The 56,601-nt window shown below is 54.6% G+C and carries 60 protein-coding genes (1 of these 60 cut by a window edge); 21 read left to right on the forward strand and 39 right to left on the reverse strand.

The genetic code is table 11. The features are described 5' to 3' along the window. The 10 genes from AC13DE_RS11305 to AC13DE_RS11350 all read right to left on the reverse strand — a co-directional run. A protein-coding gene (locus AC13DE_RS11305) for an NEW3 domain-containing protein (protein ID WP_446295802.1) crosses the window boundary here: on the reverse strand, window positions 1–247 show its start. Its footprint begins 2,396 nt before the window's first position; only the first 247 of its 2,643 coding nucleotides appear in the window; it begins with the start codon at window positions 245–247; the stop codon falls past the left edge of the window. A gap of 53 nt (window positions 248–300) precedes the next feature. Then, window positions 301–810 carry a hypothetical protein gene (locus tag AC13DE_RS11310; protein ID WP_483047887.1) on the reverse strand — a complete coding sequence of 170 codons (510 nt, stop codon included), beginning with the start codon at window positions 808–810 and terminating at the stop codon, window positions 301–303. A gap of 396 nt (window positions 811–1,206) precedes the next feature. Continuing rightward, complete coding sequence (locus tag AC13DE_RS11315; RefSeq protein ID WP_483047888.1) at window positions 1,207–2,619, reverse strand: NADH-quinone oxidoreductase subunit N; 1,413 nt, start codon at window positions 2,617–2,619, stop codon at window positions 1,207–1,209. Window positions 2,620–2,623: 4 nt separating this feature from the next. Further along, the gene (locus AC13DE_RS11320; protein WP_483047889.1) at window positions 2,624–4,111 is read right to left on the reverse strand and encodes a complex I subunit 4 family protein; all 1,488 of its coding nucleotides are present in this window, start codon (window positions 4,109–4,111) and stop codon (window positions 2,624–2,626) included. Between the two features lies 1 nt (window position 4,112). Next, complete coding sequence (locus AC13DE_RS11325; RefSeq protein ID WP_483047890.1) at window positions 4,113–5,951, reverse strand: NADH-quinone oxidoreductase subunit 5 family protein; 1,839 nt, start codon at window positions 5,949–5,951, stop codon at window positions 4,113–4,115. Continuing rightward, entirely contained in the window at window positions 5,948–6,253 is a 306-nt protein-coding gene (gene nuoK / locus AC13DE_RS11330) for an NADH-quinone oxidoreductase subunit NuoK (RefSeq protein WP_446295807.1), read from the reverse strand. Before nuoK ends, AC13DE_RS11325 begins: the two co-directional genes overlap by 4 nt. Window position 6,254: 1 nt before the next feature. Further along, window positions 6,255–6,944, reverse strand: a complete 690-nt coding sequence (locus AC13DE_RS11335) for an NADH-quinone oxidoreductase subunit J family protein (protein ID WP_446295808.1) — start codon at window positions 6,942–6,944, stop codon at window positions 6,255–6,257. After that, window positions 6,941–7,858 (reverse strand): complex I subunit 1 family protein, encoded by a 918-nt coding sequence (locus tag AC13DE_RS11340; protein ID WP_483047891.1) that lies wholly within the window; start codon window positions 7,856–7,858, stop codon window positions 6,941–6,943. Before AC13DE_RS11340 ends, AC13DE_RS11335 begins: the two co-directional genes overlap by 4 nt. Next, window positions 7,858–8,904: a hypothetical protein gene (locus AC13DE_RS11345; RefSeq protein ID WP_483047892.1), complete on the reverse strand. Its 1,047-nt coding sequence runs from the start codon at window positions 8,902–8,904 to the stop codon at window positions 7,858–7,860. Before AC13DE_RS11345 ends, AC13DE_RS11340 begins: the two co-directional genes overlap by 1 nt. Beyond that, window positions 8,901–9,254 (reverse strand): NADH-quinone oxidoreductase subunit A, encoded by a 354-nt coding sequence (locus tag AC13DE_RS11350; protein ID WP_483047893.1) that lies wholly within the window; start codon window positions 9,252–9,254, stop codon window positions 8,901–8,903. Before AC13DE_RS11350 ends, AC13DE_RS11345 begins: the two co-directional genes overlap by 4 nt. Window positions 9,255–9,545: 291 nt before the next feature. On the opposite strand from AC13DE_RS11350, the gene AC13DE_RS11355 reads away from it, so the two are divergent. Continuing rightward, window positions 9,546–10,280, forward strand: a complete 735-nt coding sequence (locus AC13DE_RS11355; protein ID WP_483047894.1) for an SDR family oxidoreductase — start codon at window positions 9,546–9,548, stop codon at window positions 10,278–10,280. 3 nt (window positions 10,281–10,283) lie between these two features. Then, window positions 10,284–11,024 (forward strand): SDR family NAD(P)-dependent oxidoreductase, encoded by a 741-nt coding sequence (locus AC13DE_RS11360; RefSeq protein ID WP_446314138.1) that lies wholly within the window; start codon window positions 10,284–10,286, stop codon window positions 11,022–11,024. A gap of 34 nt (window positions 11,025–11,058) precedes the next feature. Here AC13DE_RS11360 and AC13DE_RS11365 read toward each other — a convergent pair whose 3' ends face one another. Then, the gene (locus tag AC13DE_RS11365; RefSeq protein ID WP_446295814.1) at window positions 11,059–11,982 is read right to left on the reverse strand and encodes an NAD(P)-dependent oxidoreductase; all 924 of its coding nucleotides are present in this window, start codon (window positions 11,980–11,982) and stop codon (window positions 11,059–11,061) included. 113 nt (window positions 11,983–12,095) lie between these two features. On the opposite strand from AC13DE_RS11365, the gene denD reads away from it, so the two are divergent. Then, window positions 12,096–13,055 (forward strand): D-erythronate dehydrogenase, encoded by a 960-nt coding sequence (gene denD / locus AC13DE_RS11370; protein ID WP_483047895.1) that lies wholly within the window; start codon window positions 12,096–12,098, stop codon window positions 13,053–13,055. Between the two features lie 5 nt (window positions 13,056–13,060). Here the strand turns inward: denD and AC13DE_RS11375 are convergent, their stop codons facing one another. From AC13DE_RS11375 to AC13DE_RS11390, 4 genes are all read right to left on the reverse strand, one after another. After that, a complete protein-coding gene (locus tag AC13DE_RS11375; RefSeq protein WP_483047896.1) occupies window positions 13,061–13,960 on the reverse strand; it encodes a DMT family transporter in 900 nt (299 codons plus the stop codon). A gap of 92 nt (window positions 13,961–14,052) precedes the next feature. Next, complete coding sequence (locus tag AC13DE_RS11380) at window positions 14,053–15,648, reverse strand: TRAP transporter large permease (RefSeq protein WP_446295819.1); 1,596 nt, start codon at window positions 15,646–15,648, stop codon at window positions 14,053–14,055. 3 nt (window positions 15,649–15,651) lie between these two features. Further along, on the reverse strand, window positions 15,652–16,461 hold the full coding sequence (locus AC13DE_RS11385; RefSeq protein ID WP_446295821.1) for a TRAP transporter small permease subunit: 810 nt from the start codon (window positions 16,459–16,461) through the stop codon (window positions 15,652–15,654). 75 nt (window positions 16,462–16,536) lie between these two features. After that, complete coding sequence (locus tag AC13DE_RS11390; protein ID WP_446314142.1) at window positions 16,537–17,553, reverse strand: TRAP transporter substrate-binding protein; 1,017 nt, start codon at window positions 17,551–17,553, stop codon at window positions 16,537–16,539. 194 nt (window positions 17,554–17,747) lie between these two features. Between AC13DE_RS11390 and AC13DE_RS11395 the strand changes: the two genes are divergently transcribed. Continuing rightward, on the forward strand, window positions 17,748–18,461 hold the full coding sequence (locus AC13DE_RS11395) for a GntR family transcriptional regulator (protein WP_483047897.1): 714 nt from the start codon (window positions 17,748–17,750) through the stop codon (window positions 18,459–18,461). Between the two features lie 5 nt (window positions 18,462–18,466). On the opposite strand, the gene AC13DE_RS11400 is transcribed toward AC13DE_RS11395, so the two are convergent. From AC13DE_RS11400 to AC13DE_RS11425, 6 genes are all read right to left on the reverse strand, one after another. Next, on the reverse strand, window positions 18,467–19,231 hold the full coding sequence (locus tag AC13DE_RS11400; RefSeq protein WP_483047898.1) for a hydroxypyruvate isomerase family protein: 765 nt from the start codon (window positions 19,229–19,231) through the stop codon (window positions 18,467–18,469). Then, entirely contained in the window at window positions 19,228–19,881 is a 654-nt protein-coding gene (gene otnC / locus AC13DE_RS11405; RefSeq protein WP_483047899.1) for a 3-oxo-tetronate 4-phosphate decarboxylase, read from the reverse strand. The genes AC13DE_RS11400 and otnC overlap by 4 nt, the downstream gene beginning before the upstream one ends. After that, window positions 19,878–21,140, reverse strand: a complete 1,263-nt coding sequence (gene otnK / locus AC13DE_RS11410; protein WP_483047900.1) for a 3-oxo-tetronate kinase — start codon at window positions 21,138–21,140, stop codon at window positions 19,878–19,880. The genes otnC and otnK overlap by 4 nt, the downstream gene beginning before the upstream one ends. A gap of 4 nt (window positions 21,141–21,144) precedes the next feature. Further along, window positions 21,145–22,044, reverse strand: coding sequence for an L-threonate dehydrogenase (gene ltnD / locus AC13DE_RS11415; protein ID WP_446314147.1), 900 nt, complete (start codon window positions 22,042–22,044; stop codon window positions 21,145–21,147). Window positions 22,045–22,105: 61 nt separating this feature from the next. Then, a complete protein-coding gene (locus tag AC13DE_RS11420; protein ID WP_483047901.1) occupies window positions 22,106–22,966 on the reverse strand; it encodes a sugar kinase in 861 nt (286 codons plus the stop codon). A gap of 85 nt (window positions 22,967–23,051) precedes the next feature. Then, window positions 23,052–24,560, reverse strand: a complete 1,509-nt coding sequence (locus tag AC13DE_RS11425; protein WP_483047902.1) for a UxaA family hydrolase — start codon at window positions 24,558–24,560, stop codon at window positions 23,052–23,054. Window positions 24,561–24,765: 205 nt separating this feature from the next. Between AC13DE_RS11425 and AC13DE_RS11430 the strand changes: the two genes are divergently transcribed. From AC13DE_RS11430 to AC13DE_RS11455, 6 genes are all read left to right on the forward strand, one after another. Next, the gene (locus AC13DE_RS11430; protein WP_483047903.1) at window positions 24,766–25,512 is read left to right on the forward strand and encodes an SDR family oxidoreductase; all 747 of its coding nucleotides are present in this window, start codon (window positions 24,766–24,768) and stop codon (window positions 25,510–25,512) included. Next, window positions 25,509–27,329, forward strand: a complete 1,821-nt coding sequence (locus AC13DE_RS11435) for an IlvD/Edd family dehydratase (RefSeq protein ID WP_446295833.1) — start codon at window positions 25,509–25,511, stop codon at window positions 27,327–27,329. Before AC13DE_RS11430 ends, AC13DE_RS11435 begins: the two co-directional genes overlap by 4 nt. Window positions 27,330–27,347: 18 nt before the next feature. Further along, complete coding sequence (locus AC13DE_RS11440; protein ID WP_446314151.1) at window positions 27,348–28,193, forward strand: fumarylacetoacetate hydrolase family protein; 846 nt, start codon at window positions 27,348–27,350, stop codon at window positions 28,191–28,193. Then, on the forward strand, window positions 28,186–29,133 hold the full coding sequence (locus AC13DE_RS11445; protein WP_446295835.1) for a 2-hydroxyacid dehydrogenase: 948 nt from the start codon (window positions 28,186–28,188) through the stop codon (window positions 29,131–29,133). The genes AC13DE_RS11440 and AC13DE_RS11445 overlap by 8 nt, the downstream gene beginning before the upstream one ends. Before the next feature lie 139 nt (window positions 29,134–29,272). After that, on the forward strand, window positions 29,273–29,863 hold the full coding sequence (locus AC13DE_RS11450) for a LysE family translocator (RefSeq protein ID WP_483047904.1): 591 nt from the start codon (window positions 29,273–29,275) through the stop codon (window positions 29,861–29,863). A 342-nt stretch (window positions 29,864–30,205) separates the two neighbouring features. Continuing rightward, window positions 30,206–33,490 carry a PhnD/SsuA/transferrin family substrate-binding protein gene (locus AC13DE_RS11455; RefSeq protein WP_483047905.1) on the forward strand — a complete coding sequence of 1,095 codons (3,285 nt, stop codon included), beginning with the start codon at window positions 30,206–30,208 and terminating at the stop codon, window positions 33,488–33,490. Window positions 33,491–33,536: 46 nt separating this feature from the next. On the opposite strand, the gene AC13DE_RS11460 is transcribed toward AC13DE_RS11455, so the two are convergent. Then, window positions 33,537–33,971, reverse strand: coding sequence for a flagellar motor protein (locus tag AC13DE_RS11460; RefSeq protein WP_446295839.1), 435 nt, complete (start codon window positions 33,969–33,971; stop codon window positions 33,537–33,539). Between the two features lie 3 nt (window positions 33,972–33,974). Continuing rightward, complete coding sequence (gene motA / locus AC13DE_RS11465; protein ID WP_446295840.1) at window positions 33,975–34,844, reverse strand: flagellar motor stator protein MotA; 870 nt, start codon at window positions 34,842–34,844, stop codon at window positions 33,975–33,977. Between the two features lie 163 nt (window positions 34,845–35,007). Here motA and AC13DE_RS11470 point away from each other — a divergent pair, with 163 nt between their 5' ends. Beyond that, a complete protein-coding gene (locus AC13DE_RS11470) occupies window positions 35,008–35,568 on the forward strand; it encodes a flagellar motor protein (protein WP_483047906.1) in 561 nt (186 codons plus the stop codon). Between the two features lie 3 nt (window positions 35,569–35,571). Here the strand turns inward: AC13DE_RS11470 and AC13DE_RS11475 are convergent, their stop codons facing one another. The 3 genes from AC13DE_RS11475 to AC13DE_RS11485 all read right to left on the reverse strand — a co-directional run bounded on the left by AC13DE_RS11475 (window position 35,572) and on the right by AC13DE_RS11485 (window position 37,808). After that, the gene (locus AC13DE_RS11475) at window positions 35,572–36,765 is read right to left on the reverse strand and encodes a flagellar motor protein MotB (RefSeq protein ID WP_446315903.1); all 1,194 of its coding nucleotides are present in this window, start codon (window positions 36,763–36,765) and stop codon (window positions 35,572–35,574) included. Between the two features lie 135 nt (window positions 36,766–36,900). Next, window positions 36,901–37,362, reverse strand: coding sequence for a Ros/MucR family transcriptional regulator (locus AC13DE_RS11480; RefSeq protein WP_483047907.1), 462 nt, complete (start codon window positions 37,360–37,362; stop codon window positions 36,901–36,903). Window positions 37,363–37,547: 185 nt separating this feature from the next. Beyond that, the gene (locus AC13DE_RS11485; RefSeq protein ID WP_483047908.1) at window positions 37,548–37,808 is read right to left on the reverse strand and encodes a hypothetical protein; all 261 of its coding nucleotides are present in this window, start codon (window positions 37,806–37,808) and stop codon (window positions 37,548–37,550) included. Window positions 37,809–38,076: 268 nt separating this feature from the next. On the opposite strand from AC13DE_RS11485, the gene AC13DE_RS11490 reads away from it, so the two are divergent. From AC13DE_RS11490 to AC13DE_RS11510, 5 genes are all read left to right on the forward strand, one after another. Beyond that, a complete protein-coding gene (locus AC13DE_RS11490) occupies window positions 38,077–38,781 on the forward strand; it encodes a response regulator transcription factor (protein ID WP_483047909.1) in 705 nt (234 codons plus the stop codon). Window positions 38,782–39,157: 376 nt separating this feature from the next. Continuing rightward, entirely contained in the window at window positions 39,158–39,616 is a 459-nt protein-coding gene (locus AC13DE_RS11495) for a hypothetical protein (RefSeq protein WP_483047910.1), read from the forward strand. A 181-nt stretch (window positions 39,617–39,797) separates the two neighbouring features. Then, entirely contained in the window at window positions 39,798–40,223 is a 426-nt protein-coding gene (gene flaF, locus AC13DE_RS11500; protein WP_446295845.1) for a flagellar biosynthesis regulator FlaF, read from the forward strand. A 5-nt stretch (window positions 40,224–40,228) separates the two neighbouring features. Beyond that, complete coding sequence (locus tag AC13DE_RS11505) at window positions 40,229–40,648, forward strand: flagellar biosynthesis repressor FlbT (RefSeq protein WP_416879539.1); 420 nt, start codon at window positions 40,229–40,231, stop codon at window positions 40,646–40,648. Window positions 40,649–40,656: 8 nt separating this feature from the next. After that, entirely contained in the window at window positions 40,657–41,481 is an 825-nt protein-coding gene (locus AC13DE_RS11510; RefSeq protein WP_446295847.1) for a DUF1217 domain-containing protein, read from the forward strand. Here the strand turns inward: AC13DE_RS11510 and AC13DE_RS11515 are convergent, their stop codons facing one another. The 5 genes from AC13DE_RS11515 to fliF form a co-directional block, all read right to left on the reverse strand. Beyond that, a complete protein-coding gene (locus AC13DE_RS11515) occupies window positions 41,482–42,513 on the reverse strand; it encodes a flagellar motor switch protein FliG (RefSeq protein ID WP_446295848.1) in 1,032 nt (343 codons plus the stop codon). A 95-nt stretch (window positions 42,514–42,608) separates the two neighbouring features. Then, window positions 42,609–43,430 (reverse strand): flagellar type III secretion system pore protein FliP, encoded by an 822-nt coding sequence (gene fliP / locus AC13DE_RS11520; RefSeq protein WP_483047943.1) that lies wholly within the window; start codon window positions 43,428–43,430, stop codon window positions 42,609–42,611. A gap of 2 nt (window positions 43,431–43,432) precedes the next feature. Further along, a complete protein-coding gene (locus AC13DE_RS11525; RefSeq protein WP_446295849.1) occupies window positions 43,433–43,786 on the reverse strand; it encodes a FliM/FliN family flagellar motor switch protein in 354 nt (117 codons plus the stop codon). Then, a complete protein-coding gene (locus tag AC13DE_RS11530) occupies window positions 43,786–44,427 on the reverse strand; it encodes a FliH/SctL family protein (protein WP_483047911.1) in 642 nt (213 codons plus the stop codon). The genes AC13DE_RS11525 and AC13DE_RS11530 overlap by 1 nt, the downstream gene beginning before the upstream one ends. Next, window positions 44,424–46,133: a flagellar basal-body MS-ring/collar protein FliF gene (gene fliF / locus AC13DE_RS11535; RefSeq protein ID WP_446295851.1), complete on the reverse strand. Its 1,710-nt coding sequence runs from the start codon at window positions 46,131–46,133 to the stop codon at window positions 44,424–44,426. The genes AC13DE_RS11530 and fliF overlap by 4 nt, the downstream gene beginning before the upstream one ends. Window positions 46,134–46,269: 136 nt before the next feature. Between fliF and AC13DE_RS11540 the strand changes: the two genes are divergently transcribed. The 4 genes from AC13DE_RS11540 to AC13DE_RS11555 are packed head-to-tail and all read left to right on the forward strand — an operon-like array spanning window position 46,270 to window position 48,898. Continuing rightward, window positions 46,270–46,908 (forward strand): flagellar basal body-associated FliL family protein, encoded by a 639-nt coding sequence (locus AC13DE_RS11540; protein WP_483047912.1) that lies wholly within the window; start codon window positions 46,270–46,272, stop codon window positions 46,906–46,908. A 9-nt stretch (window positions 46,909–46,917) separates the two neighbouring features. After that, complete coding sequence (locus tag AC13DE_RS11545) at window positions 46,918–47,871, forward strand: flagellar motor switch protein FliM (RefSeq protein ID WP_483047913.1); 954 nt, start codon at window positions 46,918–46,920, stop codon at window positions 47,869–47,871. Further along, window positions 47,852–48,235, forward strand: coding sequence for an SNARE domain-containing protein (locus tag AC13DE_RS11550; RefSeq protein WP_446295856.1), 384 nt, complete (start codon window positions 47,852–47,854; stop codon window positions 48,233–48,235). Before AC13DE_RS11545 ends, AC13DE_RS11550 begins: the two co-directional genes overlap by 20 nt. 3 nt (window positions 48,236–48,238) lie before the next feature. Further along, on the forward strand, window positions 48,239–48,898 hold the full coding sequence (locus tag AC13DE_RS11555) for a MotE family protein (RefSeq protein ID WP_446295858.1): 660 nt from the start codon (window positions 48,239–48,241) through the stop codon (window positions 48,896–48,898). Between the two features lies 1 nt (window position 48,899). Here AC13DE_RS11555 and AC13DE_RS11560 read toward each other — a convergent pair whose 3' ends face one another. From AC13DE_RS11560 to AC13DE_RS11595, 8 genes are read right to left on the reverse strand one after another with little or no spacing between them, the layout of a single operon-like run. After that, the gene (locus AC13DE_RS11560; RefSeq protein WP_483047914.1) at window positions 48,900–50,027 is read right to left on the reverse strand and encodes an EscU/YscU/HrcU family type III secretion system export apparatus switch protein; all 1,128 of its coding nucleotides are present in this window, start codon (window positions 50,025–50,027) and stop codon (window positions 48,900–48,902) included. Window positions 50,028–50,029: 2 nt separating this feature from the next. Next, the gene (locus tag AC13DE_RS11565) at window positions 50,030–50,785 is read right to left on the reverse strand and encodes a flagellar biosynthetic protein FliR (RefSeq protein WP_483047915.1); all 756 of its coding nucleotides are present in this window, start codon (window positions 50,783–50,785) and stop codon (window positions 50,030–50,032) included. Between the two features lie 3 nt (window positions 50,786–50,788). Then, complete coding sequence (gene flhA / locus AC13DE_RS11570; protein ID WP_483047916.1) at window positions 50,789–52,882, reverse strand: flagellar biosynthesis protein FlhA; 2,094 nt, start codon at window positions 52,880–52,882, stop codon at window positions 50,789–50,791. 1 nt (window position 52,883) lies between these two features. Continuing rightward, window positions 52,884–53,687 carry a transglycosylase SLT domain-containing protein gene (locus AC13DE_RS11575; protein WP_483047917.1) on the reverse strand — a complete coding sequence of 268 codons (804 nt, stop codon included), beginning with the start codon at window positions 53,685–53,687 and terminating at the stop codon, window positions 52,884–52,886. A 1-nt stretch (window position 53,688) separates the two neighbouring features. Further along, the gene (gene fliQ / locus AC13DE_RS11580) at window positions 53,689–53,958 is read right to left on the reverse strand and encodes a flagellar biosynthesis protein FliQ (protein WP_446295151.1); all 270 of its coding nucleotides are present in this window, start codon (window positions 53,956–53,958) and stop codon (window positions 53,689–53,691) included. Between the two features lie 40 nt (window positions 53,959–53,998). Continuing rightward, window positions 53,999–54,319, reverse strand: a complete 321-nt coding sequence (gene fliE, locus AC13DE_RS11585; protein WP_446312713.1) for a flagellar hook-basal body complex protein FliE — start codon at window positions 54,317–54,319, stop codon at window positions 53,999–54,001. 9 nt (window positions 54,320–54,328) lie between these two features. Then, complete coding sequence (gene flgC, locus AC13DE_RS11590) at window positions 54,329–54,739, reverse strand: flagellar basal body rod protein FlgC (RefSeq protein WP_446295153.1); 411 nt, start codon at window positions 54,737–54,739, stop codon at window positions 54,329–54,331. 17 nt (window positions 54,740–54,756) lie between these two features. Then, window positions 54,757–55,110, reverse strand: coding sequence for a flagellar basal body protein (locus AC13DE_RS11595; RefSeq protein ID WP_483047918.1), 354 nt, complete (start codon window positions 55,108–55,110; stop codon window positions 54,757–54,759). Between the two features lie 62 nt (window positions 55,111–55,172). Here AC13DE_RS11595 and AC13DE_RS11600 point away from each other — a divergent pair, with 62 nt between their 5' ends. Beyond that, window positions 55,173–56,576, forward strand: a complete 1,404-nt coding sequence (locus AC13DE_RS11600; RefSeq protein WP_483047919.1) for a FliI/YscN family ATPase — start codon at window positions 55,173–55,175, stop codon at window positions 56,574–56,576. Window positions 56,577–56,601: the final 25 nt, after the last annotated feature.

The following is a 56,601-nucleotide window of genomic DNA, read 5'->3' on the forward strand; positions in this document are numbered from 1 at the left end:
TGCCGCCCGGGGCAATGGTCTCGGTGTTATCAGAGGTCAGGGTCACTCCAGCGACTTGCTGAACGATCGTTTCTACGGTGTTGGAGGTCACAGTGATCGTGTCACCCGCGTCATTGGTGTAGGTCGCGATCGCTTGGTTGCCGATCACCGAACCGGCTTGGGGTGCCGCTGATACCGCCACGGCACCGATTGCGGCACTGACAGCCAACGCACTGGCAGTTCGCATGAAAATAGGTTGATATGTCACAGGTTTAGTTCCTCTGAATAGTTACTGGGGAGAATTTGTAGTGAAATGCGAGATCAGTTAACGCGGACGCGATAACTGTTTTTGGCGATCTCACCGGGCTCGAGCGGCTGAGAAAATGTCCAGCGTACGGCTGCCACTTCCTCTTCGGGCAAAGGCTCTTCACTCAGGTTGCCATCGGCATCCACGACCTTGCGCGAAGCGGGCAAGGTAGACCACTCAAGACCCTCGAGTTCGGGGTCCATTTCAGCCTGTACTTCAAATACGGCGCTGACGGATGTGTCTTGTCCGCCAAATGTCAGCGAAACCCCTTGCGGTACTGGGGCGGCGATAACGAGCCCGGAGAGCGCCTGCTCGGTCATGTTTTCATGCAGCAGTTGGTAATGAATGGTTTCACCGGGTTTAACGGTTTCCCGCTCCACCAGTTTCTCCGCCCCGTCCGCATCGGTTTCCACTACCATGAAAGAGAAATTGCTAGAGAGAGCTTCGGCCGCCGACATGCTGGCCATCGACATCACAAACCCGGCGAATACCGCACAGGTGATTTTTTGGGTACCAATATTCATTCATTTTTTCCCATGTTGACCGGCTTCTAGTTCCGGCGATTTCGGTGAACTGACCTCAGTCGGGGGCCGTTCTTCCGTCATCATTTCGAGAAAACATGCGTGATGCATTCTCGCTTAGGGTTAAATGAGGGCTCTCTTGGGGATTGCTCTATCCGTATGGATAGCTGTGCCTATCTGGTTGGAATGGCTGGAAATAATTCGGTTATAAGGAAATCTGGTATCTATGCGGCATCCCTCCATCCACCGCCTGTGTGAAGGCATGGACGAATCGTGGAACCGCTCTCGGAAAGAGCAACGTTCCACAAACAAACCGCTGCTGGACCCGTCAGGGCTTCGACCTACGTGACTGCATCGCCTTGCTTATTGTTACAAGCAGAGGTTAGGTTTGGGATCTGCCTAGAGCGGCAGTAACCGGCTCATCTCGAATGCCGACAACGCTGTTTCTACCGGGATGACGCTGAGAAGAACTGCGATCGCGCCAACCCACACCGCGATACTGGTCAATCGCCCCAATACCGCAACGTCACCGGTGGGCTTCCCGAAATACAGGCGGCCCATGACACGCGCATAGAAATAAAGCGATGCGACGGTATTTGCGGCGGCCACGACAGCCAGCCAAAGGAAACCGCCGTCGACTGTTGTAATAAACAGCGTAAGCTTCCCGAAGAACCCGACCGTTGGCGGGATTCCGACCAAGGACAGAAAAGCGATGACCAGCGCTGCGGCAGCAACCGGTTGACTTACAGCCAGACCATCATAGTCGCTCAATGCAGTTCGGCCCCGCAAATGAGCCACAACGGAGAATGCGGCCAGATTACCGATGGCATAGCTCGCCACAAAAGCAAGCAACGCGGTCAGGGCATCGGGGCTAAGCCCAAGCACCGTAATAGCCATCAGCAAGTAGCCGGCCTGTGCAACCGAGGACCAACCGATCAAGCGTCTAAGATCGTCTTGCTTGAGGGCCGCAAGGTTACCCAGTGTCATCGTCGCGACGGCGATCACAGCTATCAGCTCTCGCAGGTTCATGAATTCCGGCGGAACCAACTGAACGACACGCGCCAAGGCGATTGCAGCACCAATTTTAGGCACGACGGTTAGAAATGCCGCCGAAGGCACTGGCGCACCCTCTGCTACATCGGGCAACCAGGCATGTGACGGTACCGCCCCCAGCTTGAAGGCTACGCCGGTGATCGTCATCGCGAGCCCGACAAACAGTAGCGGCGACAGACCCTTGCCCAATTTTAATGCAAGGGCAATATCCTGATATCCGCTGGTTCCCAGCAGGCCAAGTATCAGTACTATTCCGGTAATCAGCAGTGCGTTTACCAACGCACCCATCAAAAAATACTTCATCCCCGCCTCGACCGAGAGCGCCCAATCCCGGTGCCAAGCTGCAAGGGTGTATCCGGTTACCGATGACAGCAACACGGAGATCACAAGCTGTAGAAGGTCGCCTGCCCCTGCCATCGTCATGGCACCCAGGGCGGCCAACATGAGAATTGCGTAATATTCGCCATGTCTGGGATCGCTGCGGAACCAGTCAGGAGACAACATGATGCAAAAACCGGTTGCCAGCAAAATCATCACTCGCGCCCAGAGGCTGGCCCCATCCATCGCCCATGTACCAGTGAAGGTAAAACGTGTCTCGCCCAGCTGAACCATCAGGAGTACCAATGCCACCGCAATACCAACCAGCGCGATAATTGCCGATCCTGCTTGCAGGTTGCGCGGGGCCAATGCCGCAAAAAGCAGTGATAACACGGCCGCCACAATGATCGCGATTTCGGGTGCTAAGTCGCCGATTGGCATATGACTAGCCCCCTATCATTGCGGATGAGGCGCTGCCGATCAGGTCAAGCAACCAGCGAGGATACACGCCAATCAGGATAACCAAAGCGAGCAAAGCGGCCAACACCGTGCCTTCGCGCAAGCTCACATCAGGGAACCCTTCGCGGGCTTTTGGCAGGTCACCAAAGAACACCTGTTGCAGCAGTCTCAGGAACAGCGCTGCGGTGATCAGGATACCCAAAAGGCCGATGGCTGCAATCCAGGGGAAGACGGCAAAGGTCCCTACGAAAATCTGTACCTCGGCGACGAACCCGGCCAGGCCCGGCAAACCAAGGCTGGCAAAGGCGGCGATTGCCGCGGCAACTGTCATCCGAGGTGCCACATTCGCCAAGCCACCGAATGCGTCGAGTTCATATGTCTTGCTGCGCGTCCAGAAGCCACCGGCGATCAAGAACAGTGCCCCGGTGATCAACCCGTGGGCGATCATTTCAACCACCGCGCCGGTCATTGCCATCTCGCGGGCGCCTTCGGACCCGTTCAGCAGCGCCCCGGCAGCGGCAATGCCCATCACGGTATAGCCCATGTGGTTGATTGAGGTATAGGCGATGCGGCGTTTCATATCGGTCTGCGCCAAGGCAACAACCGCGCCCCAAAGAATGGATGCAAGCGCGATGATCGCCAATGGCAACGCATAGTCGGCAAAGGTTTCGCGCATCATCTGAAATGGAATCCGGACCAGACCATAGGTGCCCATTTTAAGCAGTACCCCGGCCAGGATCGCCGATGCCGGGCCAGGTGCCATGACATGCGCCGGAGGCAACCACGTATGGACCGGAAAGAGCGGCGCCTTGATAGCGAAACCGACAATGAAACCCAGCAGGATCAGCCCGCCTCTCAAATCCATACCAGCAAGCGGCTGCAGATCTATCATGGTGCGCATGTCAAAGGTTACGGGATCAACTGACAACACTAATCCGATGATCGCCAGCAAGATCGCAAGAGACCCCGCCAAGGTGAAAATAAAGAACTTGAGCGCGGCACGCTGTGAATCTCCGTGTCCCCAACGCCCGATCAAAAAGAACATTCCGACCAGGCTGAGGTCGAAGAAAACATAGAAGATCAGCAGATCGAGCACCAAGAACAACCCAAGCGAAACTGCTTCAAGAAACAGGAACCAAGCATAGTAAGCGCGAGGTCTCTCGGAGCTTTCCATGGGCCAGGCCGTGCAGGCGATGAAAAGCACGCCGCTCATCAGCGAAAGCGCCAAAGACATGCCATCTACGCCAACGCGCCACGCTACACCAAGTGACGGAATCCATTCAATTTCCGCGAGCGACTGGAACGCTGGTGCACCTGCGCTGGTGTCGAACCGTGCCCAGACGATCAGCAACAGCAGAAATGACACTGCTGAAGTTCCCACAGCGATGAACCGTGCAGTGTCTTGTGTTATCTTAGGCATAACTGCCAAAATCAGGGCGCCGACCAAAGGGATAAGTATCGCGAGTGTCAGCATGTCAGGCTCCTACAACGAGAATGGCGAAAATGATGAAAACACCGCCAATGATATAAGCGTAATAATGATGCGATAGCCCCGTCTGTAACCGGCGAAGATCGTGGCTAAACATCTCTGTCAGTCGTGCCGTACCTTCGGGAATGCCGTCGGTGGCCGCTTCTCCGAACCGGTCACCAAGCCGAGCAAGCCAGTCTCCGAAAGCGGCGGTGCCACGAATGCCACGATCTACAACGCGATCATCCGTCCTTGCCGCGGCGCGGGCGATAGCGTCAGCAGGTTGGATCAGTACGATGTCGATCAATTTTGGCAAACCCAACCAATCTGATGCAGCAGCGCTTGACCCGGTGGCGCCTAGTGCGGGGCGATACCGTACCAGATACACACCGATGGCAATACCGATGAGAACAAGCAGCAGCGAAAGGGCGAACACCAGCGGGCTACCTTTGGGAAGTATTATATCCAAAGCTGCCGCGGCACTTTCAGCCACGGGCGAAAACCAAAGAAGGCTGAGTATCAGGGTCATCGCGGACAATGCAGCGATCCCAATCAAAGCGACCCAACCCGGGACTGTCGTTACACGACTGTCTGCATCCTTGTCGCGACGGCCATAAGCCAACAGTTGAAACCGGGTTGCGTAAGCTGCGCTTAACGTACCCCCAGCCATCACTGACAGCGCCAACCAAAACCCGGTGTGTTCGCTGGCTTTTACGATCTCCTCCTTGCTCCATCCGCCGGCACTGCCCACCAAACCGGCCAGCCCAGCCACAGCGACGAGCGTGATTATTGCCACCACAGGCAGCTCTCGTCCCAGGCGTAAGCGATCCAGTTGGTAGGTGCCCGCAGCTTCGCCCGCTATACCCGCAGAAAGGAACAAAGGTGCCTTGAAGGTTGCATGAACGATCATGTGTAAAACAGCGATACCGGGGTACCCGGCACCGACGGCCACAAACATAAAACCAAGTTGAGCCGAGGTGGAAGCGGCGAGCAAGCGCTTGGCATGATCTTGCAAGACGCCGGTGATACCACCGGCCAACGCCGTGGTCAGCCCGATGGCGATTGCAGTTGCCTCGAATCCGGGTACTTCGGCTAGGTAAGGATGCAGCCGTACCACAAGATAGGCCCCCGCTGCCACCAGTGTCGCAGCATGCAGAAGCGCGGAAACCGAGCTGGGGCCAGCCATGGCGCGGAACAACCAAGGCGAAAAGGGCACCTGCCCCGCCTTGGAGGCCGCCGAGAACAGTATCCCGAAGCCGACGACCCATTGCAGCGGCCCGCCAAGGTTTTGAATCCCTGCGTAATCAAACGACCCGGTTGCCGTGAACAGCGCCATGAGTGCTGCGAAAAGCCCCAGATCGCCGGTCCTGGTGGTGACGAATGCATATAGGCCTGATTGTGGATTATCGATCTGACGCCATTTATGAGAGATCAGCGCCCAGGAACATGCTCCGATCAATTCCCAGCCTATCAGCAGGGTGAGAAGATCGTTCGCAACGACAACCAGCTCCATCCCGCCGGTAAAAAGTATCATCAGGCCGATCAGCCGGGCCAGCCCGGTCTTGCTTTCATTCTGGGTGGCGTGAAAAACCACTGCAATAGCCACGGTCGGCACCATTATCGCGACGGCCGCCGAAACCGGGACGAAAGCGGCTGACAGTCTGATGGCATCGGTCCACACCAAGGTTGCGGTCCAATCTTGCGACACGCCAAGCAACGCCAGCACCAGCGTGGCAGCCAATGTCGCCACCGCCATGATGCCGAGCAACAGACGGGACCGATCGCCCAGGGTGGCGATGAACGCGCCGGCGATAATCGGGACGAGAGGAAGAAGCCACAGCGTCATTGTTTCATCGTCCCGATACCTTCGATGACATCGGCCTCTCGCTTGCGATAGACCGCGACGACCAGCGCGAAACCGATCGCCAATTCGACCGCCATCACCGCCATTACCAGAATGGCCAGTAGTTGTCCCTTGGGTGCACCTTCAAGCGTGAACGCCCAGAAGCCAACTGCGGCAAGAAGCGTGCCGTTCAACATCATTTCCAGGCCCATCATCAACATAACAAACGATTTTTGCGAAAGCGCTCCGAACAAACCTATGCCGAACAAAGCGGCGGCGACTATTAGTATGGCGGTCAGTGTCATTTCAGGCCTCCGTCTCGGACATGTTTCCGTGACCCTTGTGCGGATCATCGCTGCTGTCTTGTTTGGTTTTCTCCATGTTCATCTGGTGCCCGCCGTGACCACCATGGCCGCCATGACCACCGCCCTTTTCAACTTTGCGGCCGGCAGGCTCTCCGCCGGGGTGCAAACCCGGTGGTGCTGCACCCGCATCGGAATCACCAAATCGTCCCCGGCGACTGGAAAGCGCCACAGCGCCGACCATCGTAGCCAACAGCGTTACCCCTGCGGTTTCAAAGATCAGCATGGATCCCCCCAATAGTTCAATGCCGAGATCACGCAGGGTGTCGCGGTTTTCTGGCAAAGGGTTGTCGGGGAAATTCGTAAGCAGAACCGCGGTTGCAAGGCCCACGAAACCCAGGACGCCGGCCGCGATCGAGAACTTGTATTGGTGGACCATCTGCATCGGGTTGAGACCCGCGGGATTCATCATGAACATCACCATGAACAGGCCCATGACCATCATCTCGACCGCCATCATAAAGACAGTTGCGACGCCGATATAATCGGCGGCCATCAAAACAGCGATGCCCCCCACACTGGTAAAGGAAACCATCAACGCAAAAGTCGCCCGGATCATTGAATCAACACGGAACACCCGCCACCCGCTCCAGATGGCCAACGCGGAAAGTGCGTAAAATAACAAGTCGGTCATGCCAGTGCCACCAATCCTGCCCACAGCAGATCCAGAAATGAAATCGGAAGCAGGATCTTCCAGATCAGGCCCAGCATTCGGGCCACCGGCAAGCGTACCAACAGATGCGAAAGCCCGATGACAATCGCCATCACGACAAGAGTTTTGATAATCACCCAGACGAAGCCGGGTAAAACCGGCCCGAGATACCCTCCCAGGAAAGCCGTGGATGCAACCGCGGAAAACCCTACCAGCATCGCCAGCCTTGCCACTTGCCAACCGGCGCGATTAGCGCCTGAATCCTCGGCAGACGTGCCCCCGGCCAGATCATCGCTATCGGCATAATCGAACGGGCCGCGCAATGTCAAAGATAACCCCAAAAGCAGAAACAACGGTAGGCCAAGAGGCTGACGGATGACGTTCCACACGGTTTCTTGCGACGTTACGATATCGCGCAGGTCCAGCGACTGCGCCGGAATAGCCACTGCGATCAAGACAAACATGCTGGGCAACATGATCGGCAACCCGATCGCTACGTAGCGATACGCGCCGATCAGCGAAAGCGGCGAATTGGGTGACCAGCCATGCAAAAATACCAGCACCACAATAAGCGACTCGCAGGCACCCCAGAACACCACACTTGTATCAAGGCCGATCACCGCAAGATCGGGCCCAAAAGGCACCACGGCAAGCCCAATTGCAGCTACGCTCAGATACCCGGCGATGGACAGAAACCAATTCAGCTGGTCCGGGGCTTCGGTTCTCAGGCGTTGCTGTGTCAGGTAAACTGCCGAGGCATGAAATGGTGCAAGCAGCCCCGCAGTACCGTGCCCTGACAATTGACGCGAAAAGACCCCATCAAGGACCGCAGCGAACCAGATGCCCAAAGCCAGAACCAAGATCAATATTGCGAAAGCCAGTGCAAACGTCATCATCAATGCCCCCCATGGGCAGAGTGATCCATATTTTCATGGCCACCTGAAGTTTGCTCAGAGCTGTCTTCGTCAGCGTCGGTCCGGGTGTTGGCACATATTTTGCGCAGCGACACATTGTCGAAGCTGTTCAATATAAGCATCGCTTCCTGCCACTCGCGCCCCTCGAGCAGGTCGCCAAGGTCAAGCCCCATCAGATGCGGTTTTTGCGGGCTGAATGGGTCCTTCAGCAGATGCTCAAATCGTGAACGCACGTCTGATCCATCATGGGTGCGACCCAGATCGGGTGGAATTGCCATCCGCACACCCGATACAGTGACCAGGCGTTTGAAGCCCGCGTCGCGGTGCGCATTGTCAACAAGCATGCGGTTGGCCAGTGTCGGCAATCCCAGCAGCCTGAGCAATGCACGGATTTCCCTGCCCTTCCGCGCGTCCTCATAGGGGGGCGAAACGACGGCCACATCTTGAATTATGTCACCTTGTAAGGTGAGTTTCAGTATCATACCCGCGGGCAACATTGGCAGGAACGGACCGAATTCAGCGGTATAAGCGTCAAGCTTCAGGCCGTCGCGAATATCGTCATCGGTCATTGCCATCGGGCGCCCGTAAGGGGTGCCGCCCATCATTCCCTTGCCACCCTGCCCATGTGGCCCGACCCCCTGCCATTCGTTTGCTGGCTCGTCTGGAAGAACGTCAGCGTCGGACGCCCGTTCCCCGCCAAGCAATGCCGCCCGGGTACGCAGCAAGACCGAAGCCAGGTCATCGCCATGCGCGATCTCAACCGCATTTGAAAAGGACTCGGTCGGGCTGGAATGCCAAAAGACAGTCGCACGGGGGTGAGGAAGCTGATCATGTAGCCGGTGCAGATACATTTTTAGCGCGTGCGGTAGGGTGCCAGCGACCAACAGGATTGACGCTGCGCGAGGGGTATCGACGATGGTCAAAGCCGGGTTCAAATGCAGCCTGTCTGTTTCATCAGGTGCATCAGGGCCCCGGGCTATGAAAATCGGAACAGGAGCTTTCGCCGCCAGCTTGGCAATCCAGTTCATTCCCACTCGAATATTCCCTCTTTCCAGCCGTAAAGAATGCCGACAGATAGAATTGCGAGGAACATGCCCATCTCGGCCAATGCCTTCGGACCTTCTTCCACAAACACGACGGCCCAAGGGTACATGAACATCATCTCCATCTCGAAGGCGACAAACAGCAAAGTCATTGTGTAATAACGTATGTGAAACCGTTGCAGCGCGTGGGTTTCAGGGTCGCTACCGCCCAAAAACGGGCGCTGCTGAGGATATGTTGCATGCCGCTTGTCATCGACCGCAACACCCGCGCGTAAACCGGCCGTGAAAAGAAATGACAGCCCGATGATCAAAAATACAGCTAATATAACAGTCATTTATGCGACGAATCCCTTTAGTTGTCCCAGCGTCGTTGATCTCGGCAACTTAAGAAAGGCATCTCCCCCACTGGAACCTTTTAATGCAACCTGGGCTGTTCAGCTTCTCGTAATGGTAGTTAACGAAATCGTTACGATCTAACCTAGTTCAGAATTTTAGTTGTCACCAAAAAAATTCATATTTTTTGCCAGAATTTTCGCGGTACAGTTGTAGGGCGTCAATTTTAATTTGCATTTGGTATACCAAATTGCCAGCCTGCCGCATGTGACACAAGCAGGGAGACACCCGATATGCCATCTATACTTATCACCGGGGCTGGCAGCGGTGTCGGTCGCGCCACAGCGCGGATGTTTCTGACCAATGGATGGCAAGTCGGGTTGGTCGGTCGTCGCGTCGATGCGCTGCATCAGACGGCAGGCGATCACGACGATGCCTTGATCCTGCCATGCGACGTGACAGACGAACAGGCCGTCGACCAGACCTTTGACAAGGCTGTGGCGCAGTGGGGGCGTTTGGATGTGCTGTTCAACAATGCGGGTGCCAGCCTCGGCGGAGCAGTGGTGGATGAACTTGACGTGAACGACATTCGCCAATTGCTTGAAGTGAATGTGATGGGGGCGTTCATTGCTGCACGTGCAGCGTTTGGCCACATGCGCCGTCAGGAACCGCAGGGTGGGCGCATTATCAATAACGGGTCGGTTTCGGCCGCCGTTCCACGGTGGGGGTCGGCCCCGTACACTGTCTCTAAACATGCGATCACCGGGCTGACCCGGTCATTGTCGCTGGACGGTCGGCCATATGGTATCGCATGCGGGCAGATTGACATCGGAAACGCGCTCACTGAAATGGCGGCGAAAATGACCAAGGGCGTGCCGCAAGCCGACGGATCGATGGCGATAGAACCCGTCATGGATGTGCAAAACGTCGCGCAGTCGGTGCTGCATATGGCCAGTCTTCCGCTTGATGCAAACGTGCAGTTCATGACGGTGATGGCAACGAACATGCCGTTTATAGGAAGGGGTTAATCCATGGAAATGAAAAACCAGATCGCCGTGGTGACCGGCGCGGCCCAGGGGATCGGGCTGGCGGTGGCGAGCTTACTGGCGCGGCGCGGCGTGCGGGTTGCAGGTTGGGATATCGACGGTGAGCTTACGGCGGCGATGGCCGGGTTGGACGACCACTGCAAAGGCGTCGGGTTCAAATGCGATATCACTGACTATACATCGGTCAAAGCAGCCTATGCGGACACCTGCGACAGCATGGGTACCCCGACCATCCTGGTGAACAGCGCCGGCATCGCCGGGCCGAACGCCCCGGTTGAAGCGTATGATCTGGAAGCGTGGCACCGGGTCATTGATATCAACCTCAACGGAACATTTTACGTCAACAAGATCTGCGTGCCGGGAATGCGGGCGCAGGGGTATGGACGCATCCTGAATATCGCCTCAATTGCGGGCAAGGAAGGCAACCCCAACGCATCGGCTTATTCCGCATCAAAGGCAGCGGTGATCGGCTTGACCAAATCGCTTGGTAAAGAATTGGCAGATATGGATATCGCGGTGAATTGCGTCACACCTGCTGCAGCCCGAACCCGGATCTTCGACCAGATGAAACAAGAGCACATCGACTATATGCTATCAAAAATCCCGCGCGGCAGGTTTCTGGAGGTGCGGGAAGCCGCCGAAATGATCGTATGGGCAGTATCACCGGAAAACAGTTTTACAACCGGGGCTGTTTTCGATCTTTCCGGTGGTCGGGCGACCTATTGATCAAGTTGATCAAGGCGGTCATTGACCACCGACGTCAGCTGCTGTCGTTTGACGTTTCCTTTGCCATGTCCAACCCGTTCAAGCGGGCCACATGATCAACTATCATCGGCACATAATCCCCGCCCTTTCCGATGGCTTCGACATGCGTAAAATAGTGCTTGGCCGCGCCAGCCATGATGTTGACCACCCCTGCATCGGTCGCCATGGCATTGACGTATCGCAGATCCTTGGACGCATTAGCGATGGTAAACTTATGTGCGTCGCGGTCGCGATCGACTGCATAGGACATGAACGTGTCAAAAAAGCCGTTGGAAAGGCGACTGCCGCCAATGACTTCTCGGGTTTTTGCCGGCGATAACCCCACGGCAGCCCCAAGCACCGTTACCTCGGAATAAAGCGCCGCATAGCTCATTGATATGAAGTTCATCAATAGCTTCATCTTGTGGCCGCTGCCTGTCGGCCCGACATGTGTAATGTTACCAGCCCAGCACTCGATTACAGGTTTGATAGCTGCAAAGGTCTCGTCATCACAGCCGACCATCGCATCCAACGTACCGGCTTCGGCCTCTTTTGGCGTGCGTCCCAGCGGTGCATCCACCAGCGTGGCACCTTTTTCCGCAAGTTCTTGCGCCAATGCGGCGGTCGATTTCGGGTCTGCGGTGGTGGTGTCAATCACGATCAACCCTTCGCGGGCCCCCGCCAGTATACCGTCGCTGCCCCTTATCACGTCTTCCACCTGCGGTGAATTGGACAGACAGATATGGATTATATCGCACTTCTGCGCCATGTCCCGTGGGCTATCGGCTTCCGATGCACCCTTGCTGATCAAGCTGTCGACGGGGGTGCGATTTCGGTTGCCCCTTATCCACATCGGATACCCGGCCTCCAGCAGGTTTTTAGCCATGCCGTGGCCCATGTAGCCGACACCAATGAAGCCTATCGTTTTGTCCCGATTCATCGCGCGTTCCTTTTTCCAAAGCGCCATTGACAACGACGCACCAAACCGCATTGTTGAAATGGTATACCAAATTTGCGGTCATGCAAGCGCCGCCTCGTAAAGGGATAGCCGGGATGAAAATCTTGATCATAGGCGGCGGCGGTGTCATCGGCCAGAAACTGGCGCTGGCACTGGCGCGAACGGGTCACGTAGGCGGTACACCCATCAGTCAACTCACTCTCGCTGACGTGGTGATGCCGGAAACTGTCGATGCGCCTTTCGACGTTCAGACACGGACCTGCGACATTGCCAACCCAGCATCTGTAGCGAATGCCATCACAGCGGACACAGATCTGGTTTATCTACTGGCGGCAATTGTCAGCGCCCACGCCGAAGAAGATTTTGACGCAGGCATGAAGATCAATCTGTTCGGCACCTATAATGTGCTGGAACGGTGTCGCACGCTCGACACAAAGCCAATGGTGATACTGACGTCATCAATCGCGGTTTACGGCGGTGAGGCGGAGGATCCTCTGGGCGATCATTCCTATCCCAACCCGCAAACATCCTATGGGATGCAAAAAGCCGTGGGGGAGCTTTTGATCAATGACTATACGCGCAAAGGTTACATAGATGGGCGCGCCTTCAGATTGCCGACAATTTCAGTACGGCCCGGCGTTCCCAATCGCGCCGCCAGCAGCTTCATGTCATCTATCCTACGCGAACCACTGAACGGACAGGAAGCCATCTGCCCCGTCACTGGAGATTTTTTGCATTACTACCTCAGTCCGCGGCGTTGCGTCGAAAACCTGATCAAAGCTGCGCAATTGCAGGGTGCCGACATCGGGATGAACCGGGTCATGCAAATGCCGGGCAAGGTCTGGTCGATCAACCAACTGATCGCCGCGATGACAAACGTTGCCGGGTCTGGACCCGCTAGGTTGATCCGATGGGACCCGCAGCCGGAAATCAAACGCATTGTGACCGGCTGGCGATGGGATATCCACGCCGACAAAGCCGAGCGCTTGGGCTTGAAGGCGGATCTCAGCTTTGAAGACAACATCCGCTATTACCTTGAAGACGACCGACCCTGAGCCAGTTAAGAGCTTTGGGGACGCTGCAATTTGCGTTCGCGATGCCAAATGTAAATGCCGGCACCGATAATGATCATGCCACCCCCCAGCGTCCAGATGGTCGGGTACGTGTCAAAGAACGCTATGCCAGCAAGCGCAGCCAGAACGATCTGGATATAGACCACTGGGGCAAGCAACGATGCATCGGCCATCCGGTGTGCGGACGTGGCAAGGATATGGCCTGTACCGCCAAACACCCCGATCAGCAGGAAGAACACCCAATCAGCAGAGCTTTGCGGCCAAACCCAGTGCACCAGCGCAAAAGGGGTAAGGCATACAGTCGCCAACCCCGCCGACCAAAGTTGGCTGGTTGCATTGCTTTCCACCCCGGCCAGCATTCTGGTCAGCAAAAAGTACAATGAAGCAACCGTAAGTGCGCCCAGGTTCAACAGCATGGCGGGGTGAAATTCTGCCCCCCACGGTTGCATCACCACCAACACCCCCAAAAATCCAACGCAAACTGCTACGATGCGATGCCGGCCTACCCGTTCGCCCAGCATCGGGATCGCCAGCAACGTCACCACCACCGGCCCCGCAAACATGATCGTCGTCGTCACCGTGATAGGAAGATACTTGAGCGCGGTGAAATTCAGGATTGTGCTGCTGAACAGGCACAACGACCGCAAAAACTGAAGCCGCGGGCTGCGGGACCTGAAAGCGCCTGCCCCTTCGCCGGGAACAAAAACGGTCAATGCCAAAACGAAATGCATGGCATAGCGGATGAAAACGACCTGAAGCGCAGGCAATCCCGCCAGCACCAACCATTTGGCCGACGTGTCGATCATCGTGAAAAACGTCACGGCGAGCCCCATTGAAATCAGGGCCAGCACAGTGCGTTCTTCCCGAGGTGCCACGATGCGTACCACCGCTTAGCCCCCGGTCTTCAAAACCGGGCGGCAAACGTCATACGCGCTGCACAACATCGGCTTTTCCAGCGATTTGAAAGGTATCGGTACAGTCACAGAAACAATGTCACGATAGGTGGCCAAATCAACAACACCGACAGGGCCAAAAGTTGCAAGGCAATGAATGGTAGAAAACCCTTGAAGATATCCGTAAGCGAAATTTCGGGCGGTGCGACGGATTTCAGATAGAATGCAGCAGGTCCGAACGGCGGAGACAAGAAGCTGACTTGCATGTTCATACAGAACACGACCCCGAACCAGATTGGAATATAACGCCCGTCCACCGACCCGAGAAACCCGATTTCTTCTGCCGGCAGTCGTACAACAATGGGCAGGAATACCGGCATGATCAACAGGACGATACCGACCCAGTCCATAAACATGCCCATGATCAGAAAGACGAACATCATCAGCAAGATGATGCCCATAGTAGGCAGGTCCGATCCCACGATCATGTTTGCGACGTAGGTCGGGCCTCCGGCCAGGGTATATGCTGCGGCCAGCGCGGCCGCCCCGATCGTGACCCAGATTATCGTGCCGGTCGATTTCAGCGTGCGGATCAGACTGTCCCACACGATGTCGAACGTCATTTCCCCGCGCAACGTGCTGATGACAAAGACCGCAACGACGCCCATGCCGGCGGCTTCGGTGATCCCGGTGATGCCCCCGTAGATCGACCCGAGCACAACGCCGATTACGATGATCGGGGCCAGCAAGCCCTTGCCCATCTGCCAGCCCTTGGCCGTGCGGTCACGCCCTACGACGAAAAAGATCAAGATCAATGCCAGTATGAACGTGCCGATGATCCAGGGGATATCGCTTGCCATACCCAATGGGATAGGGTCTTCACCGGTGCGTACCGCGTTTTCACCCGTCAACGTAAAGAAAAGTGCGCGAATGAAGAGCACCCCGGCCAACCAAGCGATAAACCGCGACAAGAACCCCAGAAACATCAACCCCTTTTCGCGCCCTTCGGGTTCACCCGGAACCGGGGCGGGTAATGGTGCCAATGCTGGGTTCAATCGGGTGCGTACGAATATATATAGCAAAAAGAACGTCGCCAACATGAACCCCGGCAGAAAAGAGGCTGTAAACAGCGCCTTGATCGAGGTTTCCGTCACCAATCCATAAAAGATCAACACAATTGAGGGCGGGATCATGGTTCCCAATGAACCGGATGCGCAGATCGTACCGATCGCCAAGTTTCTGTCGTACCCCAGACGCAGCATCTGAGGTAATGCTATCAGCCCCAGCAAGACGACCTCGCCGCCGATGATACCTGACATGGCGGCCATGATTACCGCCATGATCGACGTGACGAAAGCGATGCCGCCGCGTGTACGTGAAAGCCAGACGTTCAGCGACGAATACATATCGCGCGCAATGCCCGACCTTTCCAGCAACGCGGCCATAAAGATGAAAAGCGGTATCGAAATCAGAACATAGTTTGTCATCTGCCGATATACCGCTTGCCCCAACACCGATAGCGGACCGCGGCCAAAGGTGCCAAACAGAATGCTGGGGTCGAACTTTAGCATCAACGTCACAACGGCCAGAAATGCCGAGGCAAAACCAAGCGGCATGCCTATCGCCAGCAGTGCAAACATGCCGAGTAAAAGGATCAGGCTGAGCGTGCCAATATCGACCATGGATTATTTCTCCCCAAGGGTGCGGCGGATGGCTTCTATTTCATGCTCGTCGACTTCGTCCGCAGGGGTGTGCGAAACTGTCACCTTGTTCCAGTCGGCAATCAAATTGGAAATCGCTTGGAGGCAGACCAGAGTGATGATGATCAAAAGCGCTGGTTTCACGATGCCGGGAATGGGTGGATCCCACGCGGTGCCAAAGGTCTCCATCCGCATCCAGCGGTTCTTGGCGTCCGTGTAGCCACCCCATATCAACGCGAATGTAAAACCGACAATCAGCAATACTGAAATCACATCGGCGGTCTTTTGCATCCAGCGCGGCATAAGATCATAGATGATGTAGATGCGGATGTGACAGCGTTGCTGCATTGCATAAAGCCCTGACAGCAGAAAAACAAAAGCTGCCAACCACAAGGACAATTCATTCGCCCACAGGGTCGGTTTCGAAAAAATATAGCGCGAGACGACCTCGTAGAACATGACAAGAACGATGAAGGCCACAAGGATCATCGCCAGCCTGCCCAGAACCACTGACACAAGATCAAAGAAACCTTCGGGTTTCGTTTCGATCACACCCAGACGGTCAGAAAGAAACAGGGTGGCAAACAGCAATGCCAGCCCAAGCGAAACCAAGGTGGTCAGCACCAAGGGTCTCCCCTCGGGGCGTATCATTTCGAACATGCCGTAGGCCTCGGCACTGAATAGCCTGAGCGTGATCAAATAAAGGTATAGTGCGACCGTGATCCCGATAAAAATGATCATGCCGAACTTGACGGGTGCCCTGAACCGCCCCAGCCAAAGAGAATTGCCCTGCATCGCCTGCCTCCTCGATTGTTCCTATCATTCCGCCGAACACGCTTGGGCTGTATCCGGCGGAATGAATTGATCGGCTTAGTTGCTGATCAGACCCAGTTGACCCAGGTATTCTTTGTGGCTTTTCAGCAAAGCGCCGGCCTCAGGGCTGCGCGACCCCCAGTCTTCCCATGCAACCTGCGCCGCACGGCGGAATTCGCGCCGGTCTTCTTCTGACCAGTCATAAAGCGTTACGCCCTCGGCTTTAAGCTTGGCGGCGGCTTCTGCGTTAGCTTTCTCGTTTGACAGCGCGACTTGAAAGGAAAGCTTCTGCCACGCGGTATCGATGATCCGACGCTGGCTTTCGCTAAGTCCATCCCAAACGTCCTTGTTACATGCCAGATGGTCGGATGGCATCGAATGAAAACCGGGATAGGTCGCGTGCTTGACGATGTCATACAGACCCAGACCAACGTTATTGGCCAAGCCGGACGCATCCGCGCCATCGATAATTCCGGTTTCCAGAGCCGTGAATATCTCGGTAAAATCCATTACAATTGGGGAGGCACCCAATTCTTGAAAGATTTCAGTCTCCATGCCCGGCGGCGACCGGAATTTCCATCCTTTGACATCTTCGAAGCCTGCGATGGGTTTTGATGACGAGAGCGACTCCTGCCCGTAGATCGACCATCCAATCAGCTGCATGCCTTGCGCATTATAAAGCTCTTGCGCCGCGTCGTAGCCGCCACCGTAATAGAGCCAGCTATACTGCTGCCATGGCGTATCGTATCCCCCCATGATATCGCCGACAAACTGAAATGCAGGGTTTTTGCCGGTCTGATAGGCACCGCCCGTCGCGTCGCAATCCAGGATCCCGTTGATTGCTGCATCAAAGGTTTCAACGGTCGCAACCACCGAAGACGAATAGAACATTTCGATCGAGATTTCGCCGTCCGACATTGTTTGCACATCGTCAATGAACGCCGCCAGCAGTTTCCCAGTAGGATGCTCCGTCGCGTAGTGCGTCTGCATACGCAGCGTAACTTCTTGTGCCACAGCCGGAACCGCAAGCGCGGTGACCGCTACAGCGGACATGAGTAAAGCCTTGAGTTTCATATATAATTATCCTCCCTAGACGGACGTGCCGCCAATTTTTTGTTTGCGCAACGTGGAAGAGACGCAGTGATGGTATACCATCTTAGGGAACGTTACCCATTGACCTCTCGACAATCAACAAATTTCGGTATACCAAATTTACATAGCAAAAACAGCGGCCTGCGCTTGCCGAGGCCCAAGATCAGGACCCCTAAATGCAGGAACCGATACTCGCCGAACAGATTGCCAAAGAGTTGCGCCGAGACATCCTGCGCGGGAACCTTGCACCTGGGGATTCGCTAAAGGAACGCGACAAGGCCGCCGAGATGGGGGTCAGTCGTACGCCGATGCGCGAAGCGATCAGGATACTTGCGCAAGAAGGATTGGTGCAGTTGCGACCCGCCCGCAGCCCGATCGTAGCGAGGCCGGACGTCAAGGAAGTCACGGACGACGTGGAGGTTTTGCTAGCGATAGAAAAGTTGTCGGGTGAATTGGCGTGTCGGCGCGCAACCGATGACGATATAGCGGGAATAGCCGAAATCGTGCAGCAAATGGTCGACGATTTCGACACCTTGGACGCGCTTGAACTTTTCGAAATAGATATGTCGTTTCATTCTGCGCTCGCTCAAGCCTCGCATAATGCGCAGCTGGCCGGAATTCACGACCGCTTTTTATCTCGCCTCTGGCGGGCGCGGTATTTGTCTGCTGTTCAGCGGCGCAACCGGGCAAGTGTGATTGAACACCACACAGCAATACTCAGAGCGCTTCAGGCGCGCGATAGCGAAGCGATACGGCTGGCAATCGGCACCCATCTTGACAGATTGACCGATGATATCGGGAATGTCATCCGACGCGAGCAAGAAGTAGCCGGGTCAGACAAGGCACCGACGTCAGCCATCAGTGCAAAGGCCACCTTGGTGGATAAGTGACCCAATCAACGCGACGCCGTGGCCCGAAGGTCTGCGAGCCAATCCAGCGTTTCCGAAGTGGGCCCGACCGGCTTGTACTCAGCGCCGATCGGACGTTCCCATCCCAACCGGTTCAATGCTTTCCACACCTGCGCATACTCGAGGTCCCCGTGATCAGGCGGACCACGATCAGGCGCAGAAGCGACCTGTACATGCCCGATCATGGGTAGCAGAGCCTCAAGTCGCGGAATGACGGTGCCTTCTGTGCGCTGTACGTGATAACAATCGAACATCAGCTTGAGGTTGGGTGCACCCACATCGTCGATAATGGCGGCCGCTTGATCCGTGGTCTGCAAGAAATAGCCAGGGGCGTCGAACATATTCAGCGGTTCGATCAAAATCATGCGTTCTCCGGCCTGCTCACACGCGTATCTCAATGTCTCCAGGAATGTGTCGCGTGCCTTTGCCCCTTCGGCGAAACCAGCCATCACATGCACCGCCTGCGTTTGGGTTTCCTGCGCATACGCCAAGGCTTCGTCGATGGCGGCGCGCGCATCGCCCACACGGCCCGGCAGGGCGGACAACCCGTTTTCACCCCGACCACCGCGCCGGGTGTTTAGCCCTAGCATCGGCAGTCCGGTTTCGCGTAATGCCGATCTGACGCTCGGGGCCGAAACATCATAGGGCCAGTGACACTCCACCGCATCAAAACCGGCCTCAGCGGCGGCGATAATCGCTGCGGGCAATGTCCTCTCTGTCCATAGAAAACCCAGGTTGGCCGAAAACTTCAACTCTCCCACTCCACGTCGAATTTTGTGACGATGCCACGCACTTGGGTTTCGGTTAATTCACGTCGTGCCATGCCGTGCGTCAATAGTGCCAATCGGGCTGTGTCCTCAAGCTCCTCTATCGCGTTGCAGGCGGCTTCTACATCACGTCCTGCCACAACAGGGCCGTGGTGCGCCAACATTACCGCAGAACGTTTGCCCGCCAGCCCGCGCACTGCGGCACCCATGGCGGGATCGCCGGGCAAAAAGAAGGGAAGCAATGCGACCTTGCCCAATTTCATGATCGCATACGGCGTCAGCGGCGGTAGAAAATTATCGGGGTCACTGTCGTCAAGCAAGGATAAGGCCACGGCATGGGCAGAATGCAAATGCACAACTGCGCCCGTGGCGGTACGGGTTTCATAGAATGCGCTGTGCAGGGGCATTTCCTTGGTCGGAGGGTGGCCGGAAATATGCCTGCCGCCAGCATCAAACCGCGACAAAAGCCCTGGATCAAGCCGACCAAAGCTTGAGCCGGTGGGGGTTACCAACAGCCCGCCATCGTCTGTGCGGGCAGAGATGTTACCGGTCGACCCGCCCGTCAGCCCCCGATCAAACAGGGATTTGGCCAATACGCAAATTTGCTCGCGCAGCGCGGTTTCATTGGTTGTCATGCCGGCTGCAATTCGCGCAGGGCAGTGGCAAAGAAGCCGTCATCACCGAAGTTACCGGATTTCAATGCAAGCGCAATGTGAACGCCCGCACTGTCGCAGGTACACCACGGTACGCCCGGTGCTATCTCTCGACCAACGTTCAATTGAATTACTCCCAAAGCCTGCGTTACAGCGCCGGAGGTCTCTCCGCCAGCGACCACGAAACGACGCGTGCCTTTATCACGGGCAAACACAGCGGCCTGCGCCAAAGCGCTTTCAACCAACGCTCCGGCGCGTTCCTGCCCCAGGCGGGCTTGCGCTGTTTTCACGGACTCGGGGTTTGCTGTGGCATATATCATGGCTTCGTCACCCTGACCTTGCAACCAATCCAACATCGGCTGTGTACCATCACGGGCTAGCGCAAGCGGATCAAGCCGATAAGAGGCGGCGCGGTTGCGGTAGACCGCAACCTGCGCTTGGGTCATCGCGGAACAAGAACCCGACAGGACCAGCGCCTTGCCCGAAGGGGCCTTACACAGCGCGTCATGGTGTTGTCCGGGCAAAAGCCCTGCCTGTCGATGAAGATGCGGTAACGGCATGGCAATCGCGCTACCGCCGGTCAACAGCTTGAAATCGCGGCAGGCAGTCGCAATCGCGACAAGATCTTCGTCGGTCACGGCGTCGATGATCACATGGGCCACATCCTGTTTCGCCAATCTGTCCAGTTCCGATCGGATTGCTTCTGGCCCCTTGGCCACGCACAGTCTGTCAACCAGTCCCACCCGACCCGTTACCTGCGGCGTCAGCAGCCGCAACAGGTTCGAATCCCGCATCGGCGTGAGGGGATGATCTTTCATTGAGCTTTCTGCCAGCGGATCACGCCCCACGAAAAGATTGCCCATGAAAACACTGCGCCCATTCTGGGGGAAAGCCGGGCAATAGATTGTTTGGTTCGCGCCTGTCTGGCGCATCAGCGCCTCGGCGACCGGCCCTATGTTGCCTTTTTCCGTGGAATCGAAGGTTGAACAATATTTCCAGAAGGTCTGTCTTGCCCCCGCCGCTTGCAGCCAGCTCAACGCTTCTTCGGCTTGGTCAACCGCTGTGGCCGGAGGGGCAGATCGGATTTTGAGAGCAATCACTTCGTAGGGCGCGGTGTACAAAGTAGGAGCGTCCGGCACACCGATCCGAAGCGACACCTGTACCCCGCTGCGGGCCAACAACCCGGCCAAGTCGGTTGCCCCGGTGAAATCGTCAGCAATGGCCCCAAAAATAACGCTCATGCCGTCAGCCCTGCCCGGGCAATGTTAACCCAGCGTTGCGGGCATAGACCTTTGCCACCGCTGAATCATGTTCGCCCCCTAACCCTGATCCGGACGCGGCCAGATATTGCTGAAGTGCCGTAGCAGTGATGGGGGCAGCGAATTTTGCAGCCTTGGCGATGTCCAGAACGATCCCTAGATCCTTTGGCCAAATATCGACGGCGCTAAGTGGCCGGTAATCTCCGCTCACGATGGAAGGGGCGCGGTTTTCCAATGCCCAACTTGTCCCGGCGCACTGGCTTATGACGTCAAGAAATTGCGCCGGTGTCACCCCTTGCGTCATGCCAAAGGTCAGCGCCTCGGCCATTGCGGCGATCTGGACACCGGTAAGCATCTGGTTCACCGCTTTCATTGACGACCCCGCCCCGGCGGCTTCGCCCAGTTCGAAGACGCGTGTCGCCATGGCATCAAGAGCGGGGCGCGCCTTGCTAAAGGCCAAGCTGCTGCCCGAAGCAAGTATCGATAACTGGCCATCACTTGCTTTTAGGGTGCCGCCCGAGATCGGCGCATCAAGATAAAGCAGGTCTCGCTCGTGACAACGTGCCTCCATAGCGCGGGCAAAATCCGGAGCCACGGTAGCGCAAGCGATTATCACGGTACCTGCGGTCAACTTATCCGCGACCCCGCCCCTACCAAAAAGCACTGTTTCGGTTTGTTCAGCGTTCACAACCACGATAACCGCTGCATCCAGCGAGGCGGCTATTTTATCCAGGTCACCTTCTACCCCGCCGCATTCGCGAAAACGGGCTTCTGCTGCTGCATCCAGATCGAACCCATATGTGGTAACTCCACTACGACATAACGCGTTTGCCATGCCAAATCCCATCGCACCCAAGCCGAAAAGCGCAACATTGTAGTCTGACATCTTCGCCCCTCATATCGCCATTTCAAAAATGGTATACCATTTTTTCAGGCGTGCCAAGAAGCTAGGCAGGAATGATCGCACCACGATGTTGCACGACCTGAGCGGCTAAATCATGCCCTGAACGCAGTGCCTGTGCCTGGCTTTGTCCCGAAAAAAGAGCCGCCAGATAGCCTCCGTTAAAACTGTCACCGGCGGCGGTGGTATCCACCACTTGAGAAGCCGCAGGATAGGTTTGGTCTACGCTTTCCCCCAAAGAGATCGGCCCGTCGGCACCCCGTTTCAGCGCGCCGTTGCCCATGAACGCGGTAAATCTGTTCTCCACCTCAGCGGCTGTTTCATCGAACAATGCCATTTCGTCATCAATAGACGGTAACGCGATATCCGCCCGGTGCCACATTGATCGGGTAATCTGGCGCGCATGGTCGGTGGAATCCCACAAACTTGGGCGGTAGTTGCTGTCATAGATAAGCTGAACATCCGACTGGCCCAGCCAACTCAAAAATGCCAAGCGCACCTGATGCGGCAATATCGCCAGTGATATTCCCGACAGGTAAAGCGCCTCGTACCCTTCGAGAATGCTAAAATCGCCGGTGTCAAACAACGTGCGCGCCGCCGAAGCGCTGCGCCAATAGGTAAAGGAGCGTTCACCCGTATCATTGGTGGTAATGGCATAGAGCCCCGGCGTTTTATCAGGGCGCATCTCTATAGTCTCCACGCCGACGTTCTGCGCTGCGATAAAATCGCGTATCCGATGTGAAAAGCTGCAATTGCCTAACCGGCTGATATAATCGACCTGACAGTCCGGCGCGTTACGCTTCAGGTATATCGCGGTGTTTAATGTATCTCCGGCAACAGCAATCGCCGCCGAATTGCCTTGAACGGAAAGTTCAAGCATCGCCTCACCGATACATGCTATGCGCATCAGCTTTCTCCTTGATCACAACGAAACTGCCCTGGGTTTCCTGGACGTGTCTGCTTTGCCTGCATTGCGGATATTCGCGTAATGCTTACATGACCGCGCCGATTTGCCAGGGGACAAATTCATAGTCACCCAGCCCTTGCGACTCCGACTTGCTCATTTCGCCGGAAGCGACCCGCAAGAACATCTCGTAGATCTCGCGTCCCTTTTCCGCAACGCTCTTTCCTTCGCTCAGGATGGTGCCGGCGTCGATATCCATGTCTTCCGACATGCGTCGGGCCATCTCGGTGTTGGTGGCAATCTTGATGGTGGGTGCCGGCTTCGACCCGAAAGCAGAGCCGCGCCCGGTGGTGAAACACACCAGATTGCAACCCCCGGCAATTTGTCCGGTGACCGATGCAGGGTCATAACCAGGGCTGTCCATAAAGACAAAGCCGCGGCTGGTGACCGGCTCAGCATATTTATAGACGCCGGTCAGGGGTGTCGTGCCGCCTTTGGCAGCCGCTCCTAACGATTTCTCAAGGATGGTTGTCAGCCCGCCCTTCTTGTTCCCGGGGCTGGGATTATTATCCATGGAGCCTCGGTTGCGGGCTGTGTAATCCTCCCACCAGCGGATGAGCCCGACCAGTTTCTCGCCGGTTTTCTTATCAATGGCACGACGTGTCAGCAGATGTTCCGCACCATAGATTTCAGGTGTCTCGGCCAGCACGCCGGTGCCGCCCTGTGCAACCAGCAAGTCACAGGCATAACCAAGCGCCGGATTTGCCGTGATCCCGGACCACGCGTCCGATCCACCACATTGCAATGCGACCTTCAACTCTGAAGCGGGGCATTCCGTGCGCGCTGAAGCGTTCGCCAGCGGCAGCATCGCCTCGATTTTCTTGATGCCGAGTTCAATGGTCTGGCGCAGCCCGGCGACATTCTGAATATTCATGGTCTGGAAAAGCGGCCCCTGCTTGAGCCCGTAGGCCTCCAGGAGCCAGTCGATCTGGTTCATTTCGCAGCCCAGACCCACCATCAGCACACCCGCATGGTTGGGGTGGCGGGCATATCCCCACATCACGCGTTGCAACGCTTCGAACCCGTCGCCGTCGCCTGCCATGCCGCAGCCGGTTCCGTGCACGAATGCCGCAACTCCGTCTACGTTGGGGTATTGCGCTAATATGTCCGGGGTGAAATGGTCGGCGATCATACGGGCTGCGGTTGCTGAACAGTTCACCGAAGTCACGATAGCGATGTAGTTTCGCGTGCCGACGCTTCCATTTTCCCGGCGATACCCCATGAAGGTGTCGCGCTTGTCCTCTGGTACCGCAGCCACCGGCCGCAGATCAGTGGAGAATTCGTAATCCGCCTGGGTATTGCGGAACTCGACATTTTGAGTGTGAACATGCGCGCCGGCATCAATATCGCACGAAGCGTATCCGATTACCTGCGAGTATTTACGCACCGGTGCCCCCGCGGCAATGGGAACAGTCGCAATCTTATGCCCAGAAGGAATGAGATCAATGGTCACTACGGTCTCAACCGATACTCCCACCTCGAGCGGCCGCGTAGCCGTTACCACATTATCCGAGGCATCCAGTCGAACAGTTTGCATGGTGTCGCCTTTTGTTTCAGGTTGCAGACGTTCATCGTCCAAGGTTACGTTACGTCGGCTCTGCCAGCTCTACAAGTTCGAGGTCGGGATGTTTTTGCTTGACTGCTTGTGGATCGCAGGCCGTACATAGCCAGGCGCGACACATTGGCATACGCTGTGCAAAACTACAGTGGCAGGCGCGATGAAAAATCAGGGGGGATTTGCCATGGCAAACGGACGCCTTAAAGGCAAACGCGTATTGGTCACCGCGGCAGGACAGGGAATTGGCCGTGCCAGTGCATTGGCGATGGCGGCGGAAGGGGCACAGGTCTTCGCGACTGATGTGAACTCAGCAGTGCTCGAGACACTTCAGGGCGTTGAATCTTTTGCGTTGGATGTCCGCGATGAAGCCAGCGTAAAAGACGGGGTAGCACGCGCCGCCCCCGATGTGCTGTTCAACTGCGCAGGCTTTGTGCACCATGGGTCCGTTCTCGATGCGACGGATGACGAATGGGATTTCGCCTTTGACCTGAACGTACGATCCATGTTGCGCACGATACGCGCGGCGTTGCCGGGGATGTTGGCAAAAGGCAGCGGGTCGATCATCAATATGTCTTCGGCCTGTTCGTCGGTCATCGGCGCGCCGAACCGGTTTATCTATGGCACCACCAAAGCCGCTGTCATCGGCCTGACCAAGTCTGTCGCAGTTGATTATGTGGCCAAGGGCATTCGATGCAACTGCATCTGCCCCGGCACCGTAGAATCGCCGAGCTGGCACGATCGTGTCGACGCCCTTGGAAAACAACTCGGTAACAGGGAACAGGCTTTGCAGCAGTTCGTGGCGCGTCAACCAATGGGGCGGGTCGCCACCGCCGAAGAGATCGCAGCGCTTGTCGTGTACCTTGCCAGCGACGAAAGCGCCTTTACCACCGGGCATCCGCACATCATCGACGGAGGTTGGTCAGGCCAATGACCCAAGAGAAAAAAGCATCCGACCGGCGGATCGCCATCGAAGACCTGCGGTCACGCAAATGGTTCATGAACCCGGATAATCCCGAAATGACAGCGCTCTATCTGGAGCGTTACCTGAATTACGGTCTGACCCGTGCGGAACTGCAATCCGGCAAACCTATTATCGGGATAGCGCAAACCGGTAGCGATCTGAGCCCATGCAACCGCCACCACCTTGAACTCACAAAACGTGTGCGGGATGGTATCATTGCCGCGGGCGGCACCTGCATCGAAGTGCCTGTGCACCCTATCCAGGAAACCGGAAAACGGCCGACTGCGATGCTGGACCGCAACCTGGCCTATCTTTCGCTGGTTGAAACGCTTTTTGGTTATCCGCTGGACGGTGTGGTCCTGAACATCGGTTGTGACAAGACCACGCCTGCGCTTCTCATGGCTGCCGCTACCGTCAACATTCCGGCCATTGCGTTGTCGGTCGGGCCCATGTTGAACGGATGGTTCAGGGGTGAACGGACCGGATCAGGGACGATCGTCTGGAAAGCGCGTGAAATGCTGGCGGCAGGGGAAATCGACAACGAAGGGTTCATGGATTTGGTCGCCTCGTCCGCGCCCTCGGTCGGGTACTGCAATACCATGGGCACCGCCACCACGATGAATTCATTGGCCGAAGCGCTTGGTATGCAATTGCCCGGATCTGCTTCGATTCCGGCGCCGTACCGTGAGCGGGGCCAGATCAGCTATGAGACCGGCAAGCGTATCGTCGAGATGGTCTGGGAAGATCTGCGGCCTTCGGACATCATGACGCGTGAAGCCTTTGAAAATGCCATTGCAGTAAACTCCGCTATCGGTGGATCCACCAATGCGCCGATACACCTGAACGGGATCGCCCGTCACCTTGGCATCCCCCTGACCAATACGGACTGGCAAAAGATCGGTCACGATGTGCCGTTGCTTGTGAACCTCCAGCCCGCCGGAGAATATCTGGGGGAGGATTATCAGCACGCGGGCGGTGTGCCAGCCGTGATCGGTGAACTGATGGTCGCAGGGTTATTGCCGAATCCGGGTGCGATTACCGCCAACGGGCAAACGATGGAAATGAACTGTAGTCATCGCCGGTCTGAGGACCTTAACGTGATAAAGACGGTGGCGGACCCACTGAAACCTCAGGCCGGATTCATTAACCTGTCAGGAAATCTCTTCGACAGCGCAATCATGAAAACCTCGGTGATTTCGCCTGCATTCCGCAAATCCTACCTCTCGAATCCAGATGATCCGAATGCGTTTGAAGGTCGTGCGATCGTGTTTGACGGCCCCGAAGATTTTCACCATCGCATCGATGATCCAGCGGAAAATATTGATGAAGGCTGCATTCTGTTTATGCGCGGTGCCGGCCCCAAAGGATATCCCGGCGGTGCCGAAGTGGTAAACATGCGGCCCCCGGCATATCTGCTGAAACAAGGCGTTGAAGCGCTGCCCTGTGTCGGGGATGGGCGCCAATCAGGTACATCCGGCAGTCCTTCGATACTGAATGCATCGCCGGAGGCCGCTGACGGCGGCGGATTGGCGCTGCTTCGCACCGGCGATATGGTGCGTATCGATCTGGATAAATGCACAGCCGACATGCTGGTGCCGTTGGATGAACTGGCCACCCGCGCCCGTGATCTGGTCGCTGCCGGCGGATATGGTGTGCCGGAAAGCCAGTCACCTTGGCAAGCGCTGTTCCGCGAAAAAGTGGGGCGTTTTGACGAAGGTATGGTGTTGGACGGTGCCCCGGACTTCAGAGACATAGCGCGTAAATTTATGCCGCGCGACAACCATTGAACGAATAAAGGACCAAGCATGAAACTTGTACGTTACGGAGAAATCGGCTCGGAAAAACCTGGGCTGATGGTGGGCGACACCTTGCGCGATCTATCCGCCCACCTGGATGATATCACGGGTGCCACGCTGGATGATGCCACGCTAGCACGGCTGCGCGACCTAGACCCAGCGACCCTGCCCGCCGTCGCGGGCAACCCCCGTATCGGTGCCTGCGTCGGCAACATTGGCAAGTTTCTGTGCATCGGGCTCAATTATTCCGACCACGCCGCTGAAACCGGTGCCGCCATCCCCGAACATCCGATCCTGTTCTTCAAGGCCAACTCGGCGATCGTCGGCCCAAACGACGATGTGATGATGCCGCGCGGGTCGACCCATGTAGACTGGGAAGTGGAGCTAGGCGTGGTGATCGGCAAGAAAGCCAAGTATGTCAGCCGGGAAAATGCGTTGGATCATGTTGCTGGCTATTGTGTGGTGAATGACGTTAGCGAACGGTATTTCCAAACCAAGCTGACCGGCCAATGGACCAAGGGGAAATCCTGCGACACTTTCGGCCCTACCGGACCATGGTTGGTGACTCGCGATGAAATCCCGGACCCGCAAAACCTCTCCATGTCTTTGGATGTGAACGGCAAACGTATGCAAACCGGCAATACGTCGACGATGATCTTTTCAGTTGCCGAAATCATCGAGCACCTGAGCGGTCTGATGACGTTGCATCCGGGTGATGTCATCACTACAGGCACGCCTCCGGGCGTGGGTATGGGGATGAAACCGGAACCTGTCTATCTTAAGAAAGGCGACGTCATGGAGCTTCGCATCGAAGGGTTGGGGCAGCAACGTCAGAAGGTTGGTGAAGATGCCTGATGTCCTGGTAATCGGCGGAGCCACCGAAGCAATGCTGGCCCGCATGAGCGAAAAGTTCACTGTTCATAAATGGGCAGAGCACGACATGGACTGGCTTGAAGAAAACGCGGAAAAAATCACTCACGTGGTCACAAACGGGCATGACGGTGTCAGGCCCGAAATCATGGCCGCTTTGCCAAACCTTCAGATGATCTCGTGTTATGGTGTTGGATATGATGCCATCGACACAACGGAAGCTGTGCGTCGCGGTATCATGGTCACGCATACCCCGGGCGTATTGAACGACGAGGTCGCCACAACCGCGGTGATGTTGGTACTGGCGTGCTACAGAGAGCTACTGCGCGACGATGCCTATGTACGGTCCGGCGAGTGGGAAAAGAAAGGCAGTGCGCCTTTGACCCGATCCCTAGAGAACCAGACAATCGGCATCCTGGGTCTGGGCCGTATCGGTCAGGCGATCGCCACCAAACTTGCGCCCTGGAATCCGACGACCGTTTACCATTCCCGGACAAAGAAAGACGTGCCTTATACCTACTATGACAATCTCGAAGCGATGGCTGCGGATAGCGATATTCTGATCTGCATCACTCCGGGTGGTGCGGAAACCCGCAAGATCGTCAATGCTGAGGTGCTGGCAGCGTTGGGGCCAAAAGGCACGTTGATCAATGTTGCCCGTGGCTCTGTCGTGGATGAAACCGCGCTTATCGACGCATTGCAATCCGGCAAGCTGGGTTGGGCCGGCCTTGATGTGTTTGAACAAGAGCCCAAGGTGCCGCAAGCCCTGCGCGACTTGCCAAACACCGTACTGTTACCCCACGTCGGAAGCGCAACCGTGGAAACCCGCACCGCGATGGCAAACCTGACCGTCGAAAATCTTTTGCAGCATTTGGAAACGGGCACGGTCGCTACGCCCGTACCTGAATGTGCGACAGATCGGTGACGCACGTTTTTTCACCGCCGAACCTTGATGAAGGTATGAACGCCCGGCCATGCAAAGGATGACGCTCGCAAAAGTAACCTCCGGTACCTGGCTCGACGAAGATGGGTGACCGCACTGTCAAAGCGCCCGGGTTCTCTTGATGCTCCAGTTTGCGCTTGCGGTGTTCTTTCTGATTGTGACGCCGGGGCCCGGGGTCCTGTCGACCGCAGGTGTCGGTGCCGCATTCGGGTTTCGTGCGGGGCTGGCCTATGTGATGGGTCTATTCGTCGGAAATAACACCGTAGCCACGTTGGTCCTTACCGGCATTGCCGCGATCGCTTTTACCGTACCTTGGCTGCGCGGTGTGCTTTTGGTTGCCTCCGTACTGTATCTGCTGTGGCTAGCGTGGCGGATCGCACGCGCCGGTGCCAAAATAGGCTTTATCGCCGCGCAAAAACCGTTGGGCTTTTGGAACGGCCTATCCTTGCAGCTGATCAACCCCAAAGCGTATGTTGTCCATACTACGCTATTTTCTGGTTTCGGGTTCTTTGGCAGCAATATCGCTATGGAAACGGTGCTTAAGCTGCTGATCATGAACCTGATCTGGATACCCCTGCACCTTGCATGGCTTTGGGCGGGTGTTAGCCTCCGCAGAATGGACCTGAGCGCCCGCACCCAGAGCCGGGTCAACTTTGCCATGGCATTATCAATGCTGGTCGTAGTCGGGCTTGCCTTGATCTCACAGGTGTAGAACAGGGCGGGGATGTATTTCCCCAAACCAGTTTTTAATGACCAGCAAAATTTCAGGGTATTATTATTGGTTAAAAACTCTATGTTTGGGTCAGTAAATGTTCGCTACGTCTGGTGTTGTGGTTTCCGGCTAGGTTTTCATGATAAACACCATGTGTGACGGATCGGGGCTCCCCTTTTCACACGAGAAAAAAGTCAAAAGCCAAGTGATTGCCCACCCTGTTTCTCAGTTACGATTGTCAAATGTTTTTCGCGGCATTACGCCTGATCCAAGACGTAACATATGAAAAAGCTTTGGCGGATTGTTTCGACGGGTGCCGGTTTAGTTAAGCCGGAAAATGCAATGAAAGACCAAAATAGTTACATGGTGGCCCCGAAATTCACCAAGCGGACCAGAACAACCCTGCACAGGCTGATCCTGACAATGGCAGCGTGGTTCATGGCGTTCAACCTGCTTGCGTTCCCGGTCTTGGCGCAAGCAAACGCGGAAAACCGCCCGGCCAAAAACATCAAGATCGGTATTCTCGTTTCAGAAGGTGTGACCCGGGCTCTTGATAGCTGGGTGCCCATGGCAGCGACCCTGAATGCAGCAGCCCAAGCCAAGGATTTGGCCTATAAGTTCGAGGTCGCGCCCTTTACCGATGGCGCGATGATAGACAGGATCCACCAGGGCGAACTTGATCTGTTCCTGGTCGACCCGGCAGCGTTTGTCGTAGCCGAGGTGGAAGATAACGCGCGTCCATTGTTGTCGGCGGCGCAAGTCTGGGACGGGCAAACCTATGACCAGACCGGGGTGGTGGTTTTCACCAAAAGTGACAGTGATATTCGGTCGATACCCGATGTATCCGGGCGCAGCATCATGGGGGTCGCTGCGAATGAAATGACCGGATGGAAGCTGGCGCTACAGGAATTCAGGAAATACCGGCTGGACATCGCAGACATTTCAGCACGGGCCCTGTTCTCGGGTGGCAACCAGCGCGAAGTGGTTTATGCCGTGCAGACGGGTCTTGTTGATGTCGGTGTGATCCGTGCTGGAGTTCTGGAAAACCTGGCCAGATCGGGCGTTATCAACTTGGATGACTTTCGGCCTCTTTCTCCGGTTTCGCATGAAGGATACCCGTTTTGGGTAAGTACGCAGCTTTATCCCGATTGGATAATGGCGGCGATGCCCGGTGTACCCGAGGACGTTTTGGCCTTGGTCATAGACACTTTGCTGGGCCAGAATGGTAAAAACTCCACGTCGGTGGCATCGGGTGGCACTGTCTGGTTGCCACCGCAAAATTATCAGTCGGTGCACGAGCTTTTGATATCCCTGCGTGCGCGTCCTTACGAAAACTATTTGCAACGCTCTGCGGTTCGTATCGCAGCAACCTATAAATGGTTGGTGTTAGGCGTACTGTTACTGATCGTATTGTCACTGTTGTTTTTGATATTTCAACTTCGTCAAAGTGCGCGGCAAGCCAATGCACGCAAGGACGTTCTGAAATCAGAGGTGAAATCAAAGGAGTTTTATCGCACTGCCGTAGAGGCTCACACTGTGTTTTGCATGCTGTCGCATAAGGGGATAATTTCGTATGCCAACACTCAATTTCAGGACGCGATCGGACGCTCACGGGCCAATCTGATCAATAAACCGCTGGTCGACCTGCTGGACGAGCGTAATCAGGACACGTTTCACACTGAAATTTTCCCAGCAATGGAGACAGGCACCCCCTGGCGCGGGACGTTGTTGCTGCAAAAGGAAAATGGGAAATCGCTGTGGCTGCAATGTAGCTTCGTCCCGGTGATGGAAAATTCCAAGCAACTGAGCGAGATAGCCATCGTTGCATCAGATATGACAGAGACCCGCGAGGGAGTGTCCGAAGCTAGGTTCAACAATACGCTTGAACTGCTTCAGGACCACGTTGTTGTGTTCAGTCCCCGGACCTATACCCTGATGTATGTGAACTCCTCCGTCACGCGACACCTGTTGGACGAACGGTTGGGAGCATCATGGAAAAACAAGAGCCTGTCGGAACTGATTAAACCGCAAGATTTCGAAAGCCTCAAAACAAGGTGCGAAGCCCTTATCGAAGGACCGGAACGCCGCGTAACCTGGGAGGTGGAGACCAAGGCGGGCACGACTTACGAAATCAGTTTGGAATATGCCTGCCCGGCCCAGGACGAGCCACGCTTTATCGCGATTTACCGTGACGCTTCACAACGCAAGGTCGCCGAGAAGGCAAAAAGCGAATTTGTTTCCACAGTCAGCCATGAACTTCGTACCCCGCTTACATCGATCAAGGGGGCCTTGGGGTTGGTCTTATCAGGCGCAACAGGGCAGCTTCCCGACAAGATGAAAGGATTGGTCAGCATGGCTGCGGCAAGTTGTGACCGACTGATCTTGCTCATCAACAGCATTTTGGATCTCGAAAAGATCGAGGCGGGAACACTAGACTACCGGATGACAGCGCATGACCTTTCCGACACGCTAGAATCCGTGCTACTGATGAGCAGGCAACATGCAGGGGATTCCAGCATATCAATCCGCAGGGTCATGTCCGATGACCCGGGGCCGTTCCTGACGTTCGGCGACCCTAAACGGTTGCAGCAGGCGTTGGAAAACCTGATGTCGAACGCCACAAAGTTTTCAGACGCCGGGGCGGAGGTGCTTGTTTCACTGAAGCGTATGGAAAATCGGCTGAGGATTACGATACGGGATTTCGGTGCTGGGATTCCCAAGTCGGCACAGGGTTCGATATTCGAAAAATTCACTCAAGCCGACAGCTCTGACAGTCGCAGTAAGGGCGGCACCGGGTTGGGCCTGACCATCGCCAAGGCCATTATCGAACACCACAAGGGCCGCATATCGTTCTTTAGCCAAGAAGGCATAGGTACCGAAATTGTCGTGGATTTGCCGTCGCTGGCAAGCGAAGAAGCCCCAGCACTTCCAGAAGAACCCATGCCCAAAGCGGAGGTAAGCGCGTTTTCTGCTGATCTGTCCTCAGAGGTCAACGTGTCACCGGCGATGACACCTAAAACTGCTGCGCAATGCCTACTGCAACAGGTGACTGCATCCGGGTTCGATCCGACCTATGACTTTGGAAAGATCAATATTGCAAAAATAGCAAGCGGTGCAGACACTACGAAAATGCCGTTAATCGAAAAGTGGATAACGCCTGCTGAAAAAACTGTGTGGTCAGAGTTGTTGCAGCGCGAACAGATTCTTGAAGCAAAGTTGTGTCTGGTCGAAATCACTTCGGATGCAGATCACAGCGTTTTTGAAAGCACAGTCACCGCCGCTAACCAATTGCGTAGCTGGCTTACCCAGTGCGCGGAACATCTCGGCGGACCGCCGCAACCGAAAATCTACTCTGTGACAGAGAACCCGGAAATTGCTGAATGGCTAGTCGGGCAAAATATACTTACGTTCAATTCAGTGGTAGAGTTGACTGAATTCGCCGAAACTGCACCGGCGGATCTGGTGCTGACCGTTGGCGAAAAGGCTGGGGCCGCCTTGGTGGCGGCGTCTGCAACGCGGCAAGGGCTGATGCCCGATGGATGGCCAACGTGCATTCTTGCGGTAAATAACGTCGGCCAGCGTACGGTACCGGGCGTCGTTTCAAAGTTTTCCAGCAGCGCACGGTGATCAGCCTACGGGGCTTGCCCCAGCGGGCTAGGAACGCCGACGCGCGCTAAAAGACCGCGCCCTTCTGAAACGACACAGCGCGTGAGATGTCATCCAATTCCGCGTATTCCGCGCGCTGAGCTTCCATATCGACATCGGCCCGAACCCGCGCCAACACGTGAAGGGTCGTCTTGGATTCGCGAAACGTATCGAAGAGTCGTTCTTCCAACGCCTCTATCTGCGCTGAAAGCGCATTGCTCTCGACGAGCAGCCCCTCTTTCTGCCGGTCGACTGACGCCAGGTAAGCGTGAAGATACACGCGCATGTCAGGCGTGCTTTCTGCTGATTCACGTGCCGCACTGTCCGACAACGTTTGCCGTTGTCGCGCAAGGTCGTCTTGTCGTGCTCTAAGTGCTGAAAGCTCCACCCCGACCATATCCAACTCGTGCTGTTTGATGTCGTTGATAAGAGCCAAAGCAGAAAGGGTGTTCTGCCTTGCCATGGTTTATGCAGCCTCAGGCATCTGCTTGCGCGCATCTTCCATTTCATAGAATGACGGCTGCAAACTTGAAGGGATGTTACCGCGGCCGATTTCAGTACAGATGGCAGGCGAATGGTTGTGCAAGATGGCAATAAAAATATCTCGGATAACAGCATAATATATACCGTCCTGATCCTCGATTGCTTGCAGGCGGTTCGCGACGGGTGAAACAAATAGATAAGCCAAGAAAACCCCCAAGAACGTCCCGACCAATGCACCCCCGATCATGGCACCCAGAACTGCTGGCGGCTTGTCGATAGATGACATGGTCTTAATCACGCCCAGAACAGCAGCGACGATCCCGATTGCGGGCAGGGCGTCGGCAACAGTGGTAAGCCCATGTGGCGCTACAAGCGCCTCGTGATGATGTTTCCTGAGCTTACGATTGATTACATCTTCAGCTTGATAAGGGTCGTCAAATTGCATCGCGAGCATGCGGAAGCTGTCAGTGATCAGATCGATGGCAAAGTGATCTTTTTGCAGCTTGGGATATTGGCTGAATATCGAACTTTCCTGCGGGTTTTCGATATGTTCATCCAAAGACAGCATCCCGCCCTGCTGGTACTTCTTGGCTAAAGTGTACATCAGATTAAGCAAATCGACATAATCATGCGACTTCCATTTTGGTCCCTTGAACGCCTTCACCAAGGCCAGACCTGCCCCTTTGATATTGGCAAAGGAATTTGCAGCAATAAACGAACCTAGCGCGGCACCGCCGATCATCATGCCCTCAAAAGGTAGGGCATGAGTAATAATTCCCATGTCACCCCCGGACAGCATGTAGCCGCCAAAGACCATGCCCATCACAACAACAAAGCCCAGAATGATCGTCATTTCAGTTCCACTTGCAAGTTTTCAAGTACTTTAGTGTTTTTCCCCTAAAGCTCAAGAACAGTTGTCTTTAATCCAAGTTTAAAATTTACAATATGAAGACTAATTGCTATCTTTGCATGAGTTAGTTAAGATTATTTTTGTGCCAATGCTGGAGTAAGCTGCAATGCCGGATGTGGAAAGCACCCTCATTATTCTTATTGATGCGGATGACGTAAAATTCGCATTTTCGGGGTGGCCGGACCATATCTGTCTCGCCGCTTGTCTCTCCAGTGATGGCACGTGCAGCATGATTGTGTTTCGGCGCGACGAACGTGACGAGATCCCCGCGCGGCTGCTTAAAGTGTTGCGGCTCAAGCCAAGCCAGGTATGCTTTGTCCCTCAAATTTCGGGATACCGAACAAAACAGTTTCTTTATTCCGATGAACGCCGCTTGATGGCTTTGGTGGCGTCTGATCCTGTCATTTTAGAAGAAGCCACCGACTATGCGGTGAACTACAACTACGCATTGGAAGAAGGGCTTGATCCCGCTGTGCTGTTAGGTTTGCAGCCGGCGAGCGACGTTGCGCCCGCCCCGATGCCTCAGTATAACCCTGCTACCCGATCGACAGAAGCAGATGTAAATCCGCTGCTGCCCGATTTTTTACGCCGCTCTGTTGAACGGTCTCGTCGGCCAATGTTCTCGAGCCGACGCAGAGCGAGCCACAGCGTTCTGGCGCAGGCTTAACGCTCAGCGCAACGCGTTCCGAAGGTTCTGGAAGACCTGGCCATCCAAAGTGGCGTCGCGGGGCTCTGTATAGTCAGCCGCCAGTTGCGTGCTCGGAACCTCTGGTGGAGTTGTGGATTCCGTAGAATTCGCGGCAACGGAACTACCTTGAGAATCGACGGCCGTTGATGCCTCCTTTTGGGGTGCCGCGTCTTTGGTCTTCTGATACTGCACATAGATCGAAATGCGGCGGTTGGACGGATCAACCGGATTCTCAGGCACCAATGGGTCCGTATCAGCGAGACCGGATACACGAATAACCCTGTTGCGAGCCACGCCAGACGCTTCAAATACCCGCCGCGTCGCATTTGCGCGATCGGCTGAAAGATCCCAGTTGTCGTATTTGCGACCGTCTGCAAACCGCACCGCATCAGTGTGCCCGGCAATGGTGAGCTTGTTAGGCAGGCTGGCGAGCGACTTGCCTAGGTTCTGTAAAAGAAGCTCCGTAGGCCCCTGCATCTCTGCGCGCCCACTATGAAACATCGCGCGCCCTTTTTGGTCGATGATTTGAATCAGCAACCCTTCAGGACTCTTCTCAAATATAACGTTCTGCTTCAACGGGTCCAAATCTGGATTTTGCTCCATCGCTTGCAAAATTTCCCGCTGCAATTCTTTGAACTTGATATCATCCTGCGCGTGTTCGTTTTGTTGCGCTTTCGAACTTTGCTCCCCGTTTTTGACAGCGTTCGCGCTTTCGGACGGCTCTACATAGTCTTTGAGCGGTGCCGCGGCGGCGGGGTTTTCAAATTTCCCCTCTTGGGATCCCAATACCTTTTCTTTCGGATCAGTCGAAGCTGTGGTGTCGTTTATCTCCCAGTTTGCCGGCGTAGGGTCATCCATCTTGCCCAATTCACTGCCTCGGGCGACGACACTTCCGTTTGAAGCGGTCAACGTACCGGGTGGCCCCAGCGTGGCACCGTCAAGGACCCCCGTCCCGCCGGGTAGGGTCGCATTGGTAAAATACTCGGCAATACCTCGTAACTTCTGCTCATCGGCGCTGGCAAGAATCCACATCAACAAAAAGAACGCCATCATTGCCGTCATGAAATCTGCGTAGGCGACCTTCCAACCGCCGCCGTGATGGCCCCCGCCTTCGATAACCTCAACTTTTTTGAATATTTTGGGTTGCGTCGTCGCTACCATCTTAGCCTGCCTCATCTCTCCCGATCCCTAGGATCGTTTCAATAAACGCACGACTGCACGTTTCGATTCACAGAGAGGTATCGAGGGTAATTTGGCGTTCAGGACGACAAAAGAGTGTCAAGACAAAGGCATGGACGTTTTTCGGCTGTTTTATTGGGCAGCGCCATGCTCCAGGGAATCTTCACGTGTATACCGCCCCAACCCGGCCTTTTTTGCATATTCCGCCTTACGGATCGAATAGTTGGGCGCGACCAACGGGTGATCAGCATCCAACCCGAATCTTTCCCGATAGTCATTTTCACTGAGGCCGTGTTCTGCGCGCAAATGGCGTTTCAACATCGTGAAAGAGCGGCCACAGCAAAGACACGTTACCGCATCTTGCGTGAACGATTCACTGACAGGGACAGCAGGAACCCCCATCGTACGCGTTTCATCGGCTGCGAGAGACAAGGACTGCTGTTCGATCGTTCGGTGTTCGATCCCGGCCAATACCTTTGGCAACGCACGCGCCAAGGCGATGATTTCGTCAACCGAAGCACCTTCCCGGCTCGCGAAGGATTCAAGCACCCGAATGGTAGCTTCAGAAATAGGGCGGTCGTTAAAATCAGTCACGGCGTTTGCCTTCTTATATCTGGGCCGTCATAGGAGACGCGATCGAAATTCTGTAACCTTGGCAGTAGGAAGGTTAGGTAACACTCGCTGGGAATTTATCAAGAATACTACTCTCAAGAGGCGATTCTTGCAAAGAATTCCAGCTTAGCAATTTTGATCACGCTATCTATTGAAAAGAATTGAACTTAATTCATTTGAATATCGTCGGCTTTTTTCTTTTCTAACCCATCGTTTTGCAAGCATTCTGCTTTGTGTCTCTTGAATTTTTCCCGCTGCGCATATCCATCGGTCAACAGTATACCTGACCTGAGAACCACATGGCTTGCAACACGTAAAGCTTTGTACAGAAACGGGTCCTGCTGGCTTGATTGCAGCAAATCCTCCATACGTTCAACGACCGCAAAGGCATCGCTGCGCGAATTGGTCGGGTTATAGATGCCAGTCATAGCTCGCGCCTGTCATAAGAGATCGAACAAGGCGCATTCTGCAGCCTATGTCAGTACACTTAGCGGGCAAAGTTAAAGAATAGTGAAAACTTGTCTTTTAAATCGGTCCAAGGTTAACATCGCTAATCCTTCATGAGTATTTATGAAAAGGGTGAAGCAAGCCTGTCGAAACCCACCAACCCTTCTCCATGACAGGCGACGTCTTAACCTTTGAACCTGATCGGGGAACTGTGTACTGTAGGGCTTCAAAATGGGGGTCGAATAACCAGTGTCGAACGGAAAAAGAACCATCACGTCTTTTTTGGTCTACGCTGATCCGGCTATCAAGAATTCGCTGAGCTATCTGTTTTCGGTCGTACTGAAGTTTGAGTTCGACGGGTGTGTGAGTGCGGATGATGTTGCCCGACGATTGCATCGTGAGGCTGCCCCGCATCTGGTTTTTGTAGATATGACCCATGATGTCCCGCAGGCACTTGAGAGTATCAGGCAACTACGGAGCTACGCGGCAGAATCTGTGATAATCGCCATGCAAAGGCCCGATAGCAGATCGGGTTGCGACGCGTTCATTGCGGGGGCTTCAGATGTTGTCGTTTGGCCCTGTAACCTACGCGAGCTGGCGGCGCGACTGATGGTGCGCCTATCGCAGACGCCTGGCACCGATCTTTTGCCAGATGAAACCACCGACTGGGACGCAGAAGCTTACATCACCTCACGCGCCTCTCTGACAGTTTCCGAGGCGCAGGTTATGCGCGTTCTATATGCACATGACGGCAAAATCGTATCTCGGGACGAGATGAGTCTGGCGGTGGACGCGCGGCCCTGGCGGTACGGTGATCGGAAGTTCGACGTCCACGTTGCAAAGCTACGGAAGAAACTGTCCAAAACCTTTGGGGACGGCATTCTGGTGTCGACCGTAAGGTCCAGTGGCTACCGATTGTGCACAGGTGGCGCAAATATTTTTGAGCTAAGCTAAGCGCGGGGCCTCGGCGCTGTTTCTTCACCGATTCCCAAATTTGTCGTGCCGATTTCCCCGAACCGACGCCGATATCCTTTCACAAAGCAACAATAGAAATGTAAATTTAGGCGAGCCTGTTTACCTCTCTACATTTTGCCCTACCTACCAAAGATGGTGTTCGCGCGGGATATATCCACTATATTTGGTTACTGAAAAATAACGTAAATCGTCGATTTACTGGGCACTACCCTTCGACATCCGCTTCTTATGGTAATTGGTCCGGCGGTCTGTTTCATCGGTAGGGCGGCTTGAAATATTAACAAATCGTTCATTCAAATCGCTGTGATTGGCAGGTACCCTGAGGTTGTACCAACACTTACGAGGGATATACGTTATGCGTTCTGAGCTTATGGAACACATCTGGGGCAATCGTCTGGAGCTTACCGAAGCTCATAGCGTTTCGCCTTTGGGACGCATATTGAACTCTCTTTTGGCCGCACCGTTAACCAGGTTTATCATACACGGACGAGACGACCAATGCGCACCCTTTGCCATGTATGCAGGCGAGGAAATCATACCCGGGGCAACTGTTGCGGACGTTATGGAAGAAGAGTTCGGACTTGATCTGAACGAAGATGCCATCATCCTGTTTGAAGCGCGTTCGGCAGTTGGAACGGACCAGACATCGCCGGAGCAATTGGGGCGCTCCATTGGAAATATCATCGTGTCATTGGCCTCTTTTGAACAGAAAAGCGCGCTGTTGGGGGACGGATTTACAGACGCAGACTGGGCGGTGCGCAGCTTGGGTAATACGGGCAATCGGTTCGGCAAGCCGTCGCTTCACATCCATTAGGTGCATACTGCCAAGATCGCTAAACCAGAGGCAACAGGTACCGCCCCCAGCAAAAGCTGAATGCAGCAAACATGTGTGACATGGTTGCCATACTTTTGATTTCTTTAGCAAAAATTAGCCTAGCATTGCTCATTCCGGGGATTCTTTAAATTTCCCTTAACTGATACACTCTACAGTTGTTGTGAGGCAGAAAAAGGCAAAAAAGATGAGTGTAACCGCATATAAGCGGACCATTTCGCATACTGAAGAACCCCGGCAAATTGAAAGAAGGATTCTGGCAAGCGTCACGTCACGGCTGGAAGTCGCCTGCGAAGCGTTTGATTCTCAACAAGAAAAGCCAGAACGTTTGAGAATACTCGCCGATGGCTTGCGTGAAATACTTTGGGAAAATCAAAGGATCTGGCTGACTTTCAAAGCGGATCTTGCCGAAGCGGAAAACGGATTATCCGCTGAACTGCGCGCCGCGCTGATATCGCTTTCGCTGTGGGTGGAAACTCACACCAAAGGTGTTCTTGCTGGCTCGAGAAACGTTCAGCCGCTGATAGATATAAACCGTAACATTATCGACGGGCTCGGCGGGCGGTCCATCCGCGTCGCTGCGGAGTAACGCTTATGGCATTGCGACTGACATTAAAGCCCAACGAACGCGTCTTAATCAATGGGTGTGTCGTGCGCAACGCCGACAGGCGTCAGGTACTTGTTATCGAAAGCCACGCAGACATCATCCGCGAGGCAGATCTTCTGGGTCAGGAAGAACAGCGAACACCGGTAAAAGAAGTATATTTCTTTATTCAGACCGCCCTACTTGACCCCGCTACGCGTGAAAAACTGGTCCCTATTATTCAGAAACGATTGGGCAAGCTGGTACCTGTATTCCATGACGAAATGGCAAATCATATCTTTGAGGCGGCCGCACATGTTTCCAGCGCGGACTTTTACAAAGCCATGCGCACTTTACGTTCACTGATGGCCTACGAAGAAAAGCTTTTCGAAATGATCCAGCAAAAGAACGCCGCAACCGCAGCAGAATAGGATGGCCAATGCTTAGTATTTCCGGCTTGGGGAGCTCAACCGCATTAAAGTTAATTGATGCCACCCGCGAAAAGCAATTAACGCTCATGAGCAATGACCCGGTGAACAAACGCGCGGAACAGGCGTTTCGCGAAAGAATCGGCAGTATTACCTCACCTAAAGAACTTATCGCTGATTACGAAGTCTATAGTTTCGTCATGCGCGCTTTTGATCTGGAGGAACAGATATTCGGAAAAGGCTTGATCCGCAAAATGCTTGAATCGGATCCAGTTGCCCCGGATTCGTTGATGAACCGCTTGTCCGACAGTCGATTTCGCGAACTACATCTCACGCTGGGTTTTACAACAGAGGCCGGCCCGCAGGTCCCTGATCTGAGCAATTCCAAGTTTCAGGATGCTCTGGTCGCAAAATTTTACAACCGGCAATACATCGATGAAAATGACAGTCAGAATGAAACGGTCGGCACCATCCTCCAGTTTCGCGATAAATTCAGCGGAATCAATAACTGGTTCCAAGTCCTGAGCGATGAAAAGCTGACCAATTTTTTTCAGGTTTCTCTTGGCCTGCCCCAACAGATGGCTTCGTTGGATATCGATAAACAAAAGAAGTTACTTACTGAAAAGTTTGACTTGAAAAAATTGGCTGATCCGGATGAACGGCAGCGCCTGATTACCAAGTTCGCAGCGATTTCAGATGTATTGAACCCACAGGCGTTTCAATCAAACAATACGGCGTTGAACTTGTTGCAATCATCTAATTTGGGTGGGCAATTCGTGCCGTTCACCATCGATATCTCTGCTGTGACATTTTCTGCTTCGCGACTATATCGCTGATCAAAGCGGTTCGTCGTCCATCAGGTCCTCTTCGTCATCAGGCAAGGCGATACTCCCATCTGACATCAGCTTTAACGCCGCTTGTACCAATTGCGTTTGCGCCTCTTTCACGTCTTTGGACTTAACCGGCCCCATTGACGACATTTCGTCTTGCAGCATGTCTCGCGAACGCGATGGCAAAGACCCAAGAAAGTATTCACGCAACTCTTTTTTGGCACCGCGCAGCGCAAGAGGTAGGGTATTCCCGCTAACCTCACGCATCACTTTGCCCAACATCATCGCGTCAAATTTCATCAAGTCGTCAAACACGAACATCTTTTGTTTTATAGCCAAAAGCTTGTCGGGTTGGCGCTGCTCCAGTGTTGTGGATATGGTGGCAAGCAAATCTTCATCCAGCTTGTTGAATATAGATATCAGCTGTCCTTCTATGCGTGCCCCGGCACTGTTCCCCGCCTTCGCCAATACATCTTCGCGAAGCGTATTTTCTATATTCTGAATTGTATCAACGGGTAATTTGTCCATGCCCATGATCCGTTCAATCAAGTCGGCAGCCCGGTCCACACCCAGCAAGGGCAATATTTTTGCCGCAACATCAGGCCGTAGGCGCGTCAGAATAACGGCGATGGTCTGGTTATGCTCTTTGCGCAAAAACGCGAGTAATTCGTTTTCGTCTAGGTCGGACAAATCTTTCCAGACGTTATCAATCTTCTTGCCATCTATTTCTTGTAAGATCTCGGCGACGCGATCCTCGGGCAAGAATTCTTTCAGCAACCCCCGCGCAGCTTCGATAGACCCGACGACGCTGCCCGTGTGATTCACCTTTTGATCAAACTCGGCAATGATTTCCTCGACGATGCCGGCATCAACTTCGCCCATGTTGGAAATGGCCGCGGTAATCTGGCGGATTTCACCCACGTCCAGTTGTTGCATGATGGCGCCGCCGCGCTCTTCGCCCAGGCACAAGAACAAAATTGCGGACTTTTGTGCGCCCGACATATGCCGATGTTTGCGAAGAGGAACAAACTGGTTCATTTCTGCGCCGAATCCCGTCCTAGAATGTTTCAGGTGTACCAAAGGATATCGCAAACTATACTTGGTTTATACGGTTAAATGTCTGCTTTGTTCATTTAGCCCGCCGCGTAGGATTGGATCAGTGATCCAGCAAGCATATACCAGCCATCAATCAGGACAAAGAAGATAACTTTGAAAGGTAGCGACACCAGCACTGGTGGCAACATCATCATACCCGCGCTCATCAAGATTGAAGCGACGATTAAATCAATCGCAACAAATGGCAGATATATGAGAAAGCCGATGGTAAAGGCACGGCGAAGCTCCGAAATCATGAAAGACGGTACAAGCACCCGCCAGCTTGGCAAGGTCGCAGGACCGTCCGCGGGTGCCACCGTTTCGTTTGCAATATCACTGAACAACTGCAAATCTTTGTCACGCGTATTGACCAGCATGAAGTTATAGAACGGCTCCGAAATATTACGGATGGCCTGTTCTTCGATGATCGCGTTATCCATCAACGGTATCAACCCGCTTTCCCATGCGTCTTCAAACACCGGTTGCATAACAAAGAACGTCATGAACAGGGCCATTGCGTTCAAGACGATATTTGGGGGAGTCTGGTTCAACCCAAGCGCCAATCGCAACATCGAAAAGACGATGATAAACCGGGTAAAACTGGTGACCATGACCAGCAAGCCCGGAGCAACGCTCAGCGCGGTGATGATCGCAAATAGCTGGATCAGTCGGCCAGACAAGCTGGCACCCTGATCGCTTCCGGGGGCGACGCTGCCGAACGTCGATGACAAGTCGCGCACCATACTGCCAAAATCTGCTTCTTGAGCAGCGGCTGACTGCCCCAAAATCAGATATGCGGCGCTTGATATCGCGATGACATAAACCAGCTTAGGGCTGAAATGTATCGCCGGTTTGTCCATCATCAAATTTCGGAAACAAAATCTTTGACGATCTCGCGCAGTGCTACACCCAACATATCACCTTGGACCCTGACAAGGTCCCCGCGTGCGACCATTCGGTCATTGATCATGATATCCACAGGTTCACCTACCCGGCGATCCAGTTCGATAACGGAACCTTTGGTCAGGTTCAGCAGCTCGGATATCGGCATGCGGCTGCGGCCGAGGACTACGCGTACTTCTAACTTTACGCCGAAAATCGCATCCAAACTTTTGCCGTCCATACCCACTGCTGACTTGATGTCAGTCTTAACATCTTGAGAAACTTGCGCTTCAGGGTGATCGGCTTGGATTTTATCCTGCTCGTTATGTAGCATTAGTCGGCTTCCCTCGTGGTTGACTTAAACTGCTGCGCTGCGTCGGCCAAGGCGTCGCGGACTGCGGTGGTTGCTGCTTCGATATCGTATTCAAGCTTTCCGCCCTGCCACTGAACCCTTGCACTGCCCCGGGCAAGTTTTGGGTCAGCGACCACTTTCACGGTTACGTCGTCATTGGTCAGCGGCAACCATGCCCCAGGCTCTTTCTCAAGGGCCGCGGCAACATCTGGGCCTACATGAACCGACAAGATCGGATCGGTGCGTGCCAATACTACACTCTGGCGAATACGCTCAATCGCAAGATCGGGCCCGTAGGTTTTAAGAAACTCAGGGACAATTCGGTCTGCAATGCCCAGGAAAAGTTCCACAATATCGTTCTCTGTATCGCGCCGGTGCATTTCATCGGTAGCGATAAGTTCATCCAGCTTCGCGCATATCTGTTCGCGCTCACGTGTCAGCCGAACGTCTTCTTCCGCTTCAAATTCGGCTATTGCGTCTTGCTTGCCTACAGAGCGTCCTGCGTCAAATCCGCTTTTGCGAGCTTCTGCCAAGCGAAGATTCATCTCTGCTTCATCCGCTGCGGGCCCATGCACGGCACGGTTGGCGTCGATGTCAAAATTCCGGTCGAAAAGATTGATCATGCTTCTGCCTCCGCCGGAAGCCACGACCGAATAACACGCAAGACTTCTTGAGGTTTCTCATCGGCCAAGCGCTGTATCGTTTCGATCTTTTTCTTGTGGAGATTGCCGCGAATGCCTTCTTTCCTGACAAACTCGGCCGCTTCCAAGTCTTCGACACCATCGACGCTTGCGGACGCAACGGCCCCGGTATTTTCCACGTCAGCGATCGCCCCCGCTTCAGTCGCTGGCAGTTTCGGACGCTTGCCATCTGTGTCAGGCCCAGCCAGAGCAGTGGCGTCAGGCGTATCCGGTGCCGCAAGGGCTGGATCTACAAAATCATTCAATTGACCTGCTTCGGTAAACTTACGCAAAAGTGGACGCACACCGAAAATCATTATCAGGCCTACCACGAGCAGTGCCAGAATGCCGCGAATGATAGGAACCACGTTATCAGTCAGTTCATCACTTAGGGATTTGTTGATGGGGTCGCCCAAGTCCATCGAGTAATCCATAAAGCGCATGCTATCGACTGAAATGCTGTCGCCCCGAGCTTGATCAAACCCGACCGCCGATTTCACCAATTCAGACAGACGCGCCAGCTCTTCGGGGTTGCGTTCGGCATAAACAACCTCGGACCCGTCGACGTTGTAGATACCGTTTACCAGTACAGCGACCGACATACGCCGCACATCACCGGCCTCGCGGACGATCTCGCGTCGGGTATTGCCGATTTCATACTTGACGATCTCATCGGCCTCTGACCGCTTGGTGGAAGATCCAGTCGCCCCGCCGCCGCCCGCGAGAGCTGCTGGAATGTTGTTCTCTACACCGACGTTCCCGTTCTCCTTGGACCCGATCTGATCTTCGGACTTGGTCTCGGTAGATCGCACAACTTGCTGATCGGGGTCAAAGCTCTGCTCTACAATCACCTCACGCTGAGTCGTCAATTCAACGTTGACGTGCACACGCGCATTTCCTCCGCCCACACGTGCCGTCAGGATGTTCTGAATCTCTTGGGAAAGACGGTCTTCGATGCTGGACTTCGCAGACTGAACACCGGCTTGGCCGGCTCCATCGGCCCCTTCGGCAAGGATAGTTTCACCGCTTGCAGAAAGGACAGTCACATTGGAGATATCAAGGCTTGCTACCGCTGATGCGACCAGATTACGAACGGCGACTGCCTGCTTACGATTTACCGCCCGACCTGATTCCGGCCGCAAAATGATAGATGCACGCGGTGCCGGAGCCTCGCGAGAGAACGGCTCGCGATCCGGAAGAACCAAGTGTACCCGCGCGGATGCGATTCCATCCAACGTCTGGATAGACCGCGCCAGTTCCCCCTCCATTGCCCGCAAGCGGTTGATCTTTTGCAGGAACGAATTCATTGCAAGGCCGCTGCTTTCGTCGAAAAGCTCCCAACCCGGATCTCCGTCAACAGGCATACCCGTTTCTGCGATAACCATGCGGGCTCGCACCACGTCGGACCGCGGAACAGAAATCCGAGAGCTGTCTTCAGACAACAACACGCTGAAACCAGCGTTAGTCAGCGTTGCTTCGATCGAGTTGGCGGACGTTACGGTAAGATTCGAATAAAGCGGCGCGTAGTCTGGGCGCGTCACGGCGCTGACACCCAATATCAGGGAAAGCATCACCGCGGCGGCTGTGCCCGCCAGGATCATCAACTTGGTTTTTCCAAGGGATTTTAGATTCTCGATTAATCCTTGCATGGAGCGCCCCAAATGATCATTTTCTTAAGATATATTGACCAACTCATGAACAAACGCAAGTATTAAACAAATTTTAACCTTGTATTTTTCATGCTGAAAGCCGAGGATATGGACAGCGTAAAGACAAGGTTTAACCATGGCGACGAAACCCAAAAAGAAACCCGCCGCATCAAAGCGCGACGATACCGATGAGACCGGCGGGCGACCGCGCGGTTCACGGAAGATGCTTCTTGTCGCCGCTGCCATGTGCCTGGCTTCGTTGGGCGGCGGTTTCTTCTTGGCACGCATGGCGTTCATGCAAGATGCCGAAGCTTTCGAACCGGAATACAAAGCCGATGCCAAGGATAGCGAATCCGCGCCGGCTGACCCCGAGAAATCGGGGAGCACTCATGAAGCCAAGGGCAAAGAGGGCGCTGCGAGTGATGTCGCCAGTAAGGAAGACACCAAAGCCATGGACAACTCACTGTTTGATATGGGGGAAATGCTTACCAATATTCAGGGTTTCGATCGCACGGGGGCACCGACCAGCGCGTTTCTCAAGGTTAATCTGATGGTAGCTTATCGCCCTGAGGCGGGGGCGAGCGCCCTGATGGCCGAGCGTCAGGCCCTTATCCGCGACCTGTTCAACGGATACCTCCGAGGGCTCACAGAAAATGACTTGCGCGGAATGGCGGGGATTCTCTTTGTGAAAGCGGAGTTGCTAAAGCGGGCGCGGGCGGCGGTCGGCAGCGACGTGCCTCAGGAAATCCTGATAAAAGACCTGATAGTGCAGTAGGGAAACGAAATGAGCGAAGTTACATCAGATCGTCCTGCGGACATCTCGACTGCCAATCTGATTGATGAAATCATTCGGATGTCGGATTTTACATTCGACCGGCTTCCCATGCTGGATATTATCGCAGAGCGGTTGGTGGAAAACTTGATATCGGCACTTCCCGATTTGACCGGTGCGTTGTGCGAAGCAAGTCTGACGTCACTGGATTACACCCCGATGGGCAAGATCATCGACGATCTGCCTGTGCCGACCTTTCTGGCCATCGGTACCGGAAAGCCCTTTGTCGGTGAGATCATGCTGGTCGTGGATCAAACCGTACTTATGACATGTGTCGAACTGATGTTGGGTGGTACCGCCAAAAACATAGACGCCGACAACACCGATGACTTCACTGCCATTGAACTTGGTTTCGGTGAACGGCTGGCGTCCGCCATATTCGCTGAGCTTGAACGATCCCTATCTGTGGTGGGGTCGGCCAATCTGGAGCTTGACCGGATAGAGACCGATGCGGATGGTGCCGCGATCGCAAAAAAAGCAAGCCTTTGTGCCCGTATTCGCCTGACGCTCACGATGGCCGGTCATTCGGGCAACATGGATTTGGTCGTCCCCTATGACGCGCTCGAACAGATTCTACCCGATTTGGGCAAGATCTACTTTGGCGACCGAATGGAATCCAAGAATTCGTGGCAGGAGCTGATCGGGACGCAGATCGAGCGCGCGACCATGGACCTCGAAGTCGTAATGGCACGGCAAACGTTTCCAATTCAGAAAATCATGGCTTGGAAGCCGGGCGACACTATCGACATCGGTATCGAAGAAGGCCGGGAAGCATCCATAATCTGTGCCGATACGCCCATGTTCAAAGCGTCTTTGGGCAAACGCAACAACGGATACGTGGCCGTGCAAATCACCGAAAAACTAGAAACGCAGGAGGAGCACGAAGATGGTAGCGACAATAATTGACAGCCTGATCGTGGTCCTGCTGATCGGCAGCATTGGCTATGGTTACATGGTTTCGATGAAGCTCCGGCACCTCATGGCCACGCTTAAAGAGCTTCAGCCTTTGGTAGAAGAGTTCTCGTCCGCCGTGGATAAATCCGAACAATCGGTTAACAATATGCGCGAGAATATCGAAGTCGCGCAGCGCAAACCGGAGCCGGTAGAGGAACCGACACCAGCAGAGCGCCAACCGGGTTCCGCTGCGTTTGCCAGCCGCCGTGCACCAACAAAACCCGATGGGCCGGAACGTACCGGTGTTCGGGTAGTGCGTGATAAAAAAGAAATGGTTCGGGCTTTCTTTGAAAACTCCTCCGCAGCTAAGGGGTAACTGATGCAAATTTTCAGTCTTTTAAATGGTAAAGTAATTGTAGGCGGTCTGGCACTGACCCTTGTCGCCAAAGCGGCAATGTCCTTTCCCGAGCTTCCGATGTTCAAAGACACCGGTATCACCACGCTTCCAAACCTTGTTCAAACGGTTGCAGCCAAGGAAAAACCGCCGGAATTCTCAAACGAAATTCCGCCTCTGGTCGCAAACTTGCCTAAGACAACAGAGAACTGCGAAGCACCCGAGGATGTTCTTATTTCCCTGAACAAGGAAAGAGAGCTGGTCGCGAAGCAGCGCGCCGAGCTTGAAAACCAGCGTGCCGAGTTTGCACTGGCACAAGAGCGTCTGGGGATTGAAAAAAAGTCTCTGACCGAACTGAAAACCTCTATCGAAGATTTGCTGGCACGCGTGGATGCCGCCCAGACCGATGACCTGAACCGTCTCATCGATCTTTACACCAACATGAAACCAACAGATGCCGCACGGATCATGGACGATCTGGACATCGAAACGACGATCATGATTCTAGGAACCATGAAACCTCGGACCGCCGCGCCGATTCTTGCCAAGATCCCGGCGGTCCGTGCGCGCGCGGTATCCAAGATCATCCTCGAACGCTCACAGCTTCCGGGTGACCAGGATCTTACCGGCATCAAGTTGAAGTGAACTAGTATGGTGTTGTCCGCAAGGAAGAGCCGGGCGGCGCCTTGCGGATTTTATTGTTGCGAAGATCAAAAACAAAACTGATTATCTCAGCTACGATTTCCCAATGTTGAACCGGGATGGTCTGATCCACATCGATCTCATCATATAGCAAACGTGTCAGCGGCTTGTTTTCAATCATGGGTATGTTGTTTGCAGCGGCGATTTCGCGGATGCGGTGCGCCATGTTGTCCGCGCCCTTTGCGATGCAGACCGGCGCCATGTCCTTCTCGGGGTTATACCTTAATGCGATCGAATAATGCGTGGGGTTGGTTAAAATCACGTCGGCCAAGGGCACTGCCGTGATTGTACGTTGCTGCGAAAGCTGCTGTCGCCGCCTGGCCCGCTTTTGACGAATTTCAGGTGATCCTTCAGACTCCTTTTGTTCGTCCTTCAGATCTTTCTGGCTCATCCGTTGTTTGCGGCGCCAATCAAACCGCCGCCACAGTATATCGGCGATCGCAATCGGCACGAGCAGGATAGCAGCGGAAAACAACAGCTTTACGGCCGCAGTTGTAAGATAACCGGGCAAAAGTTCAGGTATGAAGCCTGAAATGGCCCAGATGCGACTGACTGCGCCGTTCGTTACCCAGATTGCCAAACCGCCTATTGCGAGCACTTTAACGATACTTTTGACGAACTCGACCAAGGCGTTTGCAGAAAAAAGCCGTTTGATACCCTCAAACGGTGATAACTTGGACAGCTTTGGCTTGATACGCTCGGCGGCGACCACGGTTTCGCCCTGTATTACCGCCCCGATGGCACCACCCAGCAGCAGCACCCCGAAAATCGGTAGGATCGCAAGCATCAATATCATGAAAAATTCATTCAGGATTTGCCCAAGGCGGGTGATACCTGGGGCACCTGTAGCGACCGTCAGGCTCGATGCTTTATCGATCAAGGTAATCAAGGCCGCCACGATTTTTGGTGCCTGGATCGGCAACACAAGTGCAGCAATAGCCAACAGGGCCACCACCACGACCATATTGCCTGCTTCCTTCGAAGAAGGAACGTCGCCCTTTTTTCGCGCGTCCTGAAGCTTTTTCTCAGTCGGCTCGAGGTTCTTTTCGGTACTGTCGCTATTTTCGGCCACGGTTAAATCCTAAAACCCATTAGCCATTCTTGGAACTGCTCAAGAAAGTAATCAAGCATTGCGGGCGAAGCGATCGCAAGAATTAATAAGCCGGCCCCTATTAACAGCGGTGCCGCGACAAAGAAAACCGGCAACTGGGGCATCATCCGGTTCGCCAAACCCATGCCAAGGTTAAGGATGACCCCCATAACAAAAAACGGTGCCGCGATGGCCGTACCGATGTACAAACTGTGACTGGCAACTTTCAAGATCTGGTTCGTCAAATCTGCCAGGATGATTTGTCCGGGTGGAAAAACCTGATAGCTGGAAAGCAAAGCGCGAATAATCAAGTGGTGGGTATCAGTGACAAATATCAAGGTGACCGCGCCCATCAACAACACCGTCGCAACCATCGTTGCCCCTTCGAATGACCCGAAAACGGGGCCAAACGCGTTCGCCAATCCAGATACCTGCCCGACTTGAAATCCGGCAAACTGCAATGCCGAAAGCAAGATGCGCGCGCTGAGCCCGATCCAAAGGCCAACCGTCACCTCGGTTGCCAACAGCGCCACTGCGGCAACCGGGCTGTCCGGCAAAGCGCTTGATACCGGCGTCAATGGCAACAATGACAGGCTTACCAACACGGCCATGGACAAGCGTGGTCGAACGGGTATCTGCACTTCTCCGAAACCCGGCATGAACATCATGGCGGTACCGATGCGGGCGAATACAACGAAAAATGAAAAAAATACCGTGGTGATGAACGTATCAACCGACACAGATCACTGCCCTACGGTGCCAACCGTACGCAAAGACGCTTTGCGATGTATCTCATTATGAGAGATCACCTGTGTCATCGGGCTAACCCTTTCAAGGATCGAACGCACATAAGGCCGAGCTTGCGGGCTGACCAGCAGTGCAGGCCATTCGTCGGCGCTCGAGAACTTCTGGATTTCCTTGCGGGCTGCCAAGACAAACTCCTGAACACGTGACGGGGACATCAAGAACGATTCTTCTCCGTTCGCCTTAGAAATCGAACTGGTCAGCTCTTTTTCCCAATCACCGTTGAGGTTGATCACCGGCACATAACCTTGGGCGTCTTTCAAGGATTGGCATATTTGTTTGGAAAGCTTGCTTCTGGCGTGCTCGATCACCGTCCGGATGTTTTTGGAGGTCGCACTTGCCTCTGCGACAGCTTCAATGATCTTGGACAAGTTGCGGATAGACACTCGTTCGGCCAAAAGCGCTTGGAGCACGTGCTGCAACATCACCGCTGACCCGCTGTCAGAGCTTGACGAAAGCAGCTTTTGATAATCCTTGTCTTGACCTTCAATCAATTCTTGAGTCGCCGCATAGGTCAAAATTTCCGGCATGTGCTCTTTAATGACTTCGGTAAGATGCGTCGTGATAACGCTTTCCGGGTCAACCACCGTCATGCCCATCAGCTCCGCTTCCGACGCGCGGGCTTCATCAACCCAGATCGCTTCCAGCCCGAATGTGGGTTCCCGCGTACGCTTGCCAGGAAGATTAATTTCTTGACCTGTAGGGTTAATCACCATCATCAACATCGGATCAACCTCGCCACGGGCAGCTTCGACACCTTGCAACGAAATTGAATAGGTATTGGCGGGCAGATCAGCACTGTCCTTGATGCGGACCAACGGCAGAACAAATCCAAAGTCATTGATGAACAACGAACGAAGGCTTTTGACCTTTCCGGGCAATGCCGCGTTCACCGAAGTGATCATCGGGACCAAAGCCGAGCCTAGATCAAGTCTCACGTCATCAACGCGCAGCATGTCAGCCAGTTGGGTTTCGGCAGATTCCGAGGGAAGTGCCGCCTTGTCCGCAGCTTGTTGTTCCAGAGCAGCGCGATCGAAATTGGTCTTTTGCATAAAATAGCCAAAGCCTGCCATCGCGGCTGAAAGTGGCAGGAAGATAGCCAACGGAAACCCTGGCAGCCAACCAACACAAAACGTCAGGCCCGCAGCCATATAAAGTGCTTTGGGGAAATTGCTGAGCTGGCCAAGCACCGCTTCGTTTGCCGCGCCCATGGTACCGCCCTTGGTGACCAAAAGCCCCGCGGCCAGCGACACAACCAGCGCCGGAATTTGGGTGACCAACCCGTCGCCAATCGTAAGCACGGTATATTTACTCATCGCGTCGCCGATGCTTAGGTCGTGGCTGATCATGCCGATCATGATGCCGCCGAAAACATTGACCAACGTAATGATCAATCCCGCAACGGCGTCACCGCGCACAAATTTCGACGCACCGTCCATCGCCCCGAAGAAGGAGCTTTCCTCTTCAACGATCTTACGCCGGCTCTTTGCCTCTTCTTCAGTGATGGCACCAGCACCAAGATCCGCGTCAATGGCCATCTGTTTACCAGGCATCGCATCAAGCGAGAACCGGGCGGCGACCTCGGCAATTCGGGTCGAACCTTTGGTGATGACGATAAAGTTAATCAGCACAAGGATGGTGAAAACGATAATACCAATAATGAAATCGCCACCCAGAATAAACTGGGCGAACCCTTCGATCACGTTCCCCGCCGCGCCCGGCCCGTTGTGACCTTCGCTAAGAATAAGCCGGGTGGACGAAACATTCAGCGCCAGTCGCAGCATGGTAACAACCAGCAACAGCGTCGGGAAAGAGTTGAATTCCAGCGGTGTGGCGATCCAAAGCGCAACCATCAGGATCAAGACCGAAAGCGCCAACGAGATAGCTAGGCCCAAATCCAGGAAAAACGCCGGTAGTGGGATGAACAGCATCGCAAGTATAAGCACCATACCAACCGCGAAACCAATGTCGCGATTGGCCCCGCTCATCTTTGCAAAACTGAAAGGTTGTGGGTTGGTGTCTGGCGTAGCCATATCAGTTGACCTCGGCGTAAATGGGCAAGATAGGCTCTAGCGATCGGGAGGAGTATATAGAAAAACCGTTACCGGCTTTACCTGAATTAGCATTGCTCAGATCGGCGCTCCATCCAAATCGCACCGGCTCTTTCGGGGCGTCCACCTGTTGTACAGCAGCGATCACGCCGCTGTTTTGCGCGGATAGTACGGCCAATTGCGTTTGGGCGATGCGCTGATTTTGGCTCAGCTTTCTGAGATAGACGGCACTATAGGTCTCATTGGATGAATGATATCGCCCTGCCGCCTTCCACCAATCACGCGTCTCTGTGTAGAGTTGCAACAAGAACCGCGCCGCATAGTCAACGTTGTCAGCCGGGGTTGTCGCGGCCTCCAAAGAAGCGAACTGATCTGAATGCCAGCGCTGGTTGACTTGCATGCACCCCACATCGGTCGACCGGATACCTTGCGCCTGCATATCGCGCACATAGGCTTCCAATGCGAGCTTGCTGCCAAAGAATGTTCCTTTGCCATTGGTATTAGCCGTCCAGGGCCACACCACCAACCGCCCGTTCATCTGGCGACCCGCTTCCTGAATACCAATCGCTAGAAGGAGATTATCAGGAATACCATAGCGCTGTTCGGCCGCTAGGATTTCGCTGATGCAAACTTGGGCGGGGTTGGGAATGGCCTGCGCGACCTCGACGTCAGCCCGTGATGGCGAAGATTTATAGAATTCGACCCAACTTTGCTTTTCTGCCACCGCTGCCGCGGGCATGGTCAGCACCATCGTTACAACCGCAAGTCCTGCTAAAATGACCCGCACTCTAAAATCCACCGTTGGAAATGAGATCGAAAATGCGGTCGGACAACGTGAGCAGCGTAGAGAATATAAACGGCGTGCTGAGCGCCACGGTGATAAAGATAGCGACGATCTTGGGCACGAACGTCAGCGTCATTTCCTGGATTTGTGTCAGTGCCTGAAAAAATGCGATGGAAAGCCCTACGCCAAGCGCCACCACCAGGACCGGTGCCGAGGACAGCAAGGTTACGATCAATGTCTGTCGTATAACTTCATAGACGGCGACAGAATCCACAAAGGACCTCCGATCAAGTAGGGCACGATCGCGTGGCCTGTTAGACAGGCATACGTATAATATCCTGATACGCCTCAACCAATTTATCGCGCAAGGCGACGGACACCTGAACAGTTTGCTCCATCTCCATCGTTGCCTGTACGACCTGCTGCAAGCTGGCCTGCCCGGTCAGACCCTTGATGGCCATACTGTCGCCTTCGCGAACGGACTCTACGGCGTTAGCAGCAGCCTGCCCAACCATGGACGAGAAATCTTTAGGTGCAGTGGCCGCGGCACCCGCATCGGTACGCGCCTCACCCTTGACCGTCTTGGCATATGCGGCCTGCACATAGGATGAACGGACAGCGGAAAAATCAGTCATGTACGCTCCTTACTTCAAAAGTTCGACAAGTTGCTGGCGCATGTCGCGGGCCTTGTCCAACATGGCCAGATTGGCTTCATAGCTTCGGGCGGCCTCGCGCATGTTGCTCATCTCGATAAGAGGGTTGACGTTGGGCATCTTGATGTAACCATTCTCATCGGCGGCCGGATGCGAAGGATCATAGCGCAGGGTGAAATCGGTCTGGTCGCGATCAACGGTTGCAGCTTGAACAATCGCTGCGCCGGTCTTTGGGTCCATAACGCTTTCGAAAGATATTGTTTTCCGCCGATACGGATCGCCCCCCGCCACTTGCGATGTGGAACTGGAGTTCGCGAGGTTTTCCGAAACAACCCTAAGACGGTCACCTTGCGCCCGCATACCACTGGCGGCAGTGGCCGATATTTTGGAAAGTGAATCCACGCCGTAATCCCCCTAAACTAGCGTCGGCCAGCAACCGTATACATCATTTGATACGCTTTGCGGTACAGGTTGGCAGCCACCTTGAACTGGCCTGCCGTACTGTTGGCCTCCATCATCTGCTCTTCGAGATTGATGTTGTTGCCGCTCATGTTCGGGCTCGCCAACACGTCGGCCTGAACCACTTCTGCATCCTGAAGGCCGCTCGCCCTGTCTGCATCACCGAGATAGCTGGCAAAGCTTTGCACGTCTTTCGCGCGGTATCCCAACACGTCAGCGTTAGCGATATTTTCGGAAACCACAGCTTGCCGCGTCGCAAGCCATTGCAGGCGCTTGGGGGCAAGATCGAACAAAGATGTTGATTCTGTATTCATGCTAGACTCATAATTTATTCTTGATATATAGCAAGAATAGCGCGCACTCGAAAGAGTATATTTTGGATTATACCTTCTCAAACTTACAAAATGCTATCTATTCATGCTCAAGCTCGAGCATTTCCGGCACAGTGCGGTCGATCACCGGCATGACATTGACCGTTGGCGGACTGGAAGCACTCGCGCGGATCGGAAGCCTATGCCGGGTTCACACCTCGGCAGGGCACATAGATGGCGAAGTTGTCGGTGCCCAAGGCAATGAATTATGTGTTCTGCCTTTTGGTACGTGGGAAGGCGTGTCGGTTGGAAATGAAGTAACACTAATCGAACATGACGACATGGTTTTCCCGGATGAAACCTGGATTGGCACGGTCGTCGATGCGCTTGGCCGCCCGCTGACCCGATACAACCGGGCTCGCAGACCGCGGCGCAAAACGAGATTCCGGTCGGACCCTCCGGGCGCGTTTGATCGCAGGAAGGTCGGGGCGAAACTTGAAACCCAGATTAAGTGCATCGACATATTCACCCCGATATGCCGGGGTCAGCGGATGGGCGTCTTTGCAGGGTCTGGTGTCGGGAAGTCGACCATGATGGCGATGCTGGCGCAGAATACCGACGCAGATGTGATCGTGATCGGCCTGATCGGAGAGCGCGGTCGCGAGGTGCAACAGTTTATTCAGGAAGATCTTGGGCCTGCCGGCATGGCCCGCGCCGTCGTCGTGGTCTCAACAGGGGACGAGGCGCCGCTGCTGCGCAAGCGCGCCGCTCTGACGACGACAGCCGTCGCGGAATACTTCAAGTCTACCGGCAAACAGGTATTGCTGTTGCTTGATAGCGTCACTCGCTTTGCGATGGCTCAGCGTGAGATCGGGCTAGCCCGGGGCGAACCCCCTACCCTTCGCGGATACCCCCCGTCAGTCTTTAGCGAACTACCCCATCTTCTGGAGCGGGCAGGTCCAGGCACCGAAAGTGAGGGCGATATTACCGGGCTCTACACTGTTTTGGTTGATGGCGATGACATGAATGAACCCATCGCCGACGCAGTACGCGGCATTGTCGATGGCCATCTGGTACTGGATCGAAAAATCGCGGAACAGGGACGGTTCCCGGCGATAGATTTGCAGCGATCATTGTCAAGAATGCTGCCTGGTTGTCATTCACCGGAAGAGTACGAGATTACGAAAGCCGCGCGCAAGGCTCTAGGTCGGTATGCCGACATGGAAGACCTTATCAGGCTGGGAGCTTACAAAGCCGGTTCTGACCCCGAAACCGACGAAGCCATAAAATTCTTCAAAACCGCAAGCCCGTTTCTGTCTCAGGGACGCGGCGACAAGACACCCGCCGCCGAAGGATTTGCAGAAACCTACAGGATGATACTTGAGGCCGGGATGGACGATCCGCTTCGAGCGTTCTTTGAGGAACGCGAACGTTCAGATATCGTCCATAGCGCGATTCCGGGCCAGTAGATCGGCCTTTATCGCCTAGCTATCC

This window comes from Sulfitobacter sp. L-8, assembly GCF_056859255.1.

Excerpts from the sequence above, each read along its gene's own strand:
- AC13DE_RS11310 (WP_483047887.1), bottom strand. The coding sequence starts at position 810 with ATGAATATTGGTACCCAAAAAATCACCTGTGCGGTATTCGCCGGGTTT.
- AC13DE_RS11315 (WP_483047888.1), bottom strand. The coding sequence starts at position 2,619 with ATGCCAATCGGCGACTTAGCACCCGAAATCGCGATCATTGTGGCGGCC.
- AC13DE_RS11320 (WP_483047889.1), bottom strand. The coding sequence starts at position 4,111 with ATGCTGACACTCGCGATACTTATCCCTTTGGTCGGCGCCCTGATTTTG.
- AC13DE_RS11325 (WP_483047890.1), bottom strand. The coding sequence starts at position 5,951 with ATGACGCTGTGGCTTCTTCCTCTCGTCCCGATTATCGCCGGCGCGTTC.
- nuoK (WP_446295807.1), bottom strand. The coding sequence starts at position 6,253 with ATGACACTGACCGCCATACTAATAGTCGCCGCCGCTTTGTTCGGCATA.
- AC13DE_RS11335 (WP_446295808.1), bottom strand. The coding sequence starts at position 6,944 with ATGACCGACTTGTTATTTTACGCACTTTCCGCGTTGGCCATCTGGAGC.
- AC13DE_RS11340 (WP_483047891.1), bottom strand. The coding sequence starts at position 7,858 with ATGATGACGTTTGCACTGGCTTTCGCAATATTGATCTTGGTTCTGGCT.
- AC13DE_RS11345 (WP_483047892.1), bottom strand. The coding sequence starts at position 8,904 with ATGAACTGGATTGCCAAGCTGGCGGCGAAAGCTCCTGTTCCGATTTTC.
- AC13DE_RS11350 (WP_483047893.1), bottom strand. The coding sequence starts at position 9,254 with ATGACTGTTATATTAGCTGTATTTTTGATCATCGGGCTGTCATTTCTT.
- AC13DE_RS11355 (WP_483047894.1), top strand. The coding sequence starts at position 9,546 with ATGCCATCTATACTTATCACCGGGGCTGGCAGCGGTGTCGGTCGCGCC.
- AC13DE_RS11360 (WP_446314138.1), top strand. The coding sequence starts at position 10,284 with ATGGAAATGAAAAACCAGATCGCCGTGGTGACCGGCGCGGCCCAGGGG.
- AC13DE_RS11365 (WP_446295814.1), bottom strand. The coding sequence starts at position 11,982 with ATGAATCGGGACAAAACGATAGGCTTCATTGGTGTCGGCTACATGGGC.
- denD (WP_483047895.1), top strand. The coding sequence starts at position 12,096 with ATGAAAATCTTGATCATAGGCGGCGGCGGTGTCATCGGCCAGAAACTG.
- AC13DE_RS11380 (WP_446295819.1), bottom strand. The coding sequence starts at position 15,648 with ATGGTCGATATTGGCACGCTCAGCCTGATCCTTTTACTCGGCATGTTT.
- AC13DE_RS11385 (WP_446295821.1), bottom strand. The coding sequence starts at position 16,461 with ATGCAGGGCAATTCTCTTTGGCTGGGGCGGTTCAGGGCACCCGTCAAG.
- AC13DE_RS11390 (WP_446314142.1), bottom strand. The coding sequence starts at position 17,553 with ATGAAACTCAAGGCTTTACTCATGTCCGCTGTAGCGGTCACCGCGCTT.
- AC13DE_RS11395 (WP_483047897.1), top strand. The coding sequence starts at position 17,748 with ATGCAGGAACCGATACTCGCCGAACAGATTGCCAAAGAGTTGCGCCGA.
- otnC (WP_483047899.1), bottom strand. The coding sequence starts at position 19,881 with ATGACAACCAATGAAACCGCGCTGCGCGAGCAAATTTGCGTATTGGCC.
- otnK (WP_483047900.1), bottom strand. The coding sequence starts at position 21,140 with ATGAGCGTTATTTTTGGGGCCATTGCTGACGATTTCACCGGGGCAACC.
- ltnD (WP_446314147.1), bottom strand. The coding sequence starts at position 22,044 with ATGTCAGACTACAATGTTGCGCTTTTCGGCTTGGGTGCGATGGGATTT.
- AC13DE_RS11420 (WP_483047901.1), bottom strand. The coding sequence starts at position 22,966 with ATGCGCATAGCATGTATCGGTGAGGCGATGCTTGAACTTTCCGTTCAA.
- AC13DE_RS11425 (WP_483047902.1), bottom strand. The coding sequence starts at position 24,560 with ATGCAAACTGTTCGACTGGATGCCTCGGATAATGTGGTAACGGCTACG.
- AC13DE_RS11430 (WP_483047903.1), top strand. The coding sequence starts at position 24,766 with ATGGCAAACGGACGCCTTAAAGGCAAACGCGTATTGGTCACCGCGGCA.
- AC13DE_RS11435 (WP_446295833.1), top strand. The coding sequence starts at position 25,509 with ATGACCCAAGAGAAAAAAGCATCCGACCGGCGGATCGCCATCGAAGAC.
- AC13DE_RS11440 (WP_446314151.1), top strand. The coding sequence starts at position 27,348 with ATGAAACTTGTACGTTACGGAGAAATCGGCTCGGAAAAACCTGGGCTG.
- AC13DE_RS11445 (WP_446295835.1), top strand. The coding sequence starts at position 28,186 with ATGCCTGATGTCCTGGTAATCGGCGGAGCCACCGAAGCAATGCTGGCC.
- AC13DE_RS11450 (WP_483047904.1), top strand. The coding sequence starts at position 29,273 with ATGCTCCAGTTTGCGCTTGCGGTGTTCTTTCTGATTGTGACGCCGGGG.
- AC13DE_RS11455 (WP_483047905.1), top strand. The coding sequence starts at position 30,206 with ATGAAAGACCAAAATAGTTACATGGTGGCCCCGAAATTCACCAAGCGG.
- AC13DE_RS11460 (WP_446295839.1), bottom strand. The coding sequence starts at position 33,971 with ATGGCAAGGCAGAACACCCTTTCTGCTTTGGCTCTTATCAACGACATC.
- motA (WP_446295840.1), bottom strand. The coding sequence starts at position 34,844 with ATGACGATCATTCTGGGCTTTGTTGTTGTGATGGGCATGGTCTTTGGC.
- AC13DE_RS11470 (WP_483047906.1), top strand. The coding sequence starts at position 35,008 with ATGCCGGATGTGGAAAGCACCCTCATTATTCTTATTGATGCGGATGAC.
- AC13DE_RS11475 (WP_446315903.1), bottom strand. The coding sequence starts at position 36,765 with ATGAGGCAGGCTAAGATGGTAGCGACGACGCAACCCAAAATATTCAAA.
- AC13DE_RS11485 (WP_483047908.1), bottom strand. The coding sequence starts at position 37,808 with ATGACTGGCATCTATAACCCGACCAATTCGCGCAGCGATGCCTTTGCG.
- AC13DE_RS11495 (WP_483047910.1), top strand. The coding sequence starts at position 39,158 with ATGCGTTCTGAGCTTATGGAACACATCTGGGGCAATCGTCTGGAGCTT.
- AC13DE_RS11505 (WP_416879539.1), top strand. The coding sequence starts at position 40,229 with ATGGCATTGCGACTGACATTAAAGCCCAACGAACGCGTCTTAATCAAT.
- AC13DE_RS11510 (WP_446295847.1), top strand. The coding sequence starts at position 40,657 with ATGCTTAGTATTTCCGGCTTGGGGAGCTCAACCGCATTAAAGTTAATT.
- AC13DE_RS11515 (WP_446295848.1), bottom strand. The coding sequence starts at position 42,513 with ATGAACCAGTTTGTTCCTCTTCGCAAACATCGGCATATGTCGGGCGCA.
- fliP (WP_483047943.1), bottom strand. The coding sequence starts at position 43,430 with ATGGACAAACCGGCGATACATTTCAGCCCTAAGCTGGTTTATGTCATC.
- AC13DE_RS11525 (WP_446295849.1), bottom strand. The coding sequence starts at position 43,786 with ATGCTACATAACGAGCAGGATAAAATCCAAGCCGATCACCCTGAAGCG.
- AC13DE_RS11530 (WP_483047911.1), bottom strand. The coding sequence starts at position 44,427 with ATGATCAATCTTTTCGACCGGAATTTTGACATCGACGCCAACCGTGCC.
- fliF (WP_446295851.1), bottom strand. The coding sequence starts at position 46,133 with ATGCAAGGATTAATCGAGAATCTAAAATCCCTTGGAAAAACCAAGTTG.
- AC13DE_RS11540 (WP_483047912.1), top strand. The coding sequence starts at position 46,270 with ATGGCGACGAAACCCAAAAAGAAACCCGCCGCATCAAAGCGCGACGAT.
- AC13DE_RS11545 (WP_483047913.1), top strand. The coding sequence starts at position 46,918 with ATGAGCGAAGTTACATCAGATCGTCCTGCGGACATCTCGACTGCCAAT.
- AC13DE_RS11550 (WP_446295856.1), top strand. The coding sequence starts at position 47,852 with ATGGTAGCGACAATAATTGACAGCCTGATCGTGGTCCTGCTGATCGGC.
- AC13DE_RS11555 (WP_446295858.1), top strand. The coding sequence starts at position 48,239 with ATGCAAATTTTCAGTCTTTTAAATGGTAAAGTAATTGTAGGCGGTCTG.
- flhA (WP_483047916.1), bottom strand. The coding sequence starts at position 52,882 with ATGGCTACGCCAGACACCAACCCACAACCTTTCAGTTTTGCAAAGATG.
- fliE (WP_446312713.1), bottom strand. The coding sequence starts at position 54,319 with ATGACTGATTTTTCCGCTGTCCGTTCATCCTATGTGCAGGCCGCATAT.
- AC13DE_RS11595 (WP_483047918.1), bottom strand. The coding sequence starts at position 55,110 with ATGAATACAGAATCAACATCTTTGTTCGATCTTGCCCCCAAGCGCCTG.